This window comes from Paraburkholderia madseniana, assembly GCF_009690905.1.
Classification (GTDB): domain Bacteria; phylum Pseudomonadota; class Gammaproteobacteria; order Burkholderiales; family Burkholderiaceae; genus Paraburkholderia; species Paraburkholderia madseniana.
The window spans coordinates 57,672-115,342 of sequence record NZ_VOSW01000003.1; the positions used below are offsets into that span (position 1 = coordinate 57,672).

The following is a 57,671-nucleotide window of genomic DNA, read 5'->3' on the forward strand; positions in this document are numbered from 1 at the left end:
GGGGCGGCTGCCGATCGACGACACGGGCATCAGGCAGGAAAATGCGGCCTTGTCGCCCACGATCACCGTGCACGCGCCGCATTGTCCAAGACCGCAGCCGAACTTGGCGCCGTGCAGGTGCAGGTCGTTGCGCAGTGCGTAAAGCAGTGGCGTCGACGGATCGATATCCAGCGCGTGCTGCACGCCATTGACAGTAAGGTTGATCATCGCGCGTTATTCTCCTTTCTGACTTTGACCACCGTGTCCTCGACGTCCTTCCACTCTCCGCGCTGCGAATAGGTCGCGCGGATATAGGACACCAGGTCGGCGATCTGCTGGTCACTGTAGATTTCGCTAAAGGACGGCATGTAGTTCATGCTGTCCTCGCCGTGCCAGCCATTGCCGCTGAGAATCATCTGGGCGGCGTTGCGGGGTGTTGTTGCGTTGACGGCGGTGCTGAACGCCAGCGTGGGGCGCTCGCCGATCGATTGCATCGGCGCGGCGGGGCCGTGGCACTGCGCGCACGATGCGCCGAACAGGGTCGCGCCGCGTTGCGCCGCAGGCGACGCATCGGCGTGATCGACGCCCTCGGCAGCGGCATCCATGACGGCCGGGCGCGCTTTCTGAATCGACAGGATGTAAGTGGCAATCGCCTGCACGTCCTCTTCGGGTACCGTAGCGAGGTCACGCGTGACGGGCAGCATCGGGCCGGCCGCGGCGCCGTGTTCGCTGGCGCGGCCGCTGCGCAGATACGTGACGAGCTGTTCCTGGGTCCAGGGCTTCGGCGCCGCGCTGAGTGCATTCAGCGGGGGAGCTTCCCAGCCGTCGACGATGCCGCCGTCGAATGCATGTCCCAGCTTTTCACCGCCAATCGCGTTGAGCGGCGAATGGCACGAGGCACAGTGACCGAGGCCGTCCACCAGCAGCTTGCCGCGATTCCACTCGGCATCTTTCGAAACATCCGCAGCCCGTTCGCCGGGGTGCAGGAACAAGATGTTCCAGAAGGCCAGCAAAGGCCGGAAGTTCAACGGGAAGATCAGGTCGTTGGCAGGCGCACTCGCGTTGACCGGCTCGCGCGTCATCAGGTACGCGTAGGCGGCTGAAATGTCGCCATCGGACATGCGCGTGAAGTGAATATAAGGAAACGCGGGATAGAGCAGGTGACCGTCGCGCGAGACGCCGTGGCGCACTGCTCGCGTGAATGCTTCGAGCGACCAGCTGCCGATGCCGGTTTCGACATCGGGCGTGAGATTGGTCGCGTAGATGGTGCCGAACGGGGTGGCGAGCGGCAGGCCCCCCGCGAACGGTTTGCCGCCCTTCGCGGTGTGACACACGATACAGTCGCCGAGCGCCACGACGCGCGCGCCGGCGAGCTTTGTCTGCGCGTCGAACGACGATGCCGCCGGCGGGCTGATCGGTGCGATGGCGGGTTTCCAAACCAGCAATGCGACGACGATCAGCGCGGCCACGATGACCACGCCGCCTAACGTCAGCAATCTAGACTTGCGAGTCATTCATGCACCTGTCGGAGAAATTCTGATTCAAAGAATGCACAAGCGTTAAGCTGTGCGTCACTCAGATAGCGTGACTGATGTTGATCAGCGTATCGCCAACGTCGCGGAATTTCCTGAAGCTAGGCTGAAATCTTGTTAACCGGACCACGCGCGGACCACGCGCGCACCGCGCGCCGTCCGGTTGTCTGCGGAAAGAGGCAGTCAAGCGATGCTGGCGGCGTGCGGACGGCCGATCGCGAGGTAGTGCGCCAGTGCGATGAGCGGGAAGGCCGTGGCTGCGCCGGCGACCAGCGGCCAGCCACCGTGTTCGTAGAGCGGGCTGGCGAGCGCCGAACCGAAAGCACCGCCGACGAAGATGCTGGTCATATACAGCGCGTTCAAGCGGTTTCTGCTCGCCGCATGCAACGCATAGATTTCGCGTTGGCCGAGCACCATGTTCATCTGCACGGCGAAATCGAGGATGATGCCGGTCGCGACGAGTCCGAACACACCCCACGCCGGATGGATCAGTGCGGGCATGTAAGCAAGGGCGCCCACCACGAGTGCTATCAGCGTCGCGCGCACTGTGTGACCCGCATCGGCCAGATGTCCGGCCACCGGCGCCGAGGTTGCGCCGATCGCACCGACCAGCGCGAAGACGGCGATCGCGGTTTGCGAGAGTCCGTAATGCCGCGTCAACTCCACCGGGATCGCGGTCCAGAAGAGACTGAACGAAGCGAACATCAGCCCCTGGTAGAACGAGCGGTGACGCAGAACCGGCATCGTGCGGACCAGGTGGCCGAGCGAGCCGATCAGTTCGAAGTAGGTGGCCTTGTGGTCCGGTTGGCGCGGCGGAATAGTCAGCGCCAGCACGGTGGTGACGATCGCCATCAGCACCGCCGCGGAACCGAACACCGCGCGCCAGCCGAAGTGCCCGGCCACCAGGCTCGAGATCGGACGAGACAGCAGAATGCCGAGCAAGAGGCCGCTCATGATGGTGCCGACCACCTTGCCGCGCGACTCGTCCGGCGCGAGATGCGCGGCGAGCGGGATCAGAATCTGTACGGCCACTGAGCTGAATCCAACCAGCAGCGAGATCGCGAGGAACCAGCCGGGTTGATGAGCGAAAGCCGCGGCACCGAGACTCACAATCGAGACTAGCGCGGTGGTGATCATCAGCTTGCGGTTCTCCAGCAGGTCGCCGAGCGGCACCAGAAAGAACAGGCCGAATGCGTAGCCGATCTGCGTGAGTGAAACGATCATGCTGGCTGTATTGCCGGACATGTGAATGTCCGGTGCGATCAGTTCGGTGATCGGTTGTGCGTAGTACAGGTTCGCGACGATAGCGCCGCAACAGAACGCGAACAACGCGATCAGACTACGCGTCATTTTGACGTGGCCTGTGCCGCCCGCCGTGGTGGATGCCTGGGTTGACATGACAACTCCTTGAAGTAGAAGAACTGGAAAATCCGGATATCAGCGGGCGATGTTCATTAACCGGTTGCCCAGCGAAATACCCAGATCGGTCATCAGCCTGCCGCGTTGCAACTGTTGGTTCTCCCAACGTTTGAGGGCGGTGTCGATCGTTGCGCCGCTGTGCCATGTCGATGACAACGCAAGCGCCAAAGAATGGGCATTGGCCGCGGCCTTCGCGGTGCTGCCCGCCGTGTGTGGACGCGGAACGGATGCGGCGTCGCCGAGCAGGATCGCCCGGCCGAACACCATCTTCGGCGAGCGCAGGTCGACGATGGGTTGCATGAACGGATCATCGGTCGCGTCGGCGAGGGCGCGAAAGGTCGGCGCGAGCAGCGCGCGTGCGTCGTCCCGCAGTTGTGCGATGTCCGCGCTTTTGGTCGTGCCCGGCGGCAAGGAGAACGCGCGCGCAACGCCGTGGCGGTCGACCAGTAGCTCGTCGAGTTTTTCGCGGCTGTATTTGCGGTACCACACCCAGTTCCAGCGGCGCGCTCCGACTGTGGTCGAATCGCCCTCGCCCGGAATCAGATAGGCGAGAGCGGAGTGCCCACCGCCGTCCTGAAACGTGAACCGGTCACGCAGCATGTCCGCTGCGCGCCGCGGCAGATCGGGTTCGTCGACGAGTCCGCGCCATGCCACGTAGCCCGCGTAGGCTGGCAGGATATCGGGCAGCAGGCGCTGCCTGAGGGTGGAACGTATGCCGTCGGCGCCGATCAGCAAATCCGCCTGCTCGCTGCGGCCGCTCTCGAACTGCGCGACGATCTGCTCGCCTTCCATGCGGAAGTCGACAAAGGTCTCGCCTGCGTGCACGGCCGCCGCAGGTAGCGCATTTTTCATGGCGCGGTACAGCAGGCTCCATGACGTCTGCATCTGCGGCATGTGCGGTCGTTCGACGATGTTGTCTTCGCGGTCCAGATAGATGCGCTCGCCCGACGCCACGCCAGGCGGGTTCGGCAATGGAACGCGGGCAAAATGGAGCGCATCCAGCACATCCGGCTGAAGCACGACGCCGCCGCCGCGGCTTTCCAGCTCGTTTGGCGATGTTTCGAACACGTCGACCTGCCAGCCGGCCGCCCGCAAGGTGGTGGCCGCGAGCAGCCCACCGAGCGAACCGCCGATCACGACCGCGCGGGGTTTCTCAAGCGATCTCATGCTGCGTTCCTTTGCTCTGCGGAACGCCACGGACAAGTGACGTCGTAGTTGAACTCGACCTGAATGGCTCGCATGTTGCACCCCTCACTAGGTAATGAATGCAGCTTATGCGTTGCGTTGAATTTGTAGAATGTGTCTAAAATGCAACCTGGCGTTGCGTTATTCGCAACCAAACCGTCGATAAGGCCAAGCATGGACAAACTCCTCGCCCTGAATACGTTGCTGGAAGTGGCCGACGCCGGCGGCTTTTCAAAGGCTGCACAACGTCTCGGGGTGGCCACGTCGTCTGTTACGCGTCTGATGGACTCGCTGGAGGTCTCCCTGGGCACCGCGCTGCTGACCCGCACACCCAGAAAGGTCAGCCTCACGGACGCCGGCATTGCGTACGTCGAGCAGGTCGGCAAGGTGCTCGACGATCTGGCCGAAGCGGACGAGAGCGTCTTCGACAGTGGCGCGTTGCCGGTCGGTTCGCTCAGAATTTCGGTACCGTCCACTTACAGCCGCTTGCGGCTTGCGCCGCATCTGGCGGCATTCCTTTCCGAGAATCCGCGCGTGTTTCTCGACGTCGTCGTGGCCGATCACTTTGTCGATCTCGCGCTCGACCGGATCGACGTCGCGATCCGGATCGGGCTGCCCGATCGTGACGCCAACGTGATCGTCAGAAGGCTGGCGAACAATCTGCGCTACGTCGTGGCAAGCCACGACTACCTGGAGCGCAGCGGCACGCCTCAGACACCGCAAGCGCTCGAAGCTCACGAGTGCCTTCGTGTCGCGTACGGCGGCGGCTACCGCACCCGCCAGGTCTGGACCTTCCGGCGGGACAGCGTCGAACAGCGCGTCGAGGTGCGCGGCCATCTGTTGTCGAACAGTCTCGACCTCCTGCTTGAGGCGGTGATGGCGGGGCGCGGCGTCGCCTTGCTGCCCGAATGGCTGGTCGGCGCCGAGATTCGCGCGGGGCGCCTGATGCGCCTCCTCGAGACTTTCGATGCGAGCCCTCATCAAGGTGATGCAGTCGTCTATGCCGCCTATCTGCCCAATCGCCGTCACTCCAGCAAAGTGCGCTCGCTTCTTCAGTTTCTGGAAGCCCGGCTTCATACCTCACCCGAAGGCTGAACGGCGCCGCGCGATGCGCTGCTGCGGTAAGTGCTTCTTTCATGGAGAACCCATTTGATTGTGTCGATAGGTGCAACGTGCGTTCACGACTACGGGTGATTGAAGTGTAGGAATGCCGCGCACATAAAGTCCTGCAGAAAATGTGAAATGTTCTGAGCGGGCGGCGGCGAGGGCCGGGGCGGGATTAGCCGGGCTTCCCTTGTTGAAAGTCTTTTTTAAGAACTATTAAGGTTCTCGGGAAGGATTCTTTAGAAAGCCGTCGATAGAATGGATTTCAGTTTTTCTCGCACTTGAAGCGAGTGCGACATGTCTTCCCGTGTTCACAAATTATTTAGGACGTACAAAGCCATGGCAAATCCGAAACTCGAAGTTCTGACGCCTGCAAATTCGCAGATCATCTTCATCGACCAACAGCCGCAAATGGCCTTTGGGGTTCAGTCCATTGACCGTCAGGTACTTAAGAACAACGTAGTAGGACTCGCGAAGGCAGCGCGGGTGTTCAACATTCCTACCACTATTACGACAGTGGAATCCGAAAGTTTCTCGGGATACACGTACCCCGAGCTGCTGGACGTGTTTCCGGGCCACAAAGTGCTCGAACGTTCATCCATGAATTCGTGGGACGACCAGAAGGTTCGTGACTCGCTGGCTGCCAATGGCCGGAAAAAGGTAGTGGTGGCAGGTTTGTGGACCGAGGTTTGCAACAACACGTTTGCGCTATGCGCCATGGCCGAAGGCGACTACGAAATCTATATGGTCGCCGACGCATCGGGCGGCACGTCGAAGGACGCGCATGACTACGCGATGCAGCGCATGATCCAGGCCGGCGTGGTTCCGATGACCTGGCAACAGGTGCTGCTCGAATGGCAACGCGATTGGGCGCACAAAGAGACTTACAACGACGTCATGGCGATTGCCAAAGAGCATTCGGGTGCGTACGGGATGGGCGTTGACTATGCCTACACCATGGTGCACAAGGCTCCCCAGCGCGCGGCGGGGTCGCACGAGGTTCTGGCACCTGTGCCTGCAAAGAAGTAAGCAGTCGCCGAGCGCCCGCTTCCCATGAATAGCTCCGCGCGTGAGAAGCGGAGCGCTCCCTATGAGGATCGCCATGACTTCCAATACTTCCGTGCCGACGCCGGCCGAAGTTGTCTTCTTTAACGGCAAGATCGCTACGCAGGACGACAAGCGTTCATTCGCCGATGCGCTTGCCGTCGCGAACGGCCGTATCATCGCTGCGGGGTCTCGTGATGTCGTGATGCGTCACGTGAACGACGCGACGCGGCAGGTTGACCTCAAGGGGCGCACGGTCATCCCCGGTCTGAACGATTCCCACCTGCACATCATTCGAGGCGGATTGAACTTCAACATGGAGTTGCGGTGGGACGGCGTGCCGTCGCTCGCGGACGCGCTCGACATGCTGAAGAAGCAGGTGGCGCGCACGCCGGCACCGCAATGGGTGCGCGTGGTGGGCGGCTGGAATGAATTCCAGTTCGCCGAGGGCCGCGGGCCGACACTCGAAGAAGTCAATGCGATCGCGCCGGACACGCCGGTATTTATTCTGCATCTGTACGACAGCGCGCTCCTGAATGCAGCGGCGCTGCGCGCGGTCGGTTACACCAAAGACACACCTAATCCCCCCGGCGGCGAGATCCAGCGCGATAAGCGCGGCAACCCGACCGGCATGCTGATCGCACGGCCGAACGCCGGCCTCCTGTACGCGACGCTCGCCAAAGGGCCGAAGCTCGCTCCGGAAGACCAGCGCAATTCCACGCTGCATTTCATGCGCGAACTGAATCGCCTCGGCGTGACGAGCGCGATCGACGCGGGTGGCGGCTACCAGGCCTATCCGGATGACTACGCGGTCATCATGGATCTCGCGAAGCGCAACGAACTGAGTGTGCGGATCGCATACAACCTCTTCACGCAGAATGCCAAGAAGGAAATCGAAGATTTCGCGAAGTGGGTGAAGATGACCAAACCCGGCGACGGCGACGATTTCCTGCGCGTCAATGGCGCCGGTGAAATGCTGGTGTTCTCGGCAGCGGACTTCGAAGATTTTCTCGAGCCACGCCCGGATCTGCCGGATACGCTGGAAGACGAACTGGAAGCGGTCGTCAAACTGCTGGTGGCGAACCGCTGGCCGTTCCGCCTTCACGCCACGTACAACGAATCGATCGAGCGCTTCCTGAATGTATTCGAGCGGGTGAACGCCGAGATCCCGTTCAACGGGCTGCGCTGGTTCTTCGACCATTGCGAGACCATCACGCAGAAGAACATCGAGCGGGTGCGAGCACTCGGCGGCGGCATCGCGATTCAGCATCGGATGGCCTTTCAAGGCGAGTACTTCATCCAGCGATATGGTGAAGAAGCCGTCAAGCGCACCCCGCCGATTCGCCATATGCTCGATGCCGGATTGCCCGTTGGTGCGGGTACGGACGCCACGCGCGTCGCGAGCTTCAACCCGTTCGTATCGCTTTACTGGATGGTGTCGGGTAAAACGGTCGGCGGCACGGCCATGTATTCCAGCGAGAACCGTCTGGACCGGATGGAAGCGTTGCGCCGCTACACGGTAGGCAGTGCCTGGTTCTCGAGCGAGGACGACCGCAAAGGCGCGCTTGTGCCCGGTCAGTTCGCGGACTTCGCGGTACTTAGCGAAGACTACTTCACTGTCGACGAAAGCCGCATCAAGTTCCTGACCTCGGCGATGACGGTGGTGGGTGGCAAGGTCGTGTACGCCGACGATGAATTCGCGCCGCTCGGACCGCCCGATCTTCCGGTCAGTCCGTCGTGGTCGCCTGTGGCGGAATTCGGCGGCTACAGCCGTTACAAGCCGACAGCGGTGGCTTGTGTGGATGGCTGCGTGAATCTGTGCGGCGTGCATGCCCACGCCCACGGCTGGGCGTGGCGTAAAAACGTGCCGGTCAGCGACTCGAACGGTTTCTGGGGCGCCTTGGGATGTAGCTGTTTCGCATTCTGATCGCCACGGGTTCGTGCCACCACGCGAGCGAGGACCACGATGCCGACCCTGATCGACGGTGTGTTGTTTGGCCTGGGCATTCTGGTCCTCGATTTCCTCGCCTGGCGCTTCATGGACCGTAAGAGCGACCGGGGGCGCCTCGCCTTGCGTGCGCTCATGTTCGGGCTGTCGACCTACGTGCTGTTCCGTTCGGGGATGAATCCGCTACGCGCGGCGCCCTGGCCGGACGAACCGCTGCGCCATCTGCTTGCGCAGGTGCTGGAGGTGGTGTGGTGGCTGCAAGGTGCTCGCCTCGTGATCATCGTGCTCGATCGCGTGGTGTTGCCCGAGACGTGGCACAGGGAGCGCCTGTTTCAGGACGTGCTCGGTGCGCTGGTGTTCATGGCCGCCGCGGTGGGGGCGATCGCGTTCGTGCTGCAACTACCGGTAAAAGGGCTGCTCGCCACGTCCGGCGCGCTCGCGGTCGTGCTCGGCCTCGCGATCCAGAGCACGCTCAACGATGTGTTTTCAGGCGTCGTCCTGAACGCAACGGAGCCGTTTCAGATTGGCGATTGGGTGACGATCGGCGACGTGGAAGGCAAAGTGGTCGAAAGCAACTGGCGTGCGACGAGCCTGCTGAACGGTCAGGGCAATATCGTCGTGATCCCGAACAGCGTGGCCGCACGCACCAATATCGTCAACGCCAATGAACCGTCGCATACGCACGGCATCAGCATCGTGCTGCCGGTCAAGCCGTCGATCCGGCCCGCGCTCGTGCTGGAGGCGCTCGCCAATGCTGCCGCCAGTTCCGGGGACGTGCTGATCGATCCCAAACCGCTTGTCAGCGTGCGCCGCGCCACGAACGATGCGATCGAGTACGAGATTGTCTGCTACGTCGACGCCTTGAGCAAAAAGATCGGCGTGCGCAATGAGCTGTTCGATCTCGCGCATCGACATCTGCTCTCGCGCGGCGTCGTATTGCGGCCGCTGTCGGTCCCCGAGCCCATTCTCGACGCAGCGGACGAGAAACATCGCTTGCTGGGCAACGTGTTGATCTTCCAGACGCTGGAAGGTGACGAGATATCGCATCTGGCAGCGCAATTGACGAAACATGAGTTCGATGCCGACGACATCATCTATGCCGCGGCGGATGTGGACGGCCATGAACTCCATATTCTGGCGCAGGGCGTTGCGAAAGTGATCGTGCCGAAGGACGGCGGCGAGGTTGAACTGCGAAGGCTCGCGCCGGGTGATTCGATCGGCCAGTCCGGCGTTCTCGCTGGCGTCCGGACCGCTGTTGTCGTGCGTGCGCTGACCCGCGCCACCGTGTTCCGGCTGGACAAAAGCGCGTTGACGCCGGTCCTCGCGCAGCGCCCGGAGGTGGTGAAGGAAATGTGCCGGTTGTTGTCGGAACACCATGCAACCGAGGAAATGGTCCTTGCATCGCCGGGTAGTGCGGAGCAGAGCCCGGGCGGCTTTCTGCAATGGATTCGTGACGGCGTGCGGCGCATTCATGAACTGTCGCTTTGAGTGGATTCGCAGGCGTACTGCGCCGATTAAGTGTTTTTAAGGATTTGCCAAAGTCTTTATGAATTTAATTCGATACGCTGCAATGCACTGGCGCTCCCTGGACGTCGACCGTCCTGAACGTCGCCTGGCTGTGGTACCGGTCTGGCATGCGTATAGAGGCACACCAGGGGCAAAGGCGACACGGAGGAGTTGAGATGAAGAAGACCATTGCCGGCATTGAGATTCCCGATGGCGTAATGGCTCAGGCGGCGACCGATCAGATCCGGGGTACAGAGTCGGAGTTGATGTTTCATCACTCGCTAAGAGCATTTCTGTTCGGTGCGCTGACAGGATATCGCGAGAACCTGACGTTCGATGCGGAACTGCTTTATGTCGCTGCGATGTTTCACAACGTCGGTCTGAATGTGAAGTATCAGCGTTCGCCCTACCGGTTCGAGGTGGACGGCGCGAACGCCGCGCGCGATTTTCTGCGGCAGCACGTCGTTGTCGACTGTCTGATCGACGAAGTATGGGCGGCGATCGCATTGCACACGACACCGGGCATTCCGGAACATATGTCGCCGCTGGTTGCGCTCGTCAGCGCCGGTGTGCAAATGGATGTTCGGGGCGCCGGCCACGACGAATTCACCGTACAACAGCGCGATGAAATCGTGCAGGCCTATCCGCGCGAATCAGGTTTCAAGAAGAAGATCATCGAAGCCTATGCGCGTGGCATGGAGCATCGTCCGGAGACGACATTCGGAACGGTGAATGCCGATGTACTGGACCGGTGGGATCCGAACTATCGCCGCTTGAATTTCTGCGGGCTGGTGCTGGGATCGGACTGGTTGAATTGAAGGGTGTTTCCGAAAAGGACGAATAGCATGGGCTACATCATTTCTCTGGGAGTCGGCTTCGGCATCGGGTTGCTCTATTGGCTACTCAAGGTGCAGTCTCCGGCACCGCCGCTGATTGCGCTGGCCGGGCTGCTCGGCATTGTGTTTGGCGAGCACGCCATCCCGGTTGTCAAAGCGCAGTTCTTTGTGCAGACGACGGCGGTTCAGGTTACTGGGCCGGTGAAGGACGCCGACGCGAAAAAGACGGTGGCGCCGGGCGCGACGAAGCAGGGCGGCTGACGTGACAGGCACAGACCATTCAAACATTGCTAACACCTTTGGATAACACTATGTTCAAGTCGTTTCATCAGCCCCGTTCACTCGCGTCTCTCTGCGCGGCGATACTGATTGGATTGACATCGGTTGCATCCGTATCCGCGTTTGCCGATGCCGGGCCGCCGGAGGTATCGAACGGAAAAGCCGCAGTCGCCGCGAGACAGCCCGACGTATCGGTCGGCGCGCAGTACGACACGACTCACGTGTACGTGGCTTCGGCCGATCTCGACGCGTTCGTCAATAGCTTTCTCGCGACATTCGGCGGCAAGGCATCCCCACGTGCGGTTTTCACGGTAACGCCCACGCCGAGCAAGACCGCGTCGCAGTATGTGCAAACGCCGGTCGGCATGCTCTCGGTGTTCGGCTTCGAAACGGCGATTCCGTATCCGTTCGGCAATGAACGAACCGGATATCTGGTCACCGATATCGATAAGGCGGTGAAAGCCGCGCGTTCGGCCGGTGCCGACGTCGTCGTCGATACGTTCGACGATCCAATCGGCAAGGACGCGATCATTCAATGGCCGGGCGGCGTCACGATGCAGCTCTATTGGCACACCAAGGCGCCGAACTATGCGCCGTTGCAGAGCGTGCCGGACAACCGTGTGTACGTGTCGCGCTATGAAGCGGACAACTTCGTTCGCCGGTGGCTGCACTTCTCGCATGGCAAGGTGGTGTCGGACAACCCGCGTGCGGACGCCGGGGTGATCGGCCGGCCGGGTGAGACGATCCGTGTGATTCGAATCAGCTCGGGATTCGGCCATATGGTCGTATTCGTCACGGACGGCAAGCTGCCGGTCCCGTTCGGGACCGAAACGACCGGTTATACCGTGGACGATGTCGCCCAGACGATCGAGCGCGCCCAAGCGGCCGGCGCGAAGGTGCTTTACCCGCCGTACCACAGCGCAACGGGTACGACCGCGATGCTCGAGTTCCCGGGCCGGTACATTGCTGAAGTTCACGATGGCAAGTGAAGCAAACGTCACGAAGCCGTTGAGAGCACTGAAGGCGCGCAGGCGCGCGCCGCGTGTTTTCGCATTGCGCGCGGCCCGTGCCTTGCTGATCAGCACGGGTCTTGCGGCCGCGCTGCCGGCTTCAGCGGCGGACACCGCGCTCGGCGGGGCTGACGATACCGCCACGACCAATCCCGCCGTGACTGCTGCTCCCGCGAGTGCGTCGTGTGCGCGGCCGGCAATCATGTTCAACCGCTGGCAGGAAAACTGGGGGGTATTGGCGAATCCTTGTGTGCCGAGACGGCCGTTCGATTCGCTGAAGTACATTCCGCTGTTCGGCAATCCCGACGCGTACATCTCGCTCGGCGTGGTGCTTCGGGAGCGCCTGGAGATGAACGACGCGCCGCTGTTCGGTCTCGGCTCGGGGCATGACGACACGTATTTGCTGCAACGTCTGGACGTTCATGCGGATGTCCACCTCGGCCCCCACGTGCAGATCTTCACACAGTTCGAAGACGCGCGCCCCTACGGCAAGGATAACGTCACGCCGGTCGACAAGAATCCGCTGGATTTGCGCCAGGCGTTTGTCGCGATTACCGAACCGCTTGGGCCCGGCACCTTCAAGTTTCGCGTCGGCCGGCAGGAAATGGCGTTCGACTTGCAGCGTTTCGTCTCGGTTCGCGACGGCCCGAACGTGCGTCAGGCATTCGACGCGCTCTGGGCCGACTATGAAACCGGTCCGTGGCGCTGGATCGCCTACGCGACGCAGCCGGTTCAGTATCGCGACAATTCGGATTTCGACGATGTCTCGAATCGCGATCTGACATTCAGCGGCGTGCGCGTGGAGCACAAAAACGTCGGACCGGGCGACCTGTCCGCGTACTATTCCCGCTACAACCGCAGCAACGCGCACTTTCTCGACGCTGTGGGCGACGAACATCGCGACGTATTCGATGCGCGCTATTCCGGCAACGTCAACCATATCGACTGGGACGTCGAAGGGATGTATCAGTCGGGGCATGTCGGCAGCAAGACGATCGGCGCGTGGGCGGTGGGCTCGCTCGCCGGCTACACGCTGACGGCCGTGCCATGGACACCCCGGGTCGGCATCCAGGTCGACGCCGCATCGGGCGACAGCCATCCCGGGGACGGCCGCCTCGGTACGTTCAATCCGCTGTTCCCGAACGGTTACTACTTCTCGCTGGCCGGCTATACCGGCTACTCGAACCTGGTTCACGTCAAGCCGTCGCTCGTCCTTAAACCGAACAGCAAGCTGACACTGCTGGCCGGCGTGGGGTTGCAATGGCGCGAGACCACCGCTGACGCGGTCTACCAGCAAGGCTCGGCAGTCGTGCCGGGCACGGCGGGACACGGCAGTAGCTGGACGGGGTTCTATACGCAGGTTCGCGCTGACTGGGCCGTCGCCGCGAATCTCGCCGCGGCGCTCGAGGCCGTGCATTTTCAGGTCGGACCGTCGCTGCGCGAACTGGGCGCCCGCAATTCCGACTACGTAGGCGCGGAACTCAAATTCGGCTGGTAGAAGCGCTATTTGCCAACCGTGCCAGATGAGGTCATGTTATGAGCACTCCCGATTTATCCGCCGACGCGACGACACTGTCGGAACTCGATACACCGAACTCCTCGCTGGAGTACCGTCGGCACCAGATGTTTCCCCGCCTGTCAGCCGCAGAGATTCAAAGTTTGCGGCGTTTCGCCCGGCCGATGTCGTTCAAGGCCGGCGCACTGATCTTCGAAACGGGGCACGTTGCACTCGGCCTGTTCGTGTTGCTGCGTGGGCGCGTGAGAATCTATTCGCGTGACAGTTTCGGCCGCTCGACGCTCGTGACGGAACATGAAGACGGACACTTCATGGCCGAGATGGCGCAGCTCTCCGGCAAACCGGCATTGATCGACGGCGTCGCACTGACCGATGTCGAGACGCTCGTGATCGAGCCGGAGAGGTTGCGCGCGTTGATCGTGGCCGATGCACAACTTGGCGAACACATCATGCGCGCCCTGATCCTGCGGCGGCTCGGACTGATCGAGCAGGGGCTCGGGCCGATCATCGTGGGTGATGGCGATTGCTCGAAGCTGATGGGGCTGCAAAGTTTTCTGCGTCGCAATGCGTACCCTGCGATGGTGATCGACGCGCGTAGCGATCCCGAGGCGATCACGCTGCTGGGCGGCATGACTACCGGCCCCGACGACTTTCCGCTCGTCTTCTGCCCGAACGGCAACGTGCTGCGCGCGCCCGACGAAGTCCAGCTCGCATCGTGCCTTGGACTCGTGCCGACCTTCGAGCAATCGCACGTCTATGACGTCGCGATCGTCGGTGCCGGGCCTGCCGGACTGGCGGCGTCCGTGTATGCCGCCACGGAAGGCTTGTCAGTTGCCGTATTCGATCAGCGCGCGCCTGGCGGCCAGGCTGGCGCCAGCTCGCGGATCGAGAACTATCTGGGTTTTCCCACCGGTATTTCGGGCCAGGCACTGGCCGCGCGGGCGTTCCAGCAGGCGCTGAAGTTCGGCGCGCATCTGGCGATCCCGGGCAAGGTCACAGATGTGAGCCGCCATGAAGGCGTCTTTCTGCTCTCGCTGCTCGACGGGCAGCGCATCAGCGCCCGCACGGTCGTGGTCGCGAGCGGCGCCGCCTATCGGAAGCCGACGGTGAACGGCTTTGATCGTTTCGACGGACGCGGCACGTACTACTGGGCGTCGACAATCGAAGCCAAGCTGGTGAAAGGGCAAGACATCGTGTTGATAGGCGCGGGCAACTCCGCCGGCCAGGCGATCGTGTTTCTCGCCAATTTCGCGCGTAGCGTTCGCGTGCTGATTCGTGGCAAGGACCTCGAGGCCAGCATGTCGAAATACCTGATCGACCGGATCGGCTCCTTGCCTAACGTCACACTGTGCACGCACTGCACGCTGCGTTCGCTCGATGGCGACGAAGCCGGACTCACTCACCTTCATATCCGGCGTGAAGACGAGGATGCGGACGAAGTGATCGAGACGCGTCATCTGTTTCTCTTTGTCGGCGCGGACCCGGAAACCGATTGGCTCGAATCGAGCGGCGTGGAACTCGACAACAGAGGGTTTGTCGTCACGGGTTTCGCCCGCAGTGAGCATGGGCTGTCTGAAGCAGGCAAGCGGTATCCGCTCGAAACCAGCATACCGGGCATGTTTGCAGTCGGCGACGTCCGTTCGGAGTCAGCGAAACGGGTGGCCGCGGCCGTAGGCGACGGCGCGGCCGTGGTCAGTCAGATCCATGCGTACCTGAGCCAGTTGACGGCCGCCGCCGCGTAGGGACGTCCTTCTCGCCGGAAGGCGCTGCTGGATGGGATACTGCTGGCGATCGGATGGACGGGAGAGAAGAATTGAGTACAGCGGCAATCGTCGAGGGCGTTCGTGGATCGTCGCCGGACTCTGGTGTAAGCGTGCATTTTGACCAGGCGTGGTTTGACCGGCTTGCGCTCGAGGCACTAATGGTCGACGGAAACATCGTGCGTTATCGCGCGAGGTGGCAGGAAGGCGCGCGGTCGTGGCTGATCGCGGTGCCGACCGATCTGCCCTCGGACGCGGTATCGCGGCGCTTGCAGCAGGAATTCGCACCGGCCGACAAGCTCGAGTCGACATGGGCCGTGCGGCCGGTCGCACTCGTGCGGCTGTCGCGGGGGCCGGTGTTGGTGTACGAAGACAACGGCGGCACGCTGGTTCTGCCACCCGCCAACGGGCTGATTGCGGTCGGCCGTTTCCTGCGCATTGCGGTCGGCGCCGCGCGCGCGCTGCGTCTCGCGCACGCACGCGGTGTCCTGCATCGCGACCTCAAGCCGTCCAATCTGCTGGAATGCAGTGATGGCACGATCCGGTTGTTGGGTTTTCGCGACGCTTTCAGCCTTGTCGGCGATCCGCTGACCGAATCACCAGACACCTTGTACGGCACGCTGGCCTATATGTCGCCGGAGCAGGCCCGGCGGGCGGAAGGGCATGCCGACGAGCGAAGCGATCTGTACTCGCTCGGCGTAACGTTATATGAGCTGCTCACCGGGCAATTGCCCTTCGAGGCGGCGGATGCGGTCGAATGGGTCTATAACCACGTGGCGCGTCAGCCCGCCAACCCGCGGCAACACCGTCGATCCTTTCCCGCTGTGCTGGGCTCGATCGTCCTGAAACTGCTGGCCAAAAACCCCGCGGAACGCTATCAAAGCGCCTCGAGTCTCGAGGCCGATTTGCGCCGTTGTCTCGCTGACTGGAACGAGATGCAGCATATCGTTCCGTTCGAACCCGCCGCGGAGGACAACGTCAGAAACCTCGCCGTCACGCATCGTCTGTTTGGCCGCGCGTATGAATACAATACGCTGCTCGATGCGTTCGGGCGCAACGCGCGGCAGGCGATGGCGGAACTGATTTTCGTGTCCGGATACTCGGGTGCGGGCAAATCCGAACTCGTGCGCAGCGTGCACCGCGCGACCGCGCAGACAGCCACGCTGTTCGCCTCGGGAAAGTTCGAGCAGTACGGCCAGAACGCGCCGTACGCGCCGCTGATGCAGGCGATACGCTCGCTGTTCCAGCGTATTCTGGGCGAGAGCGATGGCGAGCTGGACAACTGGCGGGACGTGCTGCGCGAAGCTGTCGGCACGCAAGGCAAACTTCTCGTCAGTTACATCCCCGAACTGGAACTGGTGCTTGGCGTGCAGCCGGAGGTGCCGGACTTGCCGCCCGTGGAAGCGCAGCTCCGTTTCCAGGCGCTGATCACCCGGCTGCTGTCCGTCTTCGCGACCGAGGCGCACCCGCTGATCCTTTTTTTCGACGACGTTCACTGGTTCGACGATGCAACCTTGAATTTCATCGCCAGTTTCCTGACGACGGTCGAGGACCGGCATGTGCTGCTGATCTGCGCATATCGCGTCAATGAAGTCGATCGGTCGCCCAGGTTCAAGGCTTTCCTGAATTCGTTGCCGAGTGCAAGCGCACGCATCTCCACGATCGACGTGACGCCGCTCGATACCGCGAATGTCGCGGCCTTGCTGGCAGACGCGCTGCATTGCGGCTCCGCGCACGTTTATCCGTTGGCGGCGGTCGTTCAGGAGAAGACGGGCGGCAATCCTTTTTTCATTAAACAACTGCTGCTCGCTCTGGCCGACAACCAGTTGATCTGTTACGACGGCATGGCCGGCCGCTGGACATGGGATATCGATCGGATTGGCGAATACGAGTCCTCCGATAACGTCGTTGACCTGATGGTTGCGCGTTTGACGAGGCTGCCCGCAGAGGCGCAGACCGTCCTCAGGCTGCTGGCGTCAATGGGGCGGCGCCTCGACAGGGCGACCCTGGCGCGGATCGATCCTGACGGCGGCGTGGAATTGGAGCGCCGCCTGCATCCCGCGGTAGAGGCGGGTCTGACGGTGTCGGACCGGACGGGATTCGCCTTTGCGCACGACCGGGTCCAGGAGGCAGCATACGCGCTGATTGTCGAGGAGGAGCGCGGTGCCGAACATGCCAGGATCGCGCGCATCCTGCTGGAAGATTTCGACATCGGCGACTTGCAGAGGCCGGCGTTCGACATTGCTCACCATATCGAACGCGCTCAGGCAGCCGGGGCATTGTGCGAACTGGACGCGCACGAGACGACGGTCTTCAGCAGAATCTGTCTGCAGGCCGCCCGTCACGCCAAAGAAGCGATTGCTATCCAGTCCGCGCTGAACTACCTGGACGTCGGGCAGACACTGCTCGACGCCAGTGGAGAAGACTATTCGCAATCGCTCGGCTACGAGATCGGTATTCTGCGGGTGCAATGCCACATTCTGGATGCGAATTTCGAGGCCGCCGGCACCCAGATCGAAAAACTGCTGGACCAGAACCTGTCGGTCATTGCGCGCGCGTCGGTGTACAAGCTGAAAGCCGACATGCAGCAGCATCTGTCGGACTATGAAGCGGCTGTCGATACCGCCCTCGAAGGGATCAAGCTGTTCGGTACGTATCTGCCGCGTTATCCGGAAGCCGCGGATGTCGAGGCGGCTTACCGCCGGCTCAATCAATCGCTTGGAGGGCGAACCCTCGCCTCGATCGCCGATCTGCCGCCTTTGCGCAACGCGGCAATCGAATCAGAATTGAATCTGCTGGTGAGTATCTACGCGCCCTCATCGTTCGTGAACGAAAGGCTTGGCTTTCTCAACCTGTGCCATATGGTGCAGCTGACCATTGACCACGGTATCACCGCGGCCTCGGCGCATTGCCTCGCGTGGTTCGGTGTGTACGTCGCGGAATTTTTCGGCGAGTACGCACAAGGGTTCGAATTCTCCCGCCTGGCAAGAACGCTGGTTGAGGAGCGCGGCTATCACGCGGTGGCCACCAGCACGCTGGTTGCGCTCGATCAGGTCGCGGTCTGGACCCAACCCCTTTCGTATGTGCTGGAATGCGCACGCGCCGCATTCGAGTCGGCTGGCCCGAGCGGCGATCTGACGATGAGCTGCTACGCGTGCAATCACATCGTGTCGGACCTGCTGATTCTTGGGGCGCCACTGGAGCAGGTCGACAAGGAAATCGACCTTGGGCTGTCATTCGCAAGACGTGTGCGTTTCAAGGACGTTGAAGGGATCCTCGAACTGCAGAAGCGCTTCGTCCACAGTTTGACGGGCGGTCCTGGGCTGCCGGGCAATTTCGGCGTCGTGGTGGACGGCAAAATGAGCTTCGATGCCGGCGTGCTCAATACCCAGATGGCGACGCTGCGCTTCTGGATCTGGCTGCTGAAGGGTGTCTCCTGTTATTTTCACGGCGACTATCAGAACGCGCGGTATTGCCTCACCGAAGCCGGCGAACTGAAGTGGGCGACCCCCGCGCACATTCATCTGCTGGACTATCACTTCTACACGGCGCTGACTCTAGCGAAGCTGTCCGGTGGCGAGGAAGCGGGCGCCGCAGTGGCTGCAATCGAGCCGCATCTGGCGAAGCTGCGCAATTGGGCTCAGCTCAATCCGTCCACGTTCAGGGACAAGCTCCTGTTAGTCGAGGCTGAAGTGGCGCGGCTCGGCGGCTCGCCGCTCGTGGCGCTGTCGTTGTACGAGCAGGCTGCCGAGGCGGCCTCGGAAAACGGCTTCAACCACGGCAACGCGCTGGCTCACGAACTCGCGTCGGGATGCTCCGAGGCGAACGGTCTGTTCAGCGCGGCACGCCATCACAGCCGTCGCGCGATCGATAGTTATACGCGTTGGGGCGCGCTGGCCAAAGTCAGGCAGCTCGAACGCGCCCAGCCTCCTGCCGAGCTTTCGCTCGAACGGCTGGTGACATCGCGGCCTTCGGTCGAAATCCCCGATGCGCAGCAGCAGTTCGACCTCGTGTCCGCATTGAAGTCGTCGCAGGCGCTGTCCGAGGAAATCGTACTGGACAAGCTCATCCACACACTCGTCTCGCTCGCCATCGTTCACGCCGGTGCGCAAAGCGGGATGCTGATCCTGTTGAAGGGTAACGTGCCGGTCGTCGAGGCGATTGGGCGGGACGAGCCAGGTGGCGTTCAGGTGAAGCTGGGTGAATACACGTTGACGCGTGAGGAGGTGCCGGCTTCGGTGTTGCACACGGCATTGCGCACCCGCAAGCCGGTCGTTGTGGAAGACGCGCAAGGCGATCCGCGGTTCTCATTCGACGTTTCCTTGTCGAACCGTTCCGTTCGTTCCGTGTGCTGTTTGCCGCTGGTCAAACAGGGTAACGTCGTTGGCGTGCTCTATCTGGAGAACAACCTGACCGCGGGCGTGTTCACGGCGAGCCGCACGTCGGTCCTGGAAATGCTGGCCTCGCAAGCCGCTATTTCACTTGAAACAGCCCGTCTGTACGCCGAACTCGTGGAGGAAAACAAGCGGCGCCAGGAAACGGAAATGGCGTTGCGCATGAGTGAGGAGGCGCTCGCTCTTGGGCAACGGATCAGTCGTTCGGGAAGCTATATCTGGAACACGTTGACGGGCGAGCGCTACTGGTCGAAAGAGCTTTATAACGTGTTCGGCCTGCCGATCGAGGCGGGGAGCCCGAGCACCCAGGCGGTCCTCGAACGGATTCATCCGGAAGACGTCGGCCTCTACCAGGAGGCTGTCACGCGAGCCGCGCACAACCGCACGCCGTTCCGGCAGAAGTATCGGATCGTGACGCCAGACGGCGCCGTCAAATATCTCGAGGTGCTTGGCGAGCCGTCGGGTGTCAGCAACTTTGTTGGCGTCGTCACGGATTTCACGGATCGGCACACGACCGAACTGGCGTTGCAGAACGCCAAGATCGAGCTGGCGAAAGCGTCGCGGGCGACCACGATGGGCGAGCTGGCTGCTTCCATCGCACACGAAATCAATCAGCCGCTGGCGTCGATCGTGTCGAATGCGAGCGCGGGGGTACGCTGGCTCAACCGTCCCGTACCGGACATTCCGGAAGCGCTAGGAGGCTTGCGCGATATCGTGAAAGACGGCAAACGAGCCGGCGACATCATCCGGGCGTTGCAGTCTCTGGCGAAGGAAGCGAAGCCGAGCTTCGTTCCCACCCTGGTCGACGGTGTGGTTCGTGAAGTGTTCGAACTCGCGGCCGCGGAAGTCGAGCAGCGCAGTCTCGCCGTGCGCCTCGATCTGGCGGCTGGCCGCTCAGTGATGGCCGACCGGGTGCAATTGCAGCAGGTTCTGTTCAATCTCGTCATGAACGCCGCGGATGCGATGAGTCATCTCGACGCGAAGCAGCGCTTGCTGAGCATCACATCCCGCGTCGGCGATCGGGGATCGGTGGTCGTGTCCGTGCAGGACAATGGCAGCGGGATCAGCGAGGAGATCGGGGCGCGTATTTTCGACGCCTTCTTTACGACAAAGAAAACCGGCATGGGCATGGGACTTGCCATCTGCAAATCCATCATTGAAGCGCATGGCGGGACGCTGACCGCCGGTCCCGGCTACCCCCGCGGGACGATTTTTGTTTTCACGCTGCCGACTGCCGCGTAGCAGGAAGATAGCGCGCATGTCGCGCGGCGATGTCGTCCTGCTCGCCCTCCGCCTGGAGCTTCGCCATCGCATACGCACGGGTCGATTCGGACAGGCGGTACCTCGCCACTGGACCTTCGAATTCAACGCCGACAAGCGATTTTGCGACCAGCTCGCCAATGCTGCCGATCGCGTTCGCCACCGTGTACGCCTCATCGCACACGACCGCGCACATCGCCTCGAACGTAAAGGCGTCGCCGAATACCGCGAGACGCCGGAACAGCGACCGGGCGTTCTGATCGAGTATCGCGAAGCTCCAGTCGAACGTTGCCCGCAGGGTCTGATGGCGCGGCAGCGCGGTCCGGTAGCCGCCCGCCAGAATCGCCATGCGATCGTCCAGCCGGCGATGCACGCCTTCCACGCCGAGCGCGACGACGCGCGCCGCCGCGAGCTCGATCGCCAGCGGAATGCCGTCAAGCCGACGGCAAATCTCGCCGACGAGCTGGAGTTCCGTGCTGTCGCTGCCCACTTTCCCTTGCAATGAATTGGCGTGCCGCAGAAACAGATTTACCGCCGAACACCGCAGGATGTCCGCATCGGTGGAGTGAGGCGGCGGCACATCCAGTGGTTCAACCCGAAACACCGTCTCGGGCATGATGCGCAGCGGTTCTCTGCTCGTGACGAGCACCCGGAGCGCATCGTTGCCGGCAACCAGTGCTTCGACGATGTGCGCCATGATGCCGATCACATGCTCCGCGTTATCGAGTACAAGCAGTCTGCGCTGCCGGGCCAGAGCCGCCACCACCTGCTCGACATCGACTCGCGGATCGGGCACGGACAGCCCGCAGCGCTCCACGATGGCGCGGAGCACGGCCTCCTCGGTGGTCAACTGGGCCAGTTCGACAAAACAGACGGGCTCCTCAAAGTCCGCCGAGCTATGGTGTGCTGCTTCGACAGCGACGGTCGTTTTGCCAATGCCGCCGGCGCCCACCAGCGTCAACACAGGTGTCTGTTCCAGCAGCGCACGGATTTGCCTGACCGCGAGGTCGCGCCCCAGCAGGCGGGATTTAGGCGGCGGCAGACGGCTAGCACGCAACGCCTGCGAGCCGGATGCCCGTATGCCGGATGCCCGTACGCCGGCTTCGTCGGACAGGGCGTTTCTCCGGCGCTGGCGAAGCTGATACCCGCGCCCGGGCACGGTGAGAATCAGATCCCGGTCCTGACCGAGTACTTTGCGCAGTGCGGACAGATGGACCTGAATGTTGTTTTCTTCGACGATGGTGTCCGGCCAGACGATATTCATCAACTCGTCTTTCGTGACGAGACGACCATCGGCGGAAGCCACGGCGGCAAGGATGTCGAAAGCGCGGGACCCGAGCTGAACGGTTTCGCCGTTCAGCTGCAGCATGCGCATCTCGAGATCGATCTGAAAGCGGCCTAATTCGATCATGACTTTTTCAGGTTCAGGAGCAGTGAGCGAGTCACGGAAAAGATCTTGCGTGCCGGCGGCGCGGGGGAGGCGGTCGCGGGCGCCGGAGCTTGGCATGCTCGAAAGTACCGCGCCATGATTTATGTGTCTTGCATGTAAGTGCGATGCTTTGTAGGAAAGTCTATGGGCGCAGCCGGGGTGACCCTCGCCCGGTCGAGCTACCTTCCGATCAAGCCGCGAAGAGCCGATGGCCTGTTCAGATTCCGGTCTGTCTGCGCCACGTGCCCGGCGGCGTGCCGACCAGTTGCGAGAAGGTTCGCGTGAAGTGGCTTTGATCGGAGAAACCGCATGCGATGGCGATGTCCGACAGGGACGAGTCGGAATGCCTGAGCAACTCGCGCGCGCGATCGATGCGTTGCTCTAGCAGCCATTGATGCGGTGTGCGATGCGTGGTTTCGCGAAACGCCCGGATGAAGTAGCTGCGCGACAGGTTGCAGGCGCTCGCGATCTCACCCAGCGAAACGTTGCCCTGCGTCTTCGCAAGCAGCATGTCTTTGGCGCGCGCTTCGTGCAGACTCGAGAGCCGCGGGCTTTTCCTGTTTGACGGGGCCGGCGCATTGCGATACTGGTCGAGCAGATGGGTTCCGATCGTCACGCCCAGTTGCTCGACGAAGAGTGGGCTTGCCTCGCTCTGGCTATCCAGTGTCAGCGCCAATACTTGCGCGAGGTGGCCGAAGATCGGGTCCTTGCGGCCCGCCGGCGACGAGAAGCCCTCGATGGACGCGCCGTTTCGCTCATAGCAGGCGTTGGCGATAAAAGCGCGCGACAGCTCCACTAGCACGAAATCGAAAACGCCATGCAAGTCGGCCCGGTAGTCTTCTTCGAAATTACGTATGTAGACCGAATCTTTTTCGAAGTCCTGCGACGCAGACCGGTTCCCTGAAAAAATCCGCCTGCGATGGCCCGCCGCCAGCGAAACGCCGATCAGGAAGCCGCGATCCGAAGCCGGGGTTGCAACTTCACTGGTCTTCTCGTGGCGCCTGCATTTGCGATAAAACGTGAATTCACCCGTGTTGAGTTCCAGGTCCTTGTGCAACTGATTCGAAAGACAACCCAGCGAGTCCTTCTGCCGCGCTACCGTGGCGGTGGCCGTTTCCGCACCGTTAAACATGATCCGTCACCTCCGTTCGTCGCGCTACAGTCGCGCCAGTTCGCTTTGCCAAAAGCTGGAGAGGGTGATAATCAGCATTGCAGCGCGATTATCTCGGAAATGTCGGCGTCATTTATTAATTTTCGTTCAGGTTCGGCGGGTCGGCGATCAGATGATTTATTTCCTTCAACTTGCTTTCGATGGCGGCGAGGATCAGGCTTGCAGCTCTGCTTGGGGTTGCTCGGATGAGTGATCAGATGCATCGACGGCCGCCAGATTCTCAATCCGCAGATCGAGTTTTTCCTTTAACGACACGGTCAGGAATTCAACGAACGTCTTTATCTTCGCGTCGACGAATCGACGGGAAGGATATATGACAAAAACGTTGATTGTTTGCAGCGGGTACTCGGGAAATAGCTGAACGAGTTTTCCCTCTTTAATATCCTCCACCACCGAATAAGTGGGTACCGCGCCGACCCCGGCGCCCGCAAGCAGCGCGACTCTGAGCGCCTGCATGTTGTTGACCACGAATTGCCCGGCTAGCTCCGCGCTGGCAGTGGCATGTCCGGCAATCTCAGCAAGCCATCCGGAGGGCGGATCGAAGCTCGAACTGGTGTGCATGAGCGTGTGCTGAGGCAGGTCGTTCACCGTGGCAATGGGATGCCGTGCGAGATAGTCCGGAGCCGCGACCAGCGTGCGCTCGCAGCGTCCTATGAGCTTGCTCACATTGCGAGAGTCCGGCAGCGCCGACGCGGACACGATCGACACATCGAACTCGTCCTCGACCAGATTCGCCATGCGTGGCAGCAGTTTCAGATCGACAGAGACGGCCGGGAAGGCCTGCCGGTCTCCGCGACCCGCGAGAACACGCGCATGCTGAAAATCTTGTCCATAGCCGCTTAACTCCTTAACCTCTGGATCCGGTTGAACTGGGCAACACGTCTTGCCTGATGTGAAGACAATACGATCAGCAACGAGATCGCGCCATCCCTACATACTGGTGCCGCACTCATCAATGCATTCACGCCGTTCATCCGCGCGTATAGGGGGGAGCAGGGGTTGGGAGGATTTCTACGGAAGCGCCGGAACGCCGGACCGCCGGATCAGGCGTGCGCCCTCCATGGCAGTGGAAGGCGATGCGCGTCAGATCTTCAGCAGTTGTGCCGCATTGCCGCCAAGAATCAGATTCTTTTGCTCCGGCGGCAATTCAAGACGATCCAGGAACCTGACCGGCTGCTCATAACCCATATCGAAGCAATAGTCGCTGCCGAGTACCAGTCTGTCGATGCCGATGTTCTGAATCAGAAAGTCCAGCACCGGTCCGGAATGCGAGACCGTGTCATAGCTGAAACGGCGCAGGTAGCTGCTCGGCTTTTGCGCCAGCCGCCGTGTTTCCGGACGTACCGTCCAGCCCGCGTCGATGCGTCCCATCAGGATCGGCAACGCGCCACCGGCGTGCGGCAAGGTAATGCGCAACTTCGGATGACGGTCCATCACACCGCCGAGTATCAGGTGCGAACCGGCGATCGCGGTGTCGAACGGGTTGCCCAGCAGGTTGCTCAGATAGAAGTCGCCCAGCCGCGAGCCGCCAACCGTCTGCTGCGGATGCAGAAACACCGGCAGATCCAGTTGCTCGATGCGTGCGAAGACCGGTTCGAACAAGGGATCGTCAAGATCCCGGTTGTTGATGTTGGTCCCCATGTAGACCCCGCGGACACCCGGCAACTCGGACGCGCGTTCGAGCTCGTCGATCGCGTCGTGCGGATTGAGCATCGGCAGTGTTGCCAGCACCACGAAGCGAGTCGGATGCTGCAGATGGACGCCGGATGCCGCTGCGTTCCACGTCGTCGCAAGCTTGGCATTGAAGGACCGGTCGGCCCAGTAGGCCATCGGCACGCTCAATGAAAGCGCCTGCATGTCGACCCCGGACGCATCCATGTCCGCGAGCCGCTCGTCGATCTTGATGAACTTGAGCGGCAGCGGTCCCAGTCCGCCGGCCGGTGTCAGGAAGCTGAAGCTGCTGGCGTCGCGGGTGAACTTGCCGCCGAACTTCTGTCCCTCGCCGCCTACCAGGTCGCAGTAGCTCTCCGGGTAGTAGTGAGCGTGAATGTCGATCGATCTGACGGTGCCCGCTGCGCCTGCGGTCACCACGCTGCCGGCGGCGGGCCCGGTGGCCGTGGCTGACGCCGGCAGTGCCGATGCGAGGCCGCCGGCAAGCGCGGCCATCGTCCCGAGCAGCTTGCGGCGTTTCGGCGAAACACAACACATACAATCCATGAATCGGTCTCCTTTGTCTGCTTTTAGCATTACCCTTGTTTCACCATGCCGAGCTCGCAGTCGACGAGCTGGTTGCCGTACAGCGCACGTTCGTGCGCGCCACGCGGCGAGCGGTCGGTGATCGAGAAAAAGAACACACCGGCGAAGGCAACGATCATCGAGAAGAGCGCCGGGTATTCGTACGGGTAGATCGCATGTGCGTGTCCAAGCACCTGCACCCAGACTGTCGGGCTAAGAATCGTCAAGGTCACCGCCGTGATCAACCCGAGCGAGCCGCCGAGCACCGCGCCTCGCGTGGTCAGGCCGCGCCAGTAAATCGAAAGAAGCAACACCGGAAAGTTTGAGCTGGCCGCAATCGAGAAAGTCAGGCTGACGATGAACGCGATGTTCTGCTTCTCGAAGGCAATGCCCAGCAGAATCGCGAGCACGCCGAGCACAAGCGTGGTGATCCGCGACACGTGCAGTTCTTCGCGGTCCGTGGCGGCACCGCGGCGAATCACATTCGCGTACAGATCATGCGAGACCGCCGAGGAACCGGCGAGCGTCAGACCCGCGACGACGGCGAGAATTGTCGAGAAGGCGACCGCGCAGATGAAGCCGAGAAACACGTTGCCGCCTACTGCATGCGCGAGATGGATGGCCACCATATTCACGCCGCCGATCACCGCGCCGGAGGCCGTGTGATAGTGCGGATCGGTCGCGACCAGCGCAATCGTGCCGAAGCCGATGATGATGATCAGGGCGTAGCCGATGCCGACAATGCCCGTCGCGTACAGAATGCTTTTTCTGGCGGCCTTCGCGTCGCCGACCGTGAAAAAGCGCATCAGGATGTGCGGCAATCCGGCCGTGCCGAAGATCAACGCCAGGCCGAGCGAGACGGCGGAAACCGGGTCCGACACGAGGCCGCCCGGCCGCATGATCGCGGCATGCTTCGGATGGGCGAGGATCGCCTGCGCGAAGAGGGCATTCAGACTGAAGCCGAAGTGACTGAGCACCATAAGCGCCATGAAGGCGGCGCCCGCCAGCAGCAAGGCTGCCTTGATGATCTGAATCCATGTCGTGGCGAGCATGCCGCCGAAAAACACGTACACCACCATCAGTACGCCGACCATGACGACCGCAATCGTATAGTTGAAACCGAACAGCAATTCGACGAGCTTGCCGGCGCCGACCATCTGGGAGACGAGATAGAGCAGCACGATGACGATCGAGCTCGAGGCGGCGAAGGCGCGGATCGGCCGCTGTTGCAGTCGATAGGACACCACGTCGGCCAGCGTATAGCGCCCGAGATTGCGCAGCGGCTCGGCAATCAGAAAAAGAATGATGGGCCAGCTGGCGAGAAAGCCGATCGAATAGATCAGGCCGTCATAGCCGCTCGTGAAAACCAGCGCGGAAATGCCGAGCAGCGAAGCGGCGGACATATAGTCGCCGGCGATCGCCCAGCCGTTCTGGAGGGCCGTGATCTTGCCACCGGCCGCATAGTGGTCGGAAACGCTATGGTTCTTTTTTGCCGCCCAGCGGGTGATGAAGAGCGTCGAGGCGACGAACAGCAGGAACATGCCGATCGCGATCGGATTGTGCGAGCGCGCCGGTGCTGCGGTTTCGGCGGCGAAGGCGGGCAGGGCGGTGAGGGCACCGATCAGTGCCGCGCTCAACAACCGGCCATGCCATAGAGGATTGCGTTTCATTGCCGTGCTCCTTGCCGGATTTCATTCACGGCGCGGTCCTGGGCGGTATTGGCGCGCGCGACATACACCGCGACCAGTACGAACGTAAAGACGAACATGCCGAAGCCGACCGGAATCCCCCACGTTGCCGGATAGCCGTCGACGATTGGCCGGCCGAGCAGCGCCGGTGCGAACGCAAGCGTGAGAATGAAGGCAAAGTACACAGCCAGCATCAGGATCGTGAGCGTCCACGAGAAGGTGCGTCGCGCTCGCACGAGTGCGCGAAAACGCGGATCGTCGAGCAGCGGATGTGCGGGGGGCGGCGGGTCGCTGACGACGGGCTGCGCGCTCATCGGATAGGTTGGGGCGCTATGTTCCACTTTGTCTCCTTTCGAAACGGCTTCTTATCGGTGCTGCGACAGTTGATTGAACCCGCCGCAAGCACAACGAACATTTAAAAGCGTGCGGGCACCGCGGTCTCGCGCATCACCGCATCGGGCGTGCGATAGCGCTCGGCCATTTCACGGTCGACCTCGTTTTTCAATTGCGCCTGCATGTAAGCGCCGAGATGGCGTGCGTGCTGGACGATGGCCGCGCCGACTTGCGTGCGCACGCGGCTGTACTCCGCAAGTGCTTCCTGAACGTCTGCGTAGCTCTTCAATGCGCTGACGAGCGCCATCGCGTCGCTCGCTGCCTTGGTGACGCCCATGCCGCAGTGCGGCCGCGCGACGAACGCCGCGTCACCCAGCAAGGCCACCCGGCCGAACGCCATGTGCGGCACTTCGAGGTCGAAGATGGGTTGAAAGAGTGGTTGCGTCGATTTGGTCACCACCTCGCCGAATTGCGGCGCGAGCAGCGTGAGCGCCGCTTCTTCCATGTCGGCGAGCACCTCGCGGCGAATCAGCGTTGGCGGAATGCCGCCCACCCAGCGCTTGCCGGATTCATCGGTCAGCAGGTTGGGCAACTGGACGTCTTCGCTCGTCGCGCGATACCAGACGAAGTTGTAGCGGCGTTCACCCGGGGTCGTGCTGTTGCCCTGGCCGGCAACCGGATAGCCGAGAATCTGTTCGCGCGGTGGCAGGCAGAAGGCGAACTTGTCGAACAGCGCGTCGCGCGTTGCTCGCGACAGCGACGTTTCGTCGACCAGGCCGCGCCATGCGACATAGCCGGCATACTGAAGCTTCACGTCGGGCAGGAACCGCTCGCGAATCGCCGACTTGAAACCGTCCGCCGCAATGACAAGGTCCGCGCGCCATACCGTGCCGTCACTGAGCGACACGCTTGCCTGATCGGCTCCGTCTTCCACGGATACGACCGTGCCGCCGGCATGGTAGTGGACATCCGGGAGCGCGGCGCGCAGCACGTGATACATCTTGCCCCACGCAGTCAGGGTCTGCGGCAGTTCGCGCTCGGACAGCACCGCGCCGCTCTGCGCGAAGGTCACGCGCGACTGCACTTTGACGCCGATCGAGTCGTCGATTGCGATTCCCGCGGCAGTCATGGCGTCGAATAACTCGGGATGGGTGACGATGCCGGCGCCGCGGCCGGCCAGTTCTTCAGGAACGCGCTCGAAGATGTCGACATCCCAGCCGTTGCGCACCAGCAGATTGGCCGCAAACAGGCCGCCCAGCGAGCCACCGACGATGATCGCCTTTAAACGTGCGGAAGGATTGGCCATGCTTACTCTCCTACGATGATGGGTGCCCGATCGCCGGCCGGATGGGGGGCGGCCAGACCGGTGAGTTCTTCGGCGGGGAAATTCAGTTCGATGGTCACGCCTGATGGGTCCTCGATAAACACCTGGTGCAGACCGAGGCTCGGCACCGTGCGATCGCGCCAGGCGACGCCTTCCGCTTGCAAGGTTTTCCACATGTCTTCGACACCCGTCGCGAGAAACGCGATGTGGTCGACCGTGCCGGTCCCGCTGGCGGGCAGTGCCTTGTCGCCGAGATAAGCGGTGAGCCCGGCGGGATTGTCCGGATCGACGCCAATGATGTGGACGGTGCCGAAGTCGGCCTCATCACCGCCCTTATAAAGCCATGCGCCCGGAAAATCGAAAGGCGGGCGGTAGCCCTGCTTGAAGCCGAGAATCCGCTCGTAGAAACGACAGGATTTCTCGAGATCCATCGTGCGGATCGAGTAGTGCGCAAGTTTTGACACGGGCATAAGGAACTCCTACTATGCTATTTATCGATCGATTAGTGATCGATAGATAAATAGTAGGCGAATTCATCGCCTGGAGAAAGCGGCGTGACGACGGTGTTTACCCTGGAAAATTCGCTGGAAAACGCAAAGGAGCGTTGCGCAATGGGCGATGAAGCAAGTGGCCGGCTGTGGTGCCGGCCAGCGTCAGGCTTTGGTTTTGCTGGAAGCTTTCGGTGCGTGCTTGAGCGCTTCAGGCACGCCATTGAGGAAGGCGTCGACCTGGCGCGCGATGTGGTCTTCAACGTTGTCGCTGACCGGCAGCCCGTAGATCCATTTCCGCACGCCGAGATAGAAGATGCTGGCGTGCAGGCTCCAGATCAGCTCCAGGTCGATGTCGCGCTGCTTCGTGCTGGTCGACGCCGGGAGATCATAAGCCGAGCGGATTTCCGCCATGACGGGCAGGAACACGCGTTCGCGCAGCCGCGACAGATATTTGGAGTTGATGCCTTCGCGCGTCAAGCCGGCGAAGATGAAAATCCGGATCCATTCGCGCCGCAGGATCACGCCGGCGTACGCCGAGTAGAACCTGACCATCCGTTCCTGGATCGGCACGGAGCGGTCTTTGATCAGGCATTCCCAACTCGTGTCCCATTGATAGACCTCTTCGTACACGCGGTCGATCAATGCTTCCTTGCTCGGAAAGTAGCGGTAGAGAAGCGGTTGTGTCACGCCGAGTTGGCGCGCGAGTTCGCGGGTGCTGCCCGAGAATCCGTGTGTGGCGAAGTGGTCGACGGCCTTCAGCACGATCTGGCGCTCACGCACTTCGGGGGCAAGGCGGCGCGTGATGCCCTTCTCGTTCTCATGCGCCTCGCTCTTCGACGCTGCGTCGACCGTTGGTACTTTTCTCGGCATGGTGTGTTCGGTACCCAGGATGTTCGGACGGATCATACAAAGATTACCCTGGTCTGGCTAGGCGACGGCGCCCGGCGGCCGCGCCTGCTGAGCGTGCCAAGGGCAGGTCGGGCGCGCGCGCAACGGCCGCTTGCGATGCCGCGCGCGTTCAGGCCGGATGCGCTTAGTACAAATTTTTTGAACTGTATGTTCGGATTTTTCCGCGCATGCGAATTCGTCGCTGCTCTAGACTCCGGGGGATCCGCCGCTGAGTGTTCTCTCCTCAGTTCCCCCCTCGGTCTTCCCCCGGTTGTTCCTTTATCCGCTGTGTTTGGGATGCTCAGGTAATGATTCACATTGGCCCGCTTCAGGTAGACGTTGAGCGTCGGGAAGTGTTTCTCGACGGGCAGCCTGTGCGCCTCGGCAGCCGCGCATTCGACATGCTGGCCGTGCTGATCGCCGCGAACGGCGGGCTGGTGTCGAAGAACGAGATGCTCAAACAGGTCTGGCCGAACGCGATCGTTGAAGAGAACAATCTTCAGGTTCATATGTCCGCGCTGCGCAAGATGCTGGGCGAAAGCCGCGGACTGATGCAGACCGTATCCGGACGAGGCTACCGGCTGGTTCCGAGGGTTTCATCGACGGCTGCCTCCGGCAACGCTGAAGATGACGACCCGCTCGACGACGTCATGCAAGGCGCGCGCGTCCCTCACAACCTGCCTGTCAATTTGTCGGCGCTGATCGGACGGGACCGGGCGCTGGACGATGTTTCGCTGGCGCTCGCGTCGGCCCGTCACGTGACGCTCGTCGGCTCGGGCGGCATCGGCAAGACCCGGCTCGCCGTGGAAGTCGCGCGCGGTTCGCTGGGGCGCTTTCCAGACGGCGTCTATCTGGTCGCGCTCGCCTCGGCTTCGGATGCGGGCAGCGTCCTCGCGGCGTTCGCGACCAGCATCGGCGTGAATCCGGCGAGCGGGCCGCTCACGCTCGCGCGTATCGGCAAGGAGTTCCGCGAGCGCACTGCGCTGTTCGTGCTCGACAACTGCGAGCATGTGCTCGGCCACGCCGCCGAGCTTGCCGAGACGCTCCTGAGCGCCGGTCCCGCGGTGCGCGTGCTCGCAACCAGCCGGGAGGCGCTGCGCGTCGAGGACGAACACCTGTATTGGGTCGCTTCGCTGCAGGTGCCCGCCCAGGACGAGCAAAGTCAGCATGTCCTGCAATGCAGCGCGGTCGAGTTATTCCTGTCACGCGCCCGCGCGATCGATGCGCGCTTCTCATCGGACGAAAGAAGCATTCAGCTGACCGGCATGGTATGCCGCCGGCTCGACGGCATACCGTTGGCGATCGAACTGGCAGCGGCGCGCGCGGCGATACTCGGTATCGCGACACTGGCCAGCCATCTCGACGACCGTTTCAACATGCTGACCGGCGGCAATCGCACCGCGTTGCCGCGCCACCAGACCTTGAAGGCGACGCTCGACTGGAGCCACGCATTGCTCGACGATGCCGAGCGCACGACGTTGCGCCGGCTGGGCATTTTCGCGAGCCACTTCACGATGGACGCGGCGATCGCCGTCGTGAGCGACGGCGCATTGCGGGAACTCGAGGTGATCGAGGCGGTGTCGGGGCTGGTTGAAAAATCGTTGCTGGTGAGGTGCATGGCGTGCGGCGGGGCGAGTTATCGCCTGCTGGAAACCACACGTGCGTACGCGATGCAGAAGCTCGAGGATAACGGCGAGCAACGCGTCGTCACGCTCCATCACGCGCGTTACTTCGTTGCGCTGCTGGAGCGCGAAGCGTTGAGCCGCGCGGACTCCGCGCGCGCCTTCGCTGACGGCTGGCATCATCAGATGCACGCGCTGCTCGACGACTTGCGCATCGCGCTGGGTTGGGCCCTGTCGCCGAAGGGCGACGAAGCGCTGGGTGAAGCGCTGGCCGTGAAAGTCGTGTTCCTGCTCTATGAACTTTCGCTGGTCGACGAGTGCTGCGCATGGGCGCGGCGAGCCCTCGATAGCGTCGCTGCGACGCATCATGGCTCGCGCTCGACCCGCCACCTCCGTGTGCGCATGCAACTGAAGGCGGCGCTTGGGGCGGCCCTTGTCTACGTCAACGGACCGAATCAGGAAACCTTCGGCATCTGGTCCGAGGTTCTCGCCTCGGCGATTGCGCTTGGGGACCCTGCGTTTGAAGCCCGCGCATTGTGGGGCATGTGGAACGCGAGTCAATCGTCCGGTGCGGCGCGCAATGCGCTGGCGTTCGCCGGGCGCTTCGCGTTGCTCGCTTCCGAGGTGGGCGACACGGGCTGTGCGGTGCTCGGCAGCAGGTTGCTCGGCATCGCGTCGCATTACGCAGGCGATCAACGGCAGGCCCGGGCGTCGCTCGAACAATTCCTGCGGCAAAGCGACGGCCCGTATCAGCGCCTGCCGCTGGGCCAGTCCGTGGATCAACGGATCGTCGGCTGCGCGACGCTCGCGCGCGTGCTGTGGCTGCAAGGTTTCCGCGATCAGGCGCTGCGGCTTGCAGAGGATAGCGTGGTCGCTGCTTGCGATCAGCAGCAGGCGATGGTCACGAGTTATGTGCTGCTCGAGGCGCTCGTCCCGCTGGCGCTGTTGTCGGACAAGCGGGACCGGGCAGCCTACGCGATCGGGTTGCTGAAGGAGGTGTCGGCGCGCGCGGGTTTGAGCGTGGTGCAAGCGTGCTGCCGCTGTTTCGATGAGTACCTGCGCTCGATGGACGACGTGTCACCCGAGCGTTTGCAGGCTTTCCGCACGGCGCTGGACGATCTGGAGTCACTCGAGTTCGGTGCGCCGCGCGCCATGCTCACCGGACAGTACAGCTACGCGCTCGGACGTTCCGGTCAGCGGGAGGAAGGCATTGCCGCTATAGTGCGCGCGCTGGTTCAATGTGACGAAACGGGTGACCATTGGTATGCCAGCGAACTCAGGCGCATCTACGGCGAACTGCTGCTGATGGAGCAGACGGGCGCGTCCCCGTCCAACGTGGTGGCAAGGGATGCGGAAGCGTGCCTGGTCGCGGCGCTGGAGGAATCGCTGATGCAAGGCTGCCGCTCGCTGCAATTGCGGACCGCGACCAGCCTCGGCCGGCTTTGGCACGCGCAAGGCCGAAGCGTGGAGGCCGCGCAGCTCCTGAAGTCGGCCTGCTCGATCATTACCGAGGGCCTCGACTGGGACGATTTCACAGCCGCTGTCGATTTGCTGCGGATCGCGGCGGCGGCCAGCGAGCAGGCCGCTGCTGGCACCAACGGTCCGGTCGCCGCGCCTGCAGTGGGAGGCGCTTTCGAAGCGCCGCCGAGCGCAAAATTCAGAGAGCGCAGCTAGGCGGCATTCACCCGTGCTCGTTTGATCCCCGCGGCGCGGCTCTCCCCGTGCCCGTCAATGCGTGTCCTTCAGATGTTTTCAGATCCATTTCAGGACATTTTCGCGGCAATCCAATAGCTTGAGCGGATTGAACGCGGGCGATCGTCAAAGGACGAAGCGACGAGACCGTCGAACTGGCAGGGCCCCACTTGCGCTGGCCGCACGCAGAACTCACGAATAGCTTATGACTTTGCTGACGGACAGCCCAGCCTCGCCGCGATGGCTGGACGAGTTGAAGACGTACTGGAAGGACGACGGCCCGCGGTTCGTGCATATCGTGAAGGTGGCTGCCGCGGTGAGCCTCGCGATGGGACTGTGCATGCGGCTGGAACTCCGCACGCCGGCCACGGCCATGGTGTCGGTCGTGATCGTCATGATGCACCAGCAAAGCGGCATGGTGATCGCGCGCGGTTTCTATCGCGGCCTCGGCATGGTGTGCGGCAGTATGGCCGGCCTGTTGATCATCGCGTTGTTTCCGCAGCAGCCGCTGCTGTTCTTTATCGCGCTGGCTGCGTGGATCGGTGCGTGTGTATTCGGCGCATCGTACTACCGCAATTTTCAATCCTACGGCTTCGTCCTCACGGGCTACGGTACGGCCATCACGGCGATGCCGGCCTGGTCCAATCCCTATGCCGTTTTCGATAACGTCGTGTTTACCGTGAGCGAAGTGGTGATCGGCGTGGTGTGTGCAAGTCTTGTCAGTGCGGTGGTGTTTCCGCAGCCTGTCACGCCGGCGCTCTACGCGTCGAGTCGCAGAAACTTCACGAACCTGTTGAAAGCAGTGCATGAGATGCTTGGACGCGCGACGACTGTTGTCGGTTTCGACACGCTTCTCGACCTGATTCGCGAGCGCGCCGGGATAGAAAGCTTGCGTAGCGGGGCGGTATTCGAGGACCCGTCGATACGCCTCTTCAACCATGTCTTTCTCGATCTCGACAGGAGTTTCCTCGACACGGTCGCGTGGATTCATGCCTTGCATCAATTGAAGGCGCGCGTCGCCGTGGAGGCCGATCCGCGTGCGATCGCGGCTGTCGATGAACTGATCGACGCGCTGCTCGCGATCGTTCCGGCCGAGGCGCAACTCGAACTGATCACGGTCGACCAGGTCGAGACACTGTTGAGCCGTCTCGATGCTTTCGAGCAGGCACTGCCCGCGCAACTGGGCCGGCTGATCCACTCACTCGCGGATCTGTCGCCGCATCAACGACAGTTCGTTGCGACCACCGGCTCTGCGCTGTTCTTTTCGATTGCCGATCTGCGCCTGTACTGCAGAAACTATGTCGATGCACGCGCGGTCGATCGGCTGCCGTGGTCGCAGTCGGTGATCCATGCCATCGGCCGCATCGGTAGAACTCGCGCTACGGCCAACCGTACGGCCGCGCTCATCGCCGGCACGCGTGCGGCCGTGGCGGTGATGCTGGTCGGCTCGGCATGGCTCGCGTCGGGATGGGTGGGCGGATCGAGCGCGATCGTCGCGGTGTCGATTACGAGCGCGCTGTTTGCGCTCGTGCCCAATCCTGCTGTTGCGAGCTGGCAGATATTCTGTGGTTGCCTCGCCGGTTGGCTCGCGGGTTTCGCGTTTAACTTTTTTCTGCTGCCGCGCGTCGATGGTTTCACCTTGCTGGCCGCATCGATTGCGATTTTCGTGATGATCGGCAGCTATGTGAATACGTTTGCCAAAACGTCGATCCTCGGCCTTGGTTTCAACATCTATTTCTGCTTCATCGTCGGCATATCGAATCCGACCGTCTACAACCCGAGCGCTTACCTCGACACTGGCTTTGCCTTGCTGGTCGGCATCGCGGCGGCGGCCGCCGCGTTTTCGATCATCGTGCCGCGCGCGGGCGACTGGATCTCGGCTCAATACCTGAAACAGATTCGCGCCTTGGTGTCGGATAGTGCGCGGGACGACGAGCTCGACGATCTGCTCTACACGTTCGAATTGAGTCTGCGTGATTTCATTATCCAGATCGCGTCGGCACCGGCCGATGCGCGAGTGGACCGCAATCACCTGATTGGCTGGGCGTTCGCGGCGCTGGAGATCGGCCGCGCGATGATCCAGATGCGGCTGGACACCGAACAACTCGGAGAGAGACTGCCGGCGGGATGGCTCGACGCGCAGACCGCCTGGCTGGCGGCGCTCGCCGACGTGTTCGCCGCTGTCACGCCGCAGGCCCCCGACACCGCGCTGGTCGCGACGCGAAGGGCGCTGGATACGCTGCCGTTCGCGCAGAATAGCGCGGTCGATGCGACGATGCTCACGCAATGCCGGATGCGGGCGCTGCTGCATTTCACCGAGCTCGCGCTGCTGGACAATACCTTGTCCCTATGGCAAACAGCGGGGCAGCGGGCATGAAAGTGCGTTGCCTTGGCGTGTCCACAACGAGTCGATCGGCGGCCGCCGCTCTCGCATGTGCGTGGCTGTTGGGCGGATGTATCAACAGCGGCGGTATCCACACGCAGGCGTCGATGATCGACCCGGCAACGCTCGACCCGGGCGCTGCATTGCGCGCCACCCAGCAAGATGCGAAATGGCCGGCCGATGGCTGGTGGCGCCAGTGGAACGACCCGCAACTGGACACGCTTGTTCAGGACGCCACCGCCGGCAACCCCGGCCTGCGCGCCGTGGAAACGCGCATCGACGAGGCGAGATTCCAGGCGCAGATCGCCGGCGCCAACGCGTTGCCGCAACTCAATGCGGGTGGCACGTTCGAGCGCAGACGTTACGCCCGTTACACGACGCCGGCGCCACCCGGCGGCACGACGGTGTGGAGCAACAACATCGCGGCCGACCTGTCCTATAACCTGGATCTGTGGGGCAAGTCGCGCGCGATCCGCGAAGGCGCACTCGACAACGTGCACGCGGTCGCCGGGGACGCGCGCTTTGCGGAAATCGAATTGCAGACCGCAGTGGTGCGCAGTTACGTGCAACTGGAACTGCAATACGCCTTGCTCGATGTCTACCATGCCGTCCAGAACGAACAGCAGCGCACGCTGGACATCGCAACGCGCCGCTGGCGCGCAGGTGTCGACAGCCGACTCGAAGTCAGTCAGGCGTCGACCCAGTTCGCGATGAGCACAACGAGGGTGCAGCAGGCGGAGCAGCAACTCGCGTTGACGCGGATGAGCATCGCCGGTCTGGCCGGAAAGGGGCCGGGCTACGGTGACTCGCTGCGCCGTCCGAGCCTGGCGCTGAACGTGCCGGTGGCGTTGCCGGGCTCGCTGCCGGCCGAACTGGTCGGGCACCGCCCGGATGTGGTGGCCGAGCGCTGGCGCGTGCTCGCAGCGGATAAGGGTATCGATGCCGCGCACGCGGATTTTTATCCGGACATCAACCTGCTGGCAACCGCGTCGCTGGGCTCCGCGGCGACGTTCGGCGGCTTCTTCAACTTCGTGAACAGCGACGGCATGGGTCACGGCGTAGGCGCGGCGATCTCGCTGCCGATCTTCGACGGTGGCCGCCGGCGCGGCAATTACGGTGTGGCCGTCTCGTCTCGCGACGCCGCCGTCGATGCGTACAACCAGAGTGTGGTGAATGCGATGCAGGCGGTTGCGATGCAAGTCGTGTCGCTGCGTTCGCTCGAGCAGCAGCAGGCGTCGGTTGAAAACACGCTCGATTCGGCGCGCGCCTCCTTCCGGCTCGCCGATACGGGCTACCGCAGCGGCATCACCGAATTCCTGAATGTGCTGGCGGCGCAGAACGAACAATTGCAGCAGGAGGAGAGCCTCGCGCAGATCCAGGCCAAACGCCTCGATTCGTGGGCGCTCCTGATGAAGGAGCTGGGCGGCGGATTCGCGTCGGCGTCCCCTGACCACGTGTCGCCTGGAGCGGACGATGCCGGGCGAAATTGATCTGTTTTCCTTGCTCGTACCTGGTCTGCTACCGGTTCTCGCGGGGTGTGTGCTGCTGTTTATCGTCCTCGATCTGGTGCTGGCCAGACTCGGTTTCTATGCCTATACGTGGCATCCCGGCCTGTTCCGGGTCGCGCTGTTCGCCGCGCTGTTCAGCGGCGCTTCGCTGCTGCTGTTGCAATGAATATTGAACGTTGAACACCACAGGTCTCCATGAATTCACTGACAGCTCACGCCCGGTAACGAAGATGAAAACGCAATCCATCCTGCGTGCAAGTTTCACGCTGACCCTTCTCGTGGTGGCGATCGTGCTGGTTCGCATGCTGTGGCTGGACTATATGTTTTCGCCGTGGACCCGCGACGGCCGGGTCCGCGCCAAGGTCGTGCAGGTTGCAACCGATGTATCGGGGCTGGTCAGCGAGGTGCGCGTGAGGGACAACCAATTGGTACGCCAAGGCGACATTCTGTTCGTGCTCGATCCGGCCCGCTTTCACTATGCCGTCGCGCAAGCCGACGCGGATCTGCAGCGGGCCCAGGCACAGATGGCCCAGGCCAAGGCGCAGATGACCGCCAGCGAAACCAGCTTCGCGATGAAGCGCGCGCAGGCGGCGCGCCGGGCCAATCTCGCGGGCGATGTGATCTCGGACGAGAGCCGGCAAGATTCGGCGTCGCTCGCGAGGCAGTCCGCTTCGTCCTATTCCGCCGACGTCGCTGCCTATGGCGCGGCGGAAGCCCTGTACAAAGCAGCCGTGGTCGAGCGGCAGACCGCGTTGCTCAACCTGACGCGCAGCGAAGTGCACGCGCCGTCGGATGGCTATATCACCAACCTGAACCTGTATCCCGGCGATTTCGCTACCGCCGGCGTCGCGCGTATGGCGCTGATCGACTCTCATTCGTTCTGGGTCTACGGCTATTTCGAAGAGACGAAGTTGCCGCACGTGCATGTCGGCGATCAGGCGGTCGTGCGGCTGATGTCAGGCGGCAAGGACATCCAGGGGCATGTCGACAGCCTGGCGAGCGGTATCGCCGATCGGGATAACCCAACCAGCAACGGGGATCTGCTGGCGGACGTCAACCCGATCTTCACGTGGGTGCGGCTCGCGCAACGTGTGCCGGTGCGGATTCATCTTGATCAGATTCCCGCCGGGGTCAAGCTAGCGATGGGCATGACCTGCACGGTGACGCTGAGGCCGCAGCGCAGCCATTGATCATTGCTCTGACGGCGGCGCACAAGGCACCACAATTTGAGCGCATGAATACCGAAACCGTGCGAATTCGAAAACACCGCGAGCGCAACCGGTTCAAAGTAGTGGTCAGCGCGACATGGGCACGCCACACCACAGGCACCCCCATCCTGGTGCAATTTATCGTTTTGAAACCAACGCAATTCCTGGAGAAAATTATCATGAAGGTAAAGTGGGCACTTGTATTTCTGGCCGCGTCGGCGTTTGGTGCGGTGTGCCAGTCGGCAAGCGCACAGGTCGCGGGCACGCAGACCATCGGCGTCAGCGTGGAAGAGTCGCAGCTCATCGTCGAAGGCTGGAGTACCAAGAAGAGCCTGTTGGGCAAGAGCATCTATAACGACAATGGCGAGAAAGTCGGAGTACTCCACGACATCATCATCGCGCCTGATAACGCGGCCTCGTTCGCGATCGTGGCGGCTCATCAGTTTCTCGGCGTGTCGCAGCACGACGTAGCGATTCCGATGTCGCAACTGGACTATGTGAACGGCAAGCTCGTGTGGGCGGGCGCCACGCGCGACGCGGTCAAGTCGATTCCGGCCTTTCAGTATGCGAAGGTCCGCACCATCCCGGTGGCACGCCAGGAATACGGTCAGCACTGACGGACGCGCTTGCGCGGCGGCCGGGGGCGGTAGCCGCGCAGCCGTGATTTTGGAACGATTAAGGAAAAATAAGTACCGCTCTTGACGTGCGCCCCCGCATGATCACATTCAGCTTAAAAGCTATCGGTCACCGGTAGGTCTGAGTGTCATGCGCCCTGACAGCCATCCTGGCCGTCATCCAGATGGACAGGCTTCCGGTATTCGTCAATGAACGCCGTTTCGAACGCCTATGTCCACGCCTGTCTGTTCCGTTCCGGCCAATTGCCGGCCGGCGGCCTGTTGATCCGCCCGCCATGAAAAATTGCCGACGCGCTTCCCCCGCGGTGCGTCCCGACGTCCGTGTCGTGTCGACGCTCGCAGCCGTGATCGCGCTCGCCGTGTTCGGGATCGCCGCGCTGACTTCCCTTGATATCGCGGCAGCCGTGTTCTATGGGGTGGTAGTGCTGCTGGTCGCCTCGGCCGGCAACCGCCCGGCCACGATCGCGGCCGCGTGGGGCTGTGTGGTGCTGATGTTGCTCGGCTTCATGATCTCGCACAATGGCGCTTATTCTGGCGGCGCGATTGCGCGGTGCGCGGTGAGCCTGCTGGCGATCGCCATCACATCGATACTGGCATTGAGAAATATGGCCGCGACGGCGATGTTGCATGAACAGGTAGAAATGCTCAATCTCGCTCAGGAAGCGCTCGCGCGCTCCACTGCGGAACTCGCTCACGTCACGCGCATCACCATGCTCGGCGAGATGGCTGCTTCGGTTGCGCACGAGGTTACGCAGCCGATCGCGGCTATCGTGACGTGCGGCAGTGCCGCGTTGCGCTGGCTGAACCGTCCTGCACCGGAGATCGACGAAGCGGCGCAATCTGTCACGCAGATGATCCGCGATGCGAAGCGCGCGGACGAGGTCATTCAACGGATCCGTTCAATGGCCAAAAAGCGCGACCGTCTTCCGGTTACGGTCGATCTGAATGGGATCGTCGGCGAATCGATCGAACTGATGCGGCTCGAACTCGAGCGCCACCGCGTCGAGCTGAAAAGCGACCTCGCGGCGCCCCCGCCCACGGCGTGCTGCGATCGTGTGCAACTGCAGCAGGTGCTCATCAACCTGATCATGAACAGCGTCCAGGCCATGGCCGATGTGACCGGGCCGCGCAAGCTCCGGATCGCCACGCGCCGGTTCGACCACGAGCATGTGCAGGTGATCGTGCAGGATTCGGGCACGGGGATCAGTGAGGAAAACAGCCACCATTTGTTCAATGCGTTTTTTACGACCAAAGCCGAGGGCATGGGCATGGGGTTGTCGATCTGCCGTTCGATCGTCGAGGCACACGGCGGCCGTATCTGGGCCGAATCGCCGGCAGCAGGCGGCGCGGTGCTGCAGTTCATCCTGCCCGTTGATGAAGGGAGATGTCATGAGCAGTGATGTGCGTAGCAGTGCCGGCAGCGACGCGGGCCACACCATGGTCTATGTCGTGGATGACGACGAGTCGATGCGCGAGGCCGTCAGCATGTTGCTGCGTTCGGTCGGACTCGGCGTCGAAACCTTCGGCTCCGCGCAGGAATTCCTCGCCTACGACATGCCGGACGTGCCGAGTTGTCTGATCCTCGATGTTCGCCTCAAAGGTCAAAGCGGGCTCGCGGTGCAGGAACAGATCGCGGCCAGTCAACTCAGCTTGCCGATCGTCTTCATGACCGCCCACGGCGATATCGCGATGACAGTCAAAGCCATGAAGGCCGGCGCGCAGGATTTTCTGGCCAAGCCGTTTCGTGACCAGGACATGCTGGATGCTGTCGCGAATGCGCTGGCGAGCGACGAGACGCGACGCGCGGCCAGCCGGTCCGTCGCGGATCTGCGGAGTTGTTATGAATCGTTGACCACGCGCGAGCGCGAAGTCATGGCCTTTGTCGCGGCCGGGCTGATGAACAAGCAGATCGCGGGCGAATTGAATCTGAGCGAAATCACCGTCAAGATTCATCGCGGTCAGGCGATGCGCAAGATGGGCGCACGTTCGCTCGCCGACTTCGTGCTAAAGGCGGAGGCGCTCGGCATCAAGGCGCCGCAAGGCATGACGGCGGCGCGCAACTCGCGTACCTGAGCACATCGTGCGGGACCGTCCGTTGTTGGCGCGTGGTTCACGCGCTCATCACCGGCATCGATCTCATACCTGTGTATAGGCCGCTCACCGTTTCTGGCAAGAATACCGCCTCTATCCCGTCTTAATCCCCATGTTCTGGCGCTCGCGGCGGCCAGACGGGGGCCGTGCCGTCCGCATCCTTTGAGACATGACTAAACCTGGATATGAGTCGACCCTACCATTGGTCATTGCGGGCAACCGTATGTAGGGCTAGTTGGAGTATTTGCGGTGCGATACCTTGGAGCCATCACAGGGCCCGATCAATTGGGCACTGTCTCACCACCAATCGGATGACCAGACCATGATCAGCTCGTTGACTTCGCCCGCTGCGCACGTCGTGCAGAGGAGTCGGGGTAGCCCGATCGCCGTGGAGGATCAATGGCGCACTCCCGGCGACACCGATGCCAGCGCGCGGCAGCGAAGGAATATTCTCGTCTCGCGCTGGACCCGGAACGATGCCCAGCCACTGGAGGTTGTCAATCCGGGCAGCGCCGCTCTCCATTGTGTCGCCATGAATCTGAAGTGCACGTCGCTGACGTTCGTTCACGCCGGCAGGACGCTCGTGCGTGGATGGGTGACTGCGGGCGCGGTGCAGATCACCGCACCGGAGGTGCCATGCAGCGCCGTGTTCGAGTCGCCGGGTGACGTCCTGCATCTATTCGTCTCCCAAGAGGTGCTTGGCGAATGCTTCGAAGACATGTTCGGCCACCCGCATGCGGGCGATATTCGTATCGACGATCCGAAGCTCGTGCGCGATCCGGCGCTCGAACGTCTCGGTCAGGCGCTTGCCGTGTCGCAGTCTGACGACGCCGCGCTCGGTCAGGTTTTCACGGACAGCGTCAGTCTCGCAATCGTATCGCGCGTGATCGCACGTCACTTCACGGTTGCCGAACGGCAGACCCGCGAAGCGAGTGCATTGCCGCCGTGGCGGCTCAGCCGCGCGATTGAATATGTCGACGCGCATTTGTCCGAGTCGATCGGTCTCGCGGACATTGCCAGCAGCGCGGGGTTGACCCGCATGCATTTCGCTTCGCAGTTCCGTCGCGCGACCGGCATGCGTCCGCACGAATACCTGTTGCGACGCCGGATCGAACACGCACAACATCTTCTAGCCCAGTCGAGACACAACGTGCTCGACGTTGCGTTGAGCTGCGGCTTCCGATCGCAGGCTCACTTTACGACGGTGTTCAAACGCCTGGTAGGGGAGACCCCATTTTGCTGGAGGAGGAAAACGAATGGCGATCGCTAAACAGAGCCGCCTCGATGATCAACCGGATTATCCGAAACTGGAGTGCAATCATGCTGGCGAATGCGAATTTCACCGATCCCTGGATGCAAACCCTTGGTTTGCTGTCTGTCCTGTCCGGCGGAGCCGACGCCGGCGTCAACGAATTGGCCGCGGCGGTCTCCCGGAACGGCCGCAAGAATTGCGAGCTGCCGGTCATGGGGAAACGCTTTGAAGTCCAGGTGCATGTGATCGACCGGCCGTCGAAGTCGACCGCAACGGTCATATGGCGCGACCCGACCCGCTGTTCCTATGGCGATCAGGTCTGGCACGCAAGCCGCGCGCGCGTGACCGGCGTTTGCGCCATGAGCGGACGCGGGATCCAGCCGGGCGATGCGATCTACAAGCCCCGGCCCTGCCGTCCCGTGCCGCTCAACTCCGGTGCGATGATTCTGCGCACCGTGCTCGACAACGCCGTCGCACTCTGAGCGCGACGCTTTAGTCGATCTGGCGGTCGAACGTTGCTTCCTTGGTGATTGACGACTCGCTGGTCATCCTTGCAGCCGCGCGTATCCCTATGCGATGACCAGCGAATCCGCCGCAGCGTCAGCAGCCGCGTGATGACGGTTGGCGCCCGCCGCGAAGTTCATCGACACAAATTGCGCATAGCGCGACGCAACCAGCCGCATGTCGGCTTTATCCCGCAGCTTGTCGGCGGCATAGGCGCGCGTGGACTCGAACAGCCGATACTTCGCTTCCGATTCGTCGAGAATGACGTTCACAAGCGATTTCGCCACCAGTTCGCCGATTCCATCGATCACATCCTCTTCGGGCAGTTCCGTATCGCACACGACGGCGCGCATCGAGTCGAAGGTGAACGGACTATTGAATAGGGACAGGCGCTGGAACAGGCACTGAGCGGTTTCGCTCAGTAGCGCAAAGCTTGCATCAAATGTTGCGCGCAACGTTCGGTGGCGTGGCATGGCGGTGCGATAGCCGCCGGTCAGAATCGCCAAACGGTCATCCAGGCGCCGACGCACACCTTCGACGCCCAGCGCCTCCGCACGGCCCGCGGCCAGCTCGATCGCAAGCGGGATGCCGTCCAGTCTGCGGCAAATCTCGCCGATCAGCTGAACTTCGCCCTTATCGGTGCAGACGTTTGCCTGCAGCGAATTCGCACGCTGAATGAACAGGTCGACGGCGGGACTTCGCAGAATGTCTGCATCGTTGGAATCGGCTTTCGGCACGTCCAGCGGGTCGACTTTGAAGAGCATCTCCGAGCGGATGCGCAATGGTTCCCGACTCGTGACCAGCACCCGCAGCGCATCGTTTTGCGAGAGCAACGGCTCGACGATTTCCGCAACGCTGCTGACGATATGCTCCGCGCTGTCGAGCAACAGCAGTCGTGGTGTTTCAGACAGCGCCGCTGCGAGAGACGGGACGGTAACGCTGCTGCTTTCCACCGGTAGCCCACAGCTTTCCATGATCGCGCGCAGCACGGCTTCTTTTGTGTTCAGCGGAGCCAACTCGACGAACGAGACGATTTCGTCGAACTGGGAAGCCAGCTGGTGGGCCACTTCAATCGCGAGACTGGTCTTGCCGACACCACCCGTGCCGGTCAGCGTCACGACCGGCGCTCGATCCAATGCTTCGCGCAATTGGCTGGCCGCGGCATCCCGTCCTACAAGCGCCGCGCGACGGGCCGGCAAGGACGGTTTCACCGTTGCCGGCGACCGGGGCTGGTCCGGCGCCGACTGAATCTGAGGCCGTGCAAGTTGGTATCCGCGACCGGGCACCGTGACGATGAGATCCCGATTCGCGCCGAGTACTTTGCGAAGCGCGGACATATGCACATCGATATTGCCTTCTTCGACGATGATGCCTGGCCATACTGCATTCATCAACTCGTCTCGCGTCACCAGACGCCCACCTGCGGAGACGATCACCGCAAGAATGTCGAAGGCGCGAGAACCGAGACGAACGAGCTGGCCATCCAGTTGCAAGCGACGCATTCCCAGATCAATGTCGAAACGTCCCAGTTTCATGATTGAGTGCCCCAATGTAGGAAGGTTAATGGTGTCCTGATCCGTCAGCACCTATTCTCATGGACGTGCCCCTTGGCGCGTCAGTTAACCTTTGCTAAGAACCGTTAGCAGCCCCGCCAGGCAGGCATTTGCGGCTGCGGCAGCGCGTTTGGCTACCCGCCGCCAGCATTGCCATGCGGTCGTCCAGCCGGCCGTACATCGGGCCTGGGCTGGACTTCAGACTCTTAATGCGACGGCCGCTCAGCCACGTGTGAACCAGCCGTTACCTTGCCGCGGAAGATGTAGTACTGATAGAGGTTGTAGCCGATCATCACCGGGAAGATGAGTCCGATCCCGATCAGCATGAACACGAGAGTCGAAGAGTCGGATGCTGCTTCGACGATGCCGAGCTTGCCCGGAATGAAGTCGGGAAAGAAGCTGACCGCGAGGCCAATGAACGACACACCGAACAGGGCGACCGACGCGCGGAATGGCGCGCGCGATCTTCCCATGGAGAGCGCGCCCACGACGTAGGCGAATGCGAACGCCGCGGCCGCGCCGAGCCCGATCAGCAGATGAAACACGCCGCGCTGGGTCCAGCGGTCATGGCCGACCGCGCTGATGAACCAGGTCGCGGCGGTCAGCAGCGCGGCCGCCGCGACCGTGACGAAGGCGCTCAGCAGCGCGAGACGGCGCGCCCATTGTTCGAGCTCCCCCACGGTCTTGTTGACGAGGTAGGTCGAGCCGAGCAATGAATAACCGGCCACCACGCCGACCGCCGAAACGGTGACGAACACGCCGCTCCGTTCGCCCGGCAGGAATCCCGTGATGACCTTGCCGAGCACCACGCCCTGAGCGATCGCGGCGATGAGACTGCCGATGCCGAAGACCTTGTCCCACAGTGGACCGTGCGTCGCGCTATGACGGAATTCGATCGCGGAGCCGCGCATGATCAGACCTGCGATGAGCGCCATGACCGGCAGATACAGATCCTGCAAAAGCCGCGCATACGCCTCGGGGAATGCCCCGAAAAGCGCACCGCCGAGCACGACGAGCCACGTTTCGTTGGCGTCCCAGACGTGGCCGATCGTCTGCACCATCACGTCGTGATCTTCGCGGCGCTTGCGTAGCAGGCTGAGTATGCCGATGCCGAGGTCGAAGCCGTCGGTGACCACGTAGAACGCCAGCATCAGGCCGATCAGGCCGAACCAGGTGAATGCGAGTGTCGTGTGAATCGCGTTGTCCATGAGATGTCCTCGTAACGGGAATGGGTTAGTACCCGGTAACGGTCGCCGCGGCTTCGGCTTTGACTGGCGCGGGCGGGATCAACGTGAGATCGGGACCGGTGCGCAGCCAGTTGCGCGCGAGCACGAAGAAGGTGAGCAGCAGCACCACATAGAAGGCGAAGAACATCACCATGCTCAGGGTCACCGACGTCGGCGCCACACTCGACACAGCGTCTTTCGTGCGTAACAGCCCGTACACGACCCAAGGTTGGCGGCCTACCTCGCGCACGATCCAGCCGGCCTCGACCGCCGCATAGGGCAGGGGAATGCACAGGACCCATGCGAGCAGTAGCTTGCGTTGAGCGAGCAGGCGCTCGAGGTCGCCGCGCGTCTTGCGCAGCACGTACGCAGTCCAGAACGCCAGCGCCATGAAAGCGAAGCCGATGCCGGCCATCACACGAAACGCGTAATACAGCAGCGGAATCATCGGCGGCTGCTCGGCCGGCGGGAAATCGGTGAGGCCTTTGACCTGGCCGTGCAGCGTATGGGTGCCGAGAATGCTCAGCATTCCCGGCACTTCAATCGACCAGTCGTTGCGCTGCGCCTTCTGGTTCGGCCATGCGAGCAACGACCATGACGCACCGGTGCCGGGCTTGTTCGTGATCCAGTTGCCTTCAATCGCCGCGCCCTTTGCCGGCTGCGTTTTGAATACGCTGCCGCCGCTCGAATCGCCGAGCCAGATCTGGATCGGCGCGGCGAATACGAGCACCAGCAGCGCGATCTTGAATGAGCGTGCGAAGAAATCCGGATTACGGCGTTTGAACAGATTCCACGCGGAAATGCCGGCGATCACGAACATGCCGGTTTCGATCGCCGCGACCCACATGTGCGTGACCCCCCAGACCATATCCGGATTGAAGATCGCGGCAGCGTAGTCGGTCACGACGATCTTGCCGTTCTGGACCGTAATGCCCGCCGGCGTTTGCATCCACGAATTGGCGACCATGATCCAGAAGGCGGAGATGCTGGAGCCCAGCGCGACCATCGAGGTGGCGAAGAGATGCACGCCGCGCGGCACGCGTCCCCAGCCGCGCAGCATCACGCCGATGAAACCTGCTTCGAGCATGAAAGCCATCGCGCCTTCGAAGCCGAGGATGTTGCCGAAGAACTGTCCGCTGTAACGGGAAAAGCCGGCCCAGTTGGTGCCGAACTGGAACTCCATCGGGATGCCGCTGACCACGCCCACCGCAAAGTTCAGCACCAGCAGCTTGCTCCAGAAGCGCGCTTGCCGATAGTAATGGATGTTATCGGTGCGCAGCCACAATACTTCGATCAGTACGAGGAAGGCCGAAAGACTGATGGTCAGGATCGGCCACATGATGTGAAAAAGGGCTGTCATAGCGAACTGGGCGCGCGACAGATCGAGTACGCCAGTGAGATGCATGATGAACTCCCGCGGTGCGAAGCGTGACTTGACGTTCGTTGAGGAACATGAAGTGCAGATCATGGCTCGCTGTCGAGCGCGGCGCTTGTACAAACGCCCGCTCGTTTCATATTCGCACGCAGATCGGTATGCGCGCCACGCGCGCCGAATGCGGCGCCTTGTGTGCCGTGCATTTTCGAAACCGCACAGGCGATCTGGAAAGATCGGCGGATCAGGTGGCCGAATAATGTTCTCAACACGCAGAGGCGGCTTGAACGTTGGCGGCAGCGTCCCCGCGGTCTTCGCGTCAGAGTCCGAGAAGAAACCTGGAGAACCATCATGCGCTACCTGGACAATACACAACACGACATGAATCGAAGCGATCCGGCGTTCCTGCGGGATGCCGATCTGGCCGATATGAAGGCGTGGCCCGCGTCCGATCTGCCGGCGCCTGATGCGCCGGTACTCGGGCGATGGACACGGCGGGTGGTCATCGCGACGGCCGTCTGGTCGCTCTGCGAGCTTCCATTTGAGGTCTGGTTCAGTCGCACCACACAGGAGGCAGTCTGCTGCGTCGCGGCAAAGGCGCTATGGCTGGCGCTCGTGTCCTTCGTTCTGGCCGGAAGCCGTTCAGCGCGCATCGCCTATGCGTTTATTTGCACGATTGGATTGATGGCCGTTGCATTCGGCCTGCCTGCCGAATACCGGGTGTTTCCGCTGGGATTCCTGCTGTCTTCGGTGGAGTGCGTATTAAAGGCAACGGCATTCGTTTGCCTTGTGTCCGCGGGCATCTATCCCGAGGAGGCGTGATCCTGCGAACGCATGAGGAAGTCATACCAAGGTGTGATGTCAGGACTCGGCCGAATGTGGTTAATGCGCCGCGGACTGCTGCTGGCGGGGTTGGGCCGTGGCTCGCCGCAACCGTGGGCACTGTATCCCTATGGGTAATAGATTCGGATGATTTTCCCAATTAGTATGGTTCTAACGACGCAAGCCTCACTCCGGCAACGTAAGTGCCAAGGGTGCGGACTTCGAACGTGCCCGTCCCGCTAATCAACCAGGCGTGAGTGCAGCATGATAAAGATCGGTCGAGTAACAGTGTCGCTGGACATGCGCGAGGTGTACCTGGATGATCGGCTGGTCCAGGTCGGGTCAAGGGCATTCGATATCCTCGAGCTGCTGATCCAGGCGAGGGGCAAGACTGTCACGAAAGACGAGATTCTTCGGCGCGTGTGGCCGAATTCGGTGGTGGAAGAAAATAATATCCATGTCCAACTGTCGGCGCTCAGGAGGATCCTGGGAGCGGACAAACAGGCGATTCGCACGATCTCGGGGCGGGGTTACCGGCTCGCCATGCCAACCGAAGGCAATGAGCCGGCTGCTCTCGCCGGAGCCGTTCAGGGCGGACAGGCAGGCGCGACGCGCGTGAGCGGTCTGCCGATTTGCCATGCGCCATTGATTGGGCGCGAAGGCGCAATGGCTGAAATCACGCGGGCCTTGAATGGGACGCCGATTGTCACCTTGCTTGGACCAGGGGGCATCGGCAAGACGCAACTCGGCATCGCGGTGGCGAGGTCGATCGCGGCTCTGTCGGACAGGGAAGTGTGCTTCATCACGCTGGCCGCGGTGGAGAACGCCCAGCGCGTTGTCAGCATGATCGCCGAAGCGCTGGGCGTCGGCCGTGCCGATGGCGACGTTCCGCTACAGTCGCTCGTCGCCGCGGTCCAGGGGCGCAAATTGCTGGTTGTGCTGGACAACTGCGAGCATGTGATCGAATCGGCGGCAACCGTGTGCGAACTGCTTGTCCAGGCAAGCGCGGACCTGCGCATTCTGACGACGAGCCGCGAGCCGTTGCGAACTCGGGACGAGAAATTCTATTGGGTCGCGCCGCTTGACACGCCGGGCGCCGAGGCAGGCCCGGAGGCAATTTCAGACTGCAGTTCGGTACGGATGTTTCTGGCGCAGATGCGCGCACTCAATGCCGGCGTTGACACCGACCCTGGCAGCCTCGACATGGTCGCGACGATCTGCCGCCGGCTCGACGGCTTGCCGCTTGCGCTCGAACTGGCAGCGGCCCGTGCGGCAGTGTTCGGCATCCGCAAGACGGTTTCCGAGCTCGACGACCGGTTCCAGTTTCTGACGGGCGGCCGTCGTACTGCGCCGCCACGGCAGCAGACGCTGGAGGCTACGCTCGACTGGAGCTATCAGCTTCTCAGCGCGACGGAGCGGACCGTGCTGCACCGGCTCGGTATTTTGCCGGCAAGGTTTTCCCTTGATGCGGCCTGTGCCGTTGCTGCCTGTCAGCGCCTGTCGCCCGCCGAAGTGACGGAGGCGATTGTCGGCCTTGCTTCCAAGTGCGTCGTCATGACAACCTTCGACAGCAGGGCCAAAGAATATTTCCTGCTCGAATCGACGCGCGAATATGCCCTGCGAAAACTGTACGAATCGGACGAGGCGGATGACGTGCTGACGAGAAACGCGGCCTATCTGGCGCGGTCTTACCAGCAGCCTTACGAGCGCGGTTTCAGGCCGGCGACGCTTGGCAGCAGCCTTGCGGCGAAATCCGCCGCAGCGCGGTGAAGTGGGCGGCAATGAGACTTGGAGAGGGCCTTTCGGAGCCTGGCCTCATGTACCATGACGGCACTCAAATCCCAATTTCTCTGGAATCTGAAATGCCGGGTCCTTCGCAGCACGAGTCGATGGTGTATGTGATCGACGACGAAGAAATGGTGCGCGACGCGCTATGGCGCCTGCTGCGCTCAGCGGGTTTCAACGCGCAGGGTTTTGCGTCGCCCGCCGAGATACTGTCAAAAGATTTGCCCAGTGTGCCCATGTGCATCCTGCTGGATATGAACCTGCAATCCACGACCGGCTTCGACGTCCAGAGCCAGCTCGCGCAGAAGGGCGTGCAGGTGCCGATTATTTTTCTGACCGGGTACGGGTCCATTCCGATGTCGGTGCGTGCGATCAAGGCGGGCGCGCATGAATTCCTCACCAAACCGATCGACGACGAAGAACTGCTCGACGCGGTCAGGCGGGCGCTTGCACAGGACGAGGCCAACCTCGCGGAGCGCGCATTCAACGCGGAGGTGCTGCAGCGTGCCGCGTCGCTGACGCCGCGTGAAAGGGATGTCTTCGAACTCGCGGTGGAAGGCAGGATGATCAAGCAGATCGCGCATGAGCTGGGCACGCAGGAAGTGACGGTGAAGGTGCACAAACGGCGCGTGATGACCAAGATGCGGGCAAAGACCCTCATTGAGCTGGCGAAAATGTGGGAATTGATACGTCGGACGCGGTGAGCATCCTGATGCAGTAAATATCGCGCCGGATATTTGTCTCTGTTACTACGTCGGCGCAATTGGAGTATTGGCAGCTATGAGCTTTGTTTGCATCGTCGACGATGACGCCTCGGTACGAAGTGGCGTCGGGAACCTGCTTAAGGCAGTGGGTTATACGAGTATGACGTTTTCATCGGGAGAGGAATTCCTCGCCTCCCCGATGGTCGACGATGCGCTGTGTGTTTTACTCGACCTTAGAATGCAAGGCATGCAGGGTCTCGAAGTGCAACGGCAACTGAACGCGGAACAACGGCGTATCCCTGTCGTGTTCATGTCCGCGCATGGCGACGACGAGTCGGTGCAGCGGGCGATGGAACACGGCGCGGTCAGTTTCCTGCGCAAACCCTTTGCGGAAGAGGTATTGCTCGATTCGATCGAGCTTGCTATCGGGCGCAAGAGCGGGGCGCACTGAACCCGGGTGAGCCTGGACGCCGGGGCGATTAGGGAGGGTTTTGGAGTTCTCGAATTAAAATGAAAATCTTGCTCGTCGAAGATAACGAACAGGTCGCCGGATTTCTGAAAAAAGGCCTGATGGAGGCGGGGCATGTGGCCGATTGCGCGGACAACGGCCGTGACGGCATGCTCTTCGCTGAAAGCGAGACCTATGACGCAATTATCATGGATCGCATGCTTCCCGGCGGTATCGACGGTCTGGGAATCATCGCACGCTTGCGCGCAGCGGGAAATCGCGTCCCCATTCTGATCGTGAGCGCGCTAGACGAGGTTGACGAGCGGATTCGCGGGTTGAAGGCGGGCGGCGACGACTACGTCGTCAAGCCGTTTGCGTTCGGCGAGGTGCTAGCGAGGCTCGAAGCGCTGGTGCGCCGCTCGGACGAGAGCTACGCGGAAACCGCGTTGAAGGTGGGCGATCTCTCGATCGATCTGCTCGCACGCAAAGCGGCGCGCGCCGGCAAGCCGATCGCGCTGAAGCCGCGCGAATTCAAGTTGCTCGAATACCTGATGCGGCACGCGGACCAGGTCGTCACGCGTACCATGCTGCTCGAAAATATCTGGGACTATCACTTTGATCCGCAAACGAACGTGATCGATGTGCATGTGAGCAAGTTGCGTCACAAGATCGATGCGGGGTTCGAGCGGTCCTTGCTGAGGACGGTTCGCAATGCAGGCTATGTGTTGACGGCGAACGATTAGTCCGACAGTGGCGGGCGGGAGCGGCATGATTGAGTTGTCAGATTTCAGATTCGAGACGCTCTGTGACGATGGCGAGTTCGTACTATCCCGGATCAACAGGCACGACGGCGCCCAGACATGGCTGACTGTCAGCTTGGCGGCCCTGCAGCCCGCGGCCAACAGTCAGGCACGTCTTGAACAGGCTTATGAGTTGCGCAGCCAGCTCGACGGCCGCTTCCTCACCCGGCCGCATGCGCTGATCGAGTACCGTGGGAGTGCCGCGCTGGTACTCGAAGACCCCGGGGGTGTCTCGCTTTCTGCGATGCCGATGGGTTCGCTAGCGCTCGGCCGCTTCCTCGCGATGGCCGGAAATCTCGCTGCGGCGCTCGGCGCGCTGCACGGACGTGGTCTTGTTCACAAGGACATCAGGCCGGCAAACGTTCTCGTCAACGCGGAAACGGGGAGCGTGGCGCTGACCGGCTTCGGCATCGCCTCACGCGCTTTTGGCGAGGCGCCGGCGAGCGCGCTGTCTGACGTCACAGCGGGAGCGCTCCCCTACCTCGCGCCTGAGCAGACCGGTCGCATGAATCGTCCGGTCGATTCGCGCGCCGACCTCTATTCGCTGGGTATCACGTTCTACGAAATGCTGACCGGCGAGTTTCCCTATCACGCGAACTCGCCCAGTGAATGGATTCACTGCCACATCGCCAGACCGCCGATTCCATTGAACGAACGCGCGAGCGATGTGCCGTCCCCGCTCGCCGCAATTGTCACGCGCCTGCTCGCGAAAACCGCCGAGGACCGGTATCAAACCGCAAAAGGCCTTGAAAGCGATCTGCGCCGCTGTCTCGATGCGTGGGAGCAAACGGGACGTATCGACCCATTTCCGCTCGGCGCACAGGATGCCCCTGAGCGCTTGCTCATTCCGGAGCGGTTGTATGGACGCGAAGCGCAGACATCCGCATTGAATGCTGCGTTCGACCGTGTGGTGCAGCAAGGCAAGGCCGAACTTGTGCTGGTATCGGGATATTCCGGTATCGGCAAATCGTCGCTAGTGCATGAACTGAAAAAAAAGCTCGGGCTCTCTCATGGGCACTTCGCCGCCGGCAAATTCGAGCAGTACAAGCGCGACATTCCCTATACGACGCTCGGGCAGGCGTTTCAAAGCCTGACGCGGCAAATACTCGACAGGGGGCAGGCAGAGTTCGCGTATTGGCGCGAGCGGCTAAGCGAAGCAGTCGGTTCGAACGGACAATTGATCGTCAACCTGATTCCGGAAGTGGAAAAAATCATCGGTCCGCAGCCGGCCGTGCCGGAACTTCCGGCGCAGGATGCACAGATTCGATTTCACGGGGTATTCGGACGTTTTATCGGCGCCTTGACGCACGTCGATCATCCGCTCGTGCTCTTTCTGGACGATCTCCAATGGCTCGACGCCGGCACGATCTGCCTGCTCGAGAGTCTTCTTGCCACGCCGAAGCTGCAGAGTCTCCTGCTCGTCGGCGCCTATCGCGACAACGAAGTGGGTCCCGCGCACCCGCTCAGCCGTGCACTGGCTGCGATCCGCAAGTTGGGCGTGCCGGTTCACGATATCGTGCTGACGCCCCTGCAAGTAGGCGATGTGGCGCGCCTGATCGGCGAAACACTGCACGCCGGGACGGCTGAAGTGCTTGGCCTCGCGCAATTCATGTTGGAGAAGACGGGCGGCAACCCCTTTTTCACGGTGCAGTTTCTCAAGACGCTTGCCGACGAGCATCACCTGGTGTTCGATCCGGTGCGGCGCAGATGGGGATGGGACGTCGCGCGCCTTCGCGAGGCGCGCTTCTCGGATAGCGTCGTCGACCTGATGGTCGGCAAGATCGGACGTGTGCCGGATATCACGCAGACCGCGCTCAAACAATTTGCGTGTTTCGGCAACAGTGCGACGACCGCGATGCTCACGCGTGTCGGGGGTACGTCCGACACAGCCGTGCATCGCGCACTCGCCGAGGCGGTGGAAGCCGGCCTCGTGTTTCGGCGTGAGCACGGCTACGCATTTCTTCACGACCGCGTGCGGGAAGCGGCCTACGCGCTGATTCCCGCCGGTGAGCGCGCGGCCGCCCATCTGGGCATCGGTCGCATGTTCGCGACTAGCGCGACGGCGGCGGATCTCGAACAGAATATCTTCGAGATCGTCAACCAGTACAACCGCGCGGCCGAACTCATCCACGACCCGGCGGAGCGCGAACGGGTCGTGGAATTCAATCTGATTGCCGGGCGGCGTGCGAAGACATCGTCTGCCTACGCGTCGGCGGCGGCTTACCTGTCGGCGGGCAGCGCGATGCTCGGCGCTGAGGCTTGGGTTACCCGCTATTCACTCAAGTTCGCACTGGAAAGTAGCCTTGCGGAGTGCGAGTTTCTGACCGGCGACACGGACTCGGCCAAAGAGCGGCTATCGAACCTGTCGAGGCGTGCTGTTACGCTGGCTGACCGCGCTGCCGTGACGTGGCTGCGAGTGACCCTGTTCACCGCGCTCGATCAAAGCGACCGGGCAGTGGAAATCTGCCTGGATTATCTGCGCGATGTCGGGATTGACTGGGACCCGCACCCCACCCGCGAGCAGGCGCGCAGCGAATACGACCGGCTTCTGCTGCAAATCGGCGAGTCGCCGATCGAATCGCTGATCGATCTGCCGCTGCTCACCGATACCGACCGGCGCGCGACCCTGGACGTGCTCACAGCGGTCTTGCCGCCGGCGTTCTTCAGCGATGAAAACCTGGTCTGTCTCGTGTTGTCCCGTATGGCGAATCTGAGTCTCGAGCATGGCAACTGCGACGCGTCGTCGATCGGCTATGCCTACCTCGGCATGGTGGCCGGCCCGGTGTTCGGTGATTACGAGGCAGGGTTCCGCTTCGGCCAGCTTGGCTTGGGTCTCGTCGACGAACGCGGTCTGCAACGCTTCAAGCCCCGCGTGTATATGTGCTTTGCTTATCACGTGATGCCGTGGACCAGGCATATTCGCGCGGGACTTCCGCTCTTGCGGCGTGCGTTCGATGCCGCGAGTGAGAGCGGGGACCTCACGTACACCGGCTTCAGCAGTTGCTGCCTGGTGACCAGCCTACTGGCTGCGGGCGATCCGCTCCCCGACGTCGAACGCGAAGCCCAGCAGCGCCTGGGTGTGGTGCAAGCCGCGAAATTTGGGCTGATTGTCGATATCATCGGCGCGCAGTTGCAACTCATTCGAACCTTGCGCGGCCTGACCGCCACGTTTGGGTCCTTCAATGACGAAGCGTTCGACGAAGCGGCATTCGAGCAGCATCTCGAAGCCGATCCGTGCCTGGCGATTGCAACATGCTGGTACTGGATTCGCAAACTGCAAGGGCGCTATTTCGCCGGGGATATAGCGCAGGCGCTGGCGGCCGCGACGAAGGCGGCCCCCTTGTTGTGGACTTCATCCGGGCACTTCGAGCTTGCCGAGTACCATTTCTACGCCGCACTCGCACGAGCGCGCCGGCACGACGATGCGACGCCCGAGGAGCAGGCGGAGCAATTCCGCGAACTCGTCGAGCATCACGCCAGACTCGCGACCTGGGCCGAACACTGTCCGAGTAATTTCGCCAGCCGCGCAGCATTGGTCGCCGGCGAGATTGCGCGCATCAAGGGGAACGAATTCGAGGCGATGCGTGAATACGAAAGCGCAATCCGTCTCGCGCGTGAGCACGAGTCCTCCCTGATCGAAGCGCTTGCGCACGAAATTGCCGGAACGTTCTTTATGGCGCGCGGATTCGCGACTATCGCGTTCGTCTATCTCGGCAATGCGCGGCTTGCCTACCTTCGGTGGGGGGCGCTGGCCAAGGTTCAGTCGCTTGACCGGCGTTATCCGAATCTGGTCCGTGAACTGGCGAACGACGCACCAACGCGGAGCTTTGTCGCGCAACAACTTGATGTCGAGACGGTCGTCAAGGCGTCCCAGGCCATTTCGGGTGAGATTGCGTTCGAAAAGCTGATTCATACGCTGATGACCATCGTGCTGGAGCATGCCGGCGCGGGACGGGCGCTGCTTGTTTTGCCGCGTGCGGAGACATTGTGGATCGAAGCGGAAGCGCTGGCGGGTCGCGAAGGCGTGGAGGTGCATCTTCAAAGCGAAGTCGTGACACCGCGCCACTTGCCCGCATCGATTCTGCATCACAGCATTCGCACCCAGGAACGTGTACTGCTCGACGACGCATCGCTGCCCAATCCGTTTTCGGCGGACGAATACCTGCGCTCAAGCCGTTCTCGCGCCGTTCTGTGTCTTCCGCTCATGAAGCAGGCGAAACTGATCGGTGTGCTGTATCTGGAAAACGACCTCGCACCGGGCGTGTTCACACCGCCACGCATCGCCGTGCTCGACCTTCTGGCGTCGCAGGCCGCGATTTCTCTTGAAAACGCGTCGCTGGAAGAGAAAGAAGCGCTGCTCGAAGAGAAGGAGGCGCTGCTGCAGGAAGTCCACCATCGGGTGAAGAACAATCTGCAACTGATCAGCAGTCTGCTCAATCTGCAGGCGTCGCGCGTAACCGACAGGTCGGTCGCCGAACTCTTCGCGGATAGCCGCAACCGCGTGCGGTCGATGGCGCTGGTGCACGAGAACCTGTATCGCGCGGGCAACTTCGCGCGCATTGTGATGGCGACGCACGTGAAGAACCTGTGCGGTCATCTTGCGCGCGCCTACGATATGCGTCAGATGGCAGTGGAATTGCAGATCGAGGTTGACGATGTGCAACTGGACATGAACCGGGCGGTATCCTGCGGCCTGATTATCAACGAACTGGTTTCCAACGCCTTGAAGCACGCGTTTCCGGATGGGCGTAGCGGCTGCGTGCGCGTGGAGCTCGGACTGGTCGGCGAAGGGCGGTGCAGACTGGCTGTTGCCGATGACGGCGTTGGCATCGCGCCGGAATTTTCGCTCGACGAAGCCGACTCGCTTGGGTTGCAGCTGGTCCACGATCTCACGCATCAACTGCACGGAACGCTGGAACTAAGCCGCATGGGTGGCACGACATGCAGCATTCTTTTCAACGCAAACGGACGTGGATAAGCGCAAATGATGACGCCCGCACGCATTCTTGTAGTCGAAGACGATCGGGTGGTCGCCAGAGATATCGCGCAACAGATGAGCCGCGCGGGCCACACGGTGGTCGGCATCACTGCTCGCGGCGAAGACGCGCTGCCGCTCGCGGCCGACACCGTGCCGGATCTGATCCTGATGGACGTGCGGCTGGAGGGCGAACTCGACGGCATCGATACCGCGCGGCTGCTGCGTGAGAATTTCAACCTGCCGGTCGTTTTCCTGACCGCTTATGCCGACGAGGAAACCGTCCGGCGCGCAACCGTCACCGAACCGTTCGGATATGTTCTCAAGCCGTTTGACGATATGCAGTTGCGCACGGTCGTCGAAATGGCGCTCTATAAGCACGGCGCGGAACGCCGTCTGCGCGAAAGCGAACAACGGTATGCGGTGACGCTGTCGAGTATTGGCGATGCCGTGATTGCGACCGGCCGCGACTCGTGCATCAACTTTATCAACCCGGTCGCGGAAATGCTGACGGGCTGGGCACGCGACGAGGCGATGGGGCGCCCGCTGGCGGATGTGTTTCGCGTGATCAACGAAACGACTCGCGCGCCGGCGGAGGATCCTGTGACGGCCGTGCTGAGCGCCGGCACGCGTGTCGGACTGGCGAATCACACAATACTGCTCGCGCGCGACGGGCGGGAGATCGCGATCGACGACAGCGGGTCGCCGATCGTCGACGACCGTGGTGAAATCCTCGGCGTGGTGCTGGTGTTTCGCGACG

General features: G+C 62.1%; 42 protein-coding genes and 1 pseudogene (2 of these 43 cut by a window edge). 27 read left to right on the forward strand and 16 right to left on the reverse strand.

The features are described 5' to 3' along the window. The 4 genes from FSO04_RS02665 to FSO04_RS02680 form a co-directional block, all read right to left on the reverse strand. A protein-coding gene (locus FSO04_RS02665; RefSeq protein ID WP_154558219.1) for a (2Fe-2S)-binding protein crosses the window boundary here: on the reverse strand, window positions 1–207 show its start. It extends 306 nt beyond the left edge of the window; 207 of the gene's 513 nt are visible here — the first part of the coding sequence; its start codon is at window positions 205–207; its stop codon lies off the left edge, out of view. Next, complete coding sequence (locus tag FSO04_RS02670; RefSeq protein ID WP_154558220.1) at window positions 204–1,493, reverse strand: c-type cytochrome; 1,290 nt, start codon at window positions 1,491–1,493, stop codon at window positions 204–206. The genes FSO04_RS02665 and FSO04_RS02670 overlap by 4 nt, the downstream gene beginning before the upstream one ends. A 201-nt stretch (window positions 1,494–1,694) precedes the next feature. Beyond that, a complete protein-coding gene (locus FSO04_RS02675) occupies window positions 1,695–2,909 on the reverse strand; it encodes an MFS transporter (protein ID WP_154558221.1) in 1,215 nt (404 codons plus the stop codon). Between the two features lie 39 nt (window positions 2,910–2,948). Continuing rightward, entirely contained in the window at window positions 2,949–4,097 is a 1,149-nt protein-coding gene (locus FSO04_RS02680; protein ID WP_154558222.1) for an FAD binding domain-containing protein, read from the reverse strand. A 192-nt stretch (window positions 4,098–4,289) separates the two neighbouring features. Here FSO04_RS02680 and FSO04_RS02685 point away from each other — a divergent pair, with 192 nt between their 5' ends. From FSO04_RS02685 to FSO04_RS02730, 10 genes are all read left to right on the forward strand, one after another. Beyond that, entirely contained in the window at window positions 4,290–5,210 is a 921-nt protein-coding gene (locus FSO04_RS02685; RefSeq protein ID WP_154558223.1) for a LysR family transcriptional regulator, read from the forward strand. Window positions 5,211–5,558: 348 nt separating this feature from the next. After that, complete coding sequence (locus FSO04_RS02690; protein ID WP_154558224.1) at window positions 5,559–6,248, forward strand: hydrolase; 690 nt, start codon at window positions 5,559–5,561, stop codon at window positions 6,246–6,248. Window positions 6,249–6,321: 73 nt separating this feature from the next. Further along, window positions 6,322–8,190 (forward strand): amidohydrolase, encoded by a 1,869-nt coding sequence (locus FSO04_RS02695; protein ID WP_154558225.1) that lies wholly within the window; start codon window positions 6,322–6,324, stop codon window positions 8,188–8,190. 39 nt (window positions 8,191–8,229) lie between these two features. Beyond that, window positions 8,230–9,699, forward strand: coding sequence for a mechanosensitive ion channel family protein (locus FSO04_RS02700; protein WP_154558226.1), 1,470 nt, complete (start codon window positions 8,230–8,232; stop codon window positions 9,697–9,699). A 194-nt stretch (window positions 9,700–9,893) separates the two neighbouring features. Continuing rightward, a complete protein-coding gene (locus tag FSO04_RS02705; protein WP_154558227.1) occupies window positions 9,894–10,535 on the forward strand; it encodes an HD domain-containing protein in 642 nt (213 codons plus the stop codon). A gap of 27 nt (window positions 10,536–10,562) precedes the next feature. Further along, on the forward strand, window positions 10,563–10,814 hold the full coding sequence (locus tag FSO04_RS02710; protein WP_154558228.1) for a DUF1427 family protein: 252 nt from the start codon (window positions 10,563–10,565) through the stop codon (window positions 10,812–10,814). A gap of 50 nt (window positions 10,815–10,864) precedes the next feature. Further along, complete coding sequence (locus FSO04_RS02715; RefSeq protein WP_154558229.1) at window positions 10,865–11,821, forward strand: VOC family protein; 957 nt, start codon at window positions 10,865–10,867, stop codon at window positions 11,819–11,821. Further along, on the forward strand, window positions 11,811–13,340 hold the full coding sequence (locus FSO04_RS02720; RefSeq protein WP_154558230.1) for an alginate export family protein: 1,530 nt from the start codon (window positions 11,811–11,813) through the stop codon (window positions 13,338–13,340). Before FSO04_RS02715 ends, FSO04_RS02720 begins: the two co-directional genes overlap by 11 nt. Window positions 13,341–13,378: 38 nt before the next feature. Further along, on the forward strand, window positions 13,379–15,100 hold the full coding sequence (locus FSO04_RS02725; protein ID WP_154558231.1) for an FAD-dependent oxidoreductase: 1,722 nt from the start codon (window positions 13,379–13,381) through the stop codon (window positions 15,098–15,100). 71 nt (window positions 15,101–15,171) lie between these two features. Beyond that, window positions 15,172–20,754: an ATP-binding sensor histidine kinase gene (locus FSO04_RS02730; RefSeq protein WP_166618139.1), complete on the forward strand. Its 5,583-nt coding sequence runs from the start codon at window positions 15,172–15,174 to the stop codon at window positions 20,752–20,754. Between the two features lie 4 nt (window positions 20,755–20,758). On the opposite strand, the pseudogene FSO04_RS02735 reads toward FSO04_RS02730, so the two are convergent. The 9 genes and pseudogenes from FSO04_RS02735 to FSO04_RS02775 all read right to left on the reverse strand — a co-directional run. Continuing rightward, window positions 20,759–22,183, reverse strand: a pseudogene (locus FSO04_RS02735) (winged helix-turn-helix domain-containing protein); the annotation flags it as partial. A gap of 235 nt (window positions 22,184–22,418) precedes the next feature. Continuing rightward, window positions 22,419–23,333, reverse strand: coding sequence for a helix-turn-helix domain-containing protein (locus FSO04_RS02740; protein ID WP_154558234.1), 915 nt, complete (start codon window positions 23,331–23,333; stop codon window positions 22,419–22,421). Between the two features lie 192 nt (window positions 23,334–23,525). Continuing rightward, complete coding sequence (locus FSO04_RS02745; RefSeq protein ID WP_168435546.1) at window positions 23,526–24,275, reverse strand: substrate binding domain-containing protein; 750 nt, start codon at window positions 24,273–24,275, stop codon at window positions 23,526–23,528. 180 nt (window positions 24,276–24,455) lie between these two features. Continuing rightward, window positions 24,456–25,589: an amidohydrolase family protein gene (locus tag FSO04_RS02750; RefSeq protein ID WP_154558236.1), complete on the reverse strand. Its 1,134-nt coding sequence runs from the start codon at window positions 25,587–25,589 to the stop codon at window positions 24,456–24,458. 29 nt (window positions 25,590–25,618) lie between these two features. Then, window positions 25,619–27,277, reverse strand: coding sequence for a cation/acetate symporter ActP (gene actP, locus FSO04_RS02755; RefSeq protein WP_154558237.1), 1,659 nt, complete (start codon window positions 27,275–27,277; stop codon window positions 25,619–25,621). Then, a complete protein-coding gene (locus FSO04_RS02760) occupies window positions 27,274–27,636 on the reverse strand; it encodes a DUF485 domain-containing protein (protein WP_408381927.1) in 363 nt (120 codons plus the stop codon). The genes actP and FSO04_RS02760 overlap by 4 nt, the downstream gene beginning before the upstream one ends. 74 nt (window positions 27,637–27,710) lie before the next feature. Then, a complete protein-coding gene (locus tag FSO04_RS02765; RefSeq protein ID WP_154558238.1) occupies window positions 27,711–28,934 on the reverse strand; it encodes an FAD binding domain-containing protein in 1,224 nt (407 codons plus the stop codon). Window positions 28,935–28,936: 2 nt separating this feature from the next. Then, window positions 28,937–29,422, reverse strand: coding sequence for a VOC family protein (locus FSO04_RS02770; RefSeq protein ID WP_154558239.1), 486 nt, complete (start codon window positions 29,420–29,422; stop codon window positions 28,937–28,939). Window positions 29,423–29,605: 183 nt separating this feature from the next. Continuing rightward, window positions 29,606–30,313, reverse strand: a complete 708-nt coding sequence (locus FSO04_RS02775; protein WP_154558240.1) for a TetR/AcrR family transcriptional regulator — start codon at window positions 30,311–30,313, stop codon at window positions 29,606–29,608. Between the two features lie 326 nt (window positions 30,314–30,639). On the opposite strand from FSO04_RS02775, the gene FSO04_RS02780 reads away from it, so the two are divergent. The 10 genes from FSO04_RS02780 to FSO04_RS02825 all read left to right on the forward strand — a co-directional run bounded on the left by FSO04_RS02780 (window position 30,640) and on the right by FSO04_RS02825 (window position 43,204). Beyond that, window positions 30,640–33,627 carry an ATP-binding protein gene (locus tag FSO04_RS02780; RefSeq protein WP_154558241.1) on the forward strand — a complete coding sequence of 996 codons (2,988 nt, stop codon included), beginning with the start codon at window positions 30,640–30,642 and terminating at the stop codon, window positions 33,625–33,627. A 223-nt stretch (window positions 33,628–33,850) separates the two neighbouring features. Then, a complete protein-coding gene (locus tag FSO04_RS02785) occupies window positions 33,851–36,022 on the forward strand; it encodes an FUSC family protein (protein ID WP_154558242.1) in 2,172 nt (723 codons plus the stop codon). After that, complete coding sequence (locus tag FSO04_RS02790) at window positions 36,019–37,518, forward strand: efflux transporter outer membrane subunit (protein WP_154558243.1); 1,500 nt, start codon at window positions 36,019–36,021, stop codon at window positions 37,516–37,518. The genes FSO04_RS02785 and FSO04_RS02790 overlap by 4 nt, the downstream gene beginning before the upstream one ends. Further along, window positions 37,502–37,702, forward strand: coding sequence for a DUF1656 domain-containing protein (locus FSO04_RS02795; protein WP_154558244.1), 201 nt, complete (start codon window positions 37,502–37,504; stop codon window positions 37,700–37,702). Before FSO04_RS02790 ends, FSO04_RS02795 begins: the two co-directional genes overlap by 17 nt. A 64-nt stretch (window positions 37,703–37,766) precedes the next feature. Beyond that, window positions 37,767–38,726, forward strand: a complete 960-nt coding sequence (locus tag FSO04_RS02800) for an HlyD family secretion protein (protein ID WP_154558245.1) — start codon at window positions 37,767–37,769, stop codon at window positions 38,724–38,726. A gap of 197 nt (window positions 38,727–38,923) precedes the next feature. Next, window positions 38,924–39,361 (forward strand): PRC-barrel domain-containing protein, encoded by a 438-nt coding sequence (locus FSO04_RS02805; RefSeq protein ID WP_154558298.1) that lies wholly within the window; start codon window positions 38,924–38,926, stop codon window positions 39,359–39,361. Window positions 39,362–39,705: 344 nt separating this feature from the next. Further along, window positions 39,706–40,779 carry a sensor histidine kinase gene (locus FSO04_RS02810; RefSeq protein ID WP_414693377.1) on the forward strand — a complete coding sequence of 358 codons (1,074 nt, stop codon included), beginning with the start codon at window positions 39,706–39,708 and terminating at the stop codon, window positions 40,777–40,779. Next, window positions 40,769–41,452, forward strand: a complete 684-nt coding sequence (locus tag FSO04_RS02815; protein WP_154558247.1) for a response regulator transcription factor — start codon at window positions 40,769–40,771, stop codon at window positions 41,450–41,452. The genes FSO04_RS02810 and FSO04_RS02815 overlap by 11 nt, the downstream gene beginning before the upstream one ends. A 340-nt stretch (window positions 41,453–41,792) precedes the next feature. Then, window positions 41,793–42,740: a helix-turn-helix domain-containing protein gene (locus FSO04_RS02820; RefSeq protein WP_154558248.1), complete on the forward strand. Its 948-nt coding sequence runs from the start codon at window positions 41,793–41,795 to the stop codon at window positions 42,738–42,740. Window positions 42,741–42,790: 50 nt separating this feature from the next. Then, entirely contained in the window at window positions 42,791–43,204 is a 414-nt protein-coding gene (locus FSO04_RS02825; protein WP_154558249.1) for a DUF3331 domain-containing protein, read from the forward strand. An 87-nt stretch (window positions 43,205–43,291) separates the two neighbouring features. Here FSO04_RS02825 and FSO04_RS02830 read toward each other — a convergent pair whose 3' ends face one another. The 3 genes from FSO04_RS02830 to FSO04_RS02840 all read right to left on the reverse strand — a co-directional run bounded on the left by FSO04_RS02830 (window position 43,292) and on the right by FSO04_RS02840 (window position 47,410). Continuing rightward, window positions 43,292–44,761: an ATP-binding protein gene (locus tag FSO04_RS02830; RefSeq protein ID WP_154558250.1), complete on the reverse strand. Its 1,470-nt coding sequence runs from the start codon at window positions 44,759–44,761 to the stop codon at window positions 43,292–43,294. Window positions 44,762–44,985: 224 nt separating this feature from the next. Beyond that, the gene (locus FSO04_RS02835) at window positions 44,986–45,987 is read right to left on the reverse strand and encodes a cytochrome d ubiquinol oxidase subunit II (RefSeq protein WP_154558251.1); all 1,002 of its coding nucleotides are present in this window, start codon (window positions 45,985–45,987) and stop codon (window positions 44,986–44,988) included. Between the two features lie 25 nt (window positions 45,988–46,012). Beyond that, on the reverse strand, window positions 46,013–47,410 hold the full coding sequence (locus FSO04_RS02840; protein ID WP_154558252.1) for a cytochrome ubiquinol oxidase subunit I: 1,398 nt from the start codon (window positions 47,408–47,410) through the stop codon (window positions 46,013–46,015). Between the two features lie 318 nt (window positions 47,411–47,728). Here FSO04_RS02840 and FSO04_RS02845 point away from each other — a divergent pair, with 318 nt between their 5' ends. From FSO04_RS02845 to FSO04_RS02875, 7 genes are all read left to right on the forward strand, one after another. Further along, on the forward strand, window positions 47,729–48,199 hold the full coding sequence (locus FSO04_RS02845; protein ID WP_154558253.1) for a hypothetical protein: 471 nt from the start codon (window positions 47,729–47,731) through the stop codon (window positions 48,197–48,199). A 264-nt stretch (window positions 48,200–48,463) separates the two neighbouring features. Then, window positions 48,464–49,969 (forward strand): ATP-binding protein, encoded by a 1,506-nt coding sequence (locus FSO04_RS02850; RefSeq protein ID WP_154558254.1) that lies wholly within the window; start codon window positions 48,464–48,466, stop codon window positions 49,967–49,969. 92 nt (window positions 49,970–50,061) lie between these two features. Then, a complete protein-coding gene (locus tag FSO04_RS02855) occupies window positions 50,062–50,688 on the forward strand; it encodes a response regulator transcription factor (RefSeq protein ID WP_154558255.1) in 627 nt (208 codons plus the stop codon). 76 nt (window positions 50,689–50,764) lie between these two features. Continuing rightward, window positions 50,765–51,139, forward strand: coding sequence for a response regulator transcription factor (locus FSO04_RS02860; protein ID WP_154558256.1), 375 nt, complete (start codon window positions 50,765–50,767; stop codon window positions 51,137–51,139). 59 nt (window positions 51,140–51,198) lie between these two features. Next, entirely contained in the window at window positions 51,199–51,879 is a 681-nt protein-coding gene (locus tag FSO04_RS02865) for a response regulator transcription factor (RefSeq protein WP_154558257.1), read from the forward strand. Window positions 51,880–51,904: 25 nt separating this feature from the next. Further along, window positions 51,905–56,914 (forward strand): AAA family ATPase, encoded by a 5,010-nt coding sequence (locus FSO04_RS02870; protein ID WP_154558258.1) that lies wholly within the window; start codon window positions 51,905–51,907, stop codon window positions 56,912–56,914. Window positions 56,915–56,920: 6 nt separating this feature from the next. Beyond that, on the forward strand, window positions 56,921–57,671 hold the start of the coding sequence (locus FSO04_RS02875; protein WP_233464717.1) for a hybrid sensor histidine kinase/response regulator. The gene runs 1,826 nt beyond the window's last position; only the first 751 of its 2,577 coding nucleotides appear in the window; it begins with the start codon at window positions 56,921–56,923; its stop codon lies off the right edge, out of view.

Coding starts and splice junctions, on each gene's coding strand:
- FSO04_RS02670 (WP_154558220.1), bottom strand. CDS start 1,493: ATGACTCGCAAGTCTAGATTGCTGACGTTAGGCGGCGTGGTCATCGTG.
- FSO04_RS02675 (WP_154558221.1), bottom strand. CDS start 2,909: ATGTCAACCCAGGCATCCACCACGGCGGGCGGCACAGGCCACGTCAAA.
- FSO04_RS02680 (WP_154558222.1), bottom strand. CDS start 4,097: ATGAGATCGCTTGAGAAACCCCGCGCGGTCGTGATCGGCGGTTCGCTC.
- FSO04_RS02685 (WP_154558223.1), top strand. CDS start 4,290: ATGGACAAACTCCTCGCCCTGAATACGTTGCTGGAAGTGGCCGACGCC.
- FSO04_RS02690 (WP_154558224.1), top strand. CDS start 5,559: ATGGCAAATCCGAAACTCGAAGTTCTGACGCCTGCAAATTCGCAGATC.
- FSO04_RS02695 (WP_154558225.1), top strand. CDS start 6,322: ATGACTTCCAATACTTCCGTGCCGACGCCGGCCGAAGTTGTCTTCTTT.
- FSO04_RS02700 (WP_154558226.1), top strand. CDS start 8,230: ATGCCGACCCTGATCGACGGTGTGTTGTTTGGCCTGGGCATTCTGGTC.
- FSO04_RS02705 (WP_154558227.1), top strand. CDS start 9,894: ATGAAGAAGACCATTGCCGGCATTGAGATTCCCGATGGCGTAATGGCT.
- FSO04_RS02710 (WP_154558228.1), top strand. CDS start 10,563: ATGGGCTACATCATTTCTCTGGGAGTCGGCTTCGGCATCGGGTTGCTC.
- FSO04_RS02715 (WP_154558229.1), top strand. CDS start 10,865: ATGTTCAAGTCGTTTCATCAGCCCCGTTCACTCGCGTCTCTCTGCGCG.
- FSO04_RS02720 (WP_154558230.1), top strand. CDS start 11,811: ATGGCAAGTGAAGCAAACGTCACGAAGCCGTTGAGAGCACTGAAGGCG.
- FSO04_RS02725 (WP_154558231.1), top strand. CDS start 13,379: ATGAGCACTCCCGATTTATCCGCCGACGCGACGACACTGTCGGAACTC.
- FSO04_RS02740 (WP_154558234.1), bottom strand. CDS start 23,333: ATGTTTAACGGTGCGGAAACGGCCACCGCCACGGTAGCGCGGCAGAAG.
- FSO04_RS02750 (WP_154558236.1), bottom strand. CDS start 25,589: ATGGATTGTATGTGTTGTGTTTCGCCGAAACGCCGCAAGCTGCTCGGG.
- actP (WP_154558237.1), bottom strand. CDS start 27,277: ATGAAACGCAATCCTCTATGGCATGGCCGGTTGTTGAGCGCGGCACTG.
- FSO04_RS02765 (WP_154558238.1), bottom strand. CDS start 28,934: ATGGCCAATCCTTCCGCACGTTTAAAGGCGATCATCGTCGGTGGCTCG.
- FSO04_RS02770 (WP_154558239.1), bottom strand. CDS start 29,422: ATGCCCGTGTCAAAACTTGCGCACTACTCGATCCGCACGATGGATCTC.
- FSO04_RS02775 (WP_154558240.1), bottom strand. CDS start 30,313: ATGCCGAGAAAAGTACCAACGGTCGACGCAGCGTCGAAGAGCGAGGCG.
- FSO04_RS02780 (WP_154558241.1), top strand. CDS start 30,640: ATGATTCACATTGGCCCGCTTCAGGTAGACGTTGAGCGTCGGGAAGTG.
- FSO04_RS02785 (WP_154558242.1), top strand. CDS start 33,851: ATGACTTTGCTGACGGACAGCCCAGCCTCGCCGCGATGGCTGGACGAG.
- FSO04_RS02790 (WP_154558243.1), top strand. CDS start 36,019: ATGAAAGTGCGTTGCCTTGGCGTGTCCACAACGAGTCGATCGGCGGCC.
- FSO04_RS02795 (WP_154558244.1), top strand. CDS start 37,502: ATGCCGGGCGAAATTGATCTGTTTTCCTTGCTCGTACCTGGTCTGCTA.
- FSO04_RS02800 (WP_154558245.1), top strand. CDS start 37,767: ATGAAAACGCAATCCATCCTGCGTGCAAGTTTCACGCTGACCCTTCTC.
- FSO04_RS02805 (WP_154558298.1), top strand. CDS start 38,924: ATGAAGGTAAAGTGGGCACTTGTATTTCTGGCCGCGTCGGCGTTTGGT.
- FSO04_RS02815 (WP_154558247.1), top strand. CDS start 40,769: ATGAGCAGTGATGTGCGTAGCAGTGCCGGCAGCGACGCGGGCCACACC.
- FSO04_RS02820 (WP_154558248.1), top strand. CDS start 41,793: ATGATCAGCTCGTTGACTTCGCCCGCTGCGCACGTCGTGCAGAGGAGT.
- FSO04_RS02825 (WP_154558249.1), top strand. CDS start 42,791: ATGCTGGCGAATGCGAATTTCACCGATCCCTGGATGCAAACCCTTGGT.
- FSO04_RS02830 (WP_154558250.1), bottom strand. CDS start 44,761: ATGAAACTGGGACGTTTCGACATTGATCTGGGAATGCGTCGCTTGCAA.
- FSO04_RS02835 (WP_154558251.1), bottom strand. CDS start 45,987: ATGGACAACGCGATTCACACGACACTCGCATTCACCTGGTTCGGCCTG.
- FSO04_RS02840 (WP_154558252.1), bottom strand. CDS start 47,410: ATGCATCTCACTGGCGTACTCGATCTGTCGCGCGCCCAGTTCGCTATG.
- FSO04_RS02845 (WP_154558253.1), top strand. CDS start 47,729: ATGCGCTACCTGGACAATACACAACACGACATGAATCGAAGCGATCCG.
- FSO04_RS02850 (WP_154558254.1), top strand. CDS start 48,464: ATGATAAAGATCGGTCGAGTAACAGTGTCGCTGGACATGCGCGAGGTG.
- FSO04_RS02855 (WP_154558255.1), top strand. CDS start 50,062: ATGCCGGGTCCTTCGCAGCACGAGTCGATGGTGTATGTGATCGACGAC.
- FSO04_RS02860 (WP_154558256.1), top strand. CDS start 50,765: ATGAGCTTTGTTTGCATCGTCGACGATGACGCCTCGGTACGAAGTGGC.
- FSO04_RS02865 (WP_154558257.1), top strand. CDS start 51,199: ATGAAAATCTTGCTCGTCGAAGATAACGAACAGGTCGCCGGATTTCTG.
- FSO04_RS02870 (WP_154558258.1), top strand. CDS start 51,905: ATGATTGAGTTGTCAGATTTCAGATTCGAGACGCTCTGTGACGATGGC.